At 57.5% G+C, this 56,277-nt stretch carries 59 protein-coding genes and 1 pseudogene (2 of these 60 running past the window's edge); 17 read left to right on the plus strand and 43 right to left on the minus strand.

Going from position 1 to position 56,277, the window contains the following annotated elements:
• On the minus strand, window positions 1-111 hold the 5' portion of the coding sequence (locus HNR03_RS23610; protein WP_222588650.1) for a sugar nucleotide-binding protein. 774 nt of this gene lie to the left of the window's left edge; only the first 111 of its 885 coding nucleotides appear in the window; it begins with the start codon at window positions 109-111; its stop codon lies beyond the left edge, outside the window.
• Window positions 112-419: 308 nt separating this feature from the next.
• On the opposite strand from HNR03_RS23610, the gene HNR03_RS23615 reads away from it, so the two are divergent.
• Window positions 420-4,736: a DEAD/DEAH box helicase gene (locus tag HNR03_RS23615; protein WP_259156181.1), complete on the plus strand. Its 4,317-nt coding sequence runs from the start codon at window positions 420-422 to the stop codon at window positions 4,734-4,736.
• A 117-nt stretch (window positions 4,737-4,853) separates the two neighbouring features.
• Here the strand turns inward: HNR03_RS23615 and HNR03_RS23620 are convergent, their stop codons facing one another.
• Entirely contained in the window at window positions 4,854-6,971 is a 2,118-nt protein-coding gene (locus tag HNR03_RS23620; protein WP_259156182.1) for a mechanosensitive ion channel family protein, read from the minus strand.
• 329 nt (window positions 6,972-7,300) lie between these two features.
• Between HNR03_RS23620 and HNR03_RS23625 the strand changes: the two genes are divergently transcribed.
• The 5 genes from HNR03_RS23625 (at window position 7,301) to HNR03_RS23645 (ending at window position 12,703) form a co-directional block, all read left to right on the plus strand.
• On the plus strand, window positions 7,301-8,503 hold the full coding sequence (locus tag HNR03_RS23625; RefSeq protein ID WP_259156183.1) for an MFS transporter: 1,203 nt from the start codon (window positions 7,301-7,303) through the stop codon (window positions 8,501-8,503).
• A gap of 216 nt (window positions 8,504-8,719) precedes the next feature.
• A complete protein-coding gene (locus tag HNR03_RS23630; protein WP_259156184.1) occupies window positions 8,720-9,646 on the plus strand; it encodes a DUF72 domain-containing protein in 927 nt (308 codons plus the stop codon).
• The gene (locus HNR03_RS23635; protein ID WP_222588655.1) at window positions 9,643-10,440 is read left to right on the plus strand and encodes an endonuclease/exonuclease/phosphatase family protein; all 798 of its coding nucleotides are present in this window, start codon (window positions 9,643-9,645) and stop codon (window positions 10,438-10,440) included. The genes HNR03_RS23630 and HNR03_RS23635 overlap by 4 nt, the downstream gene beginning before the upstream one ends.
• On the plus strand, window positions 10,437-11,720 hold the full coding sequence (gene clsB / locus HNR03_RS23640) for a cardiolipin synthase ClsB (protein WP_259156185.1): 1,284 nt from the start codon (window positions 10,437-10,439) through the stop codon (window positions 11,718-11,720). The genes HNR03_RS23635 and clsB overlap by 4 nt, the downstream gene beginning before the upstream one ends.
• A complete protein-coding gene (locus HNR03_RS23645) occupies window positions 11,717-12,703 on the plus strand; it encodes a lysylphosphatidylglycerol synthase domain-containing protein (protein WP_259156186.1) in 987 nt (328 codons plus the stop codon). The genes clsB and HNR03_RS23645 overlap by 4 nt, the downstream gene beginning before the upstream one ends.
• Before the next feature lie 127 nt (window positions 12,704-12,830).
• Here HNR03_RS23645 and HNR03_RS23650 read toward each other — a convergent pair whose 3' ends face one another.
• The 3 genes from HNR03_RS23650 to HNR03_RS23660 all read right to left on the minus strand — a co-directional run bounded on the left by HNR03_RS23650 (window position 12,831) and on the right by HNR03_RS23660 (window position 15,991).
• Window positions 12,831-13,589: a S9 family peptidase gene (locus HNR03_RS23650; protein ID WP_259156187.1), complete on the minus strand. Its 759-nt coding sequence runs from the start codon at window positions 13,587-13,589 to the stop codon at window positions 12,831-12,833.
• Window positions 13,579-14,688: a DUF3182 family protein gene (locus HNR03_RS23655; RefSeq protein ID WP_259156188.1), complete on the minus strand. Its 1,110-nt coding sequence runs from the start codon at window positions 14,686-14,688 to the stop codon at window positions 13,579-13,581. The genes HNR03_RS23650 and HNR03_RS23655 overlap by 11 nt, the downstream gene beginning before the upstream one ends.
• 310 nt (window positions 14,689-14,998) lie before the next feature.
• The gene (locus HNR03_RS23660) at window positions 14,999-15,991 is read right to left on the minus strand and encodes a GlxA family transcriptional regulator (RefSeq protein ID WP_259156189.1); all 993 of its coding nucleotides are present in this window, start codon (window positions 15,989-15,991) and stop codon (window positions 14,999-15,001) included.
• A gap of 101 nt (window positions 15,992-16,092) precedes the next feature.
• Here HNR03_RS23660 and HNR03_RS23665 point away from each other — a divergent pair, with 101 nt between their 5' ends.
• The 10 genes and pseudogenes from HNR03_RS23665 (at window position 16,093) to HNR03_RS23710 (ending at window position 24,584) form a co-directional block, all read left to right on the plus strand.
• Window positions 16,093-16,647, plus strand: a complete 555-nt coding sequence (locus tag HNR03_RS23665) for a cysteine hydrolase family protein (RefSeq protein ID WP_259156190.1) — start codon at window positions 16,093-16,095, stop codon at window positions 16,645-16,647.
• 281 nt (window positions 16,648-16,928) lie between these two features.
• Entirely contained in the window at window positions 16,929-17,510 is a 582-nt protein-coding gene (locus tag HNR03_RS23670; protein ID WP_259156191.1) for a YjfI family protein, read from the plus strand.
• A 24-nt stretch (window positions 17,511-17,534) separates the two neighbouring features.
• The gene (locus tag HNR03_RS23675; RefSeq protein ID WP_208671235.1) at window positions 17,535-18,233 is read left to right on the plus strand and encodes a PspA/IM30 family protein; all 699 of its coding nucleotides are present in this window, start codon (window positions 17,535-17,537) and stop codon (window positions 18,231-18,233) included.
• Window positions 18,234-18,390: 157 nt separating this feature from the next.
• Complete coding sequence (locus HNR03_RS23680; protein WP_259156192.1) at window positions 18,391-18,954, plus strand: rhomboid family intramembrane serine protease; 564 nt, start codon at window positions 18,391-18,393, stop codon at window positions 18,952-18,954.
• Window positions 18,955-19,091: 137 nt separating this feature from the next.
• Window positions 19,092-19,202: pseudogene (locus HNR03_RS23685) on the plus strand (potassium channel protein); the annotation flags it as partial.
• Window positions 19,203-19,224: 22 nt separating this feature from the next.
• Window positions 19,225-19,902 (plus strand): DUF2491 family protein, encoded by a 678-nt coding sequence (locus HNR03_RS23690; RefSeq protein WP_222588663.1) that lies wholly within the window; start codon window positions 19,225-19,227, stop codon window positions 19,900-19,902.
• Between the two features lie 14 nt (window positions 19,903-19,916).
• Window positions 19,917-20,345: a DUF350 domain-containing protein gene (locus HNR03_RS23695; RefSeq protein ID WP_259156193.1), complete on the plus strand. Its 429-nt coding sequence runs from the start codon at window positions 19,917-19,919 to the stop codon at window positions 20,343-20,345.
• Window positions 20,346-20,364: 19 nt separating this feature from the next.
• On the plus strand, window positions 20,365-21,084 hold the full coding sequence (locus tag HNR03_RS23700; protein ID WP_259156194.1) for a DUF1190 domain-containing protein: 720 nt from the start codon (window positions 20,365-20,367) through the stop codon (window positions 21,082-21,084).
• A gap of 11 nt (window positions 21,085-21,095) precedes the next feature.
• A complete protein-coding gene (locus tag HNR03_RS23705; RefSeq protein ID WP_259156195.1) occupies window positions 21,096-22,253 on the plus strand; it encodes a glutathionylspermidine synthase family protein in 1,158 nt (385 codons plus the stop codon).
• A 120-nt stretch (window positions 22,254-22,373) separates the two neighbouring features.
• Complete coding sequence (locus HNR03_RS23710; protein ID WP_259156196.1) at window positions 22,374-24,584, plus strand: OsmC domain/YcaO domain-containing protein; 2,211 nt, start codon at window positions 22,374-22,376, stop codon at window positions 24,582-24,584.
• Between the two features lie 66 nt (window positions 24,585-24,650).
• Here the strand turns inward: HNR03_RS23710 and HNR03_RS23715 are convergent, their stop codons facing one another.
• Both HNR03_RS23715 and HNR03_RS23720 read right to left on the minus strand, forming a co-directional pair.
• Complete coding sequence (locus HNR03_RS23715; protein ID WP_010467282.1) at window positions 24,651-25,178, minus strand: single-stranded DNA-binding protein; 528 nt, start codon at window positions 25,176-25,178, stop codon at window positions 24,651-24,653.
• A gap of 9 nt (window positions 25,179-25,187) precedes the next feature.
• The gene (locus HNR03_RS23720; RefSeq protein ID WP_259156197.1) at window positions 25,188-26,585 is read right to left on the minus strand and encodes an MFS transporter; all 1,398 of its coding nucleotides are present in this window, start codon (window positions 26,583-26,585) and stop codon (window positions 25,188-25,190) included.
• 191 nt (window positions 26,586-26,776) lie between these two features.
• On the opposite strand from HNR03_RS23720, the gene uvrA reads away from it, so the two are divergent.
• Window positions 26,777-29,611: an excinuclease ABC subunit UvrA gene (gene uvrA, locus HNR03_RS23725; protein WP_259156198.1), complete on the plus strand. Its 2,835-nt coding sequence runs from the start codon at window positions 26,777-26,779 to the stop codon at window positions 29,609-29,611.
• A 65-nt stretch (window positions 29,612-29,676) separates the two neighbouring features.
• Here the strand turns inward: uvrA and bfr are convergent, their stop codons facing one another.
• The 36 genes from bfr to rpoB all read right to left on the minus strand — a co-directional run.
• On the minus strand, window positions 29,677-30,141 hold the full coding sequence (bfr, locus tag HNR03_RS23730) for a bacterioferritin (RefSeq protein ID WP_259156199.1): 465 nt from the start codon (window positions 30,139-30,141) through the stop codon (window positions 29,677-29,679).
• 149 nt (window positions 30,142-30,290) lie between these two features.
• The gene (locus HNR03_RS23735) at window positions 30,291-31,745 is read right to left on the minus strand and encodes a catalase (protein WP_259156200.1); all 1,455 of its coding nucleotides are present in this window, start codon (window positions 31,743-31,745) and stop codon (window positions 30,291-30,293) included.
• 209 nt (window positions 31,746-31,954) lie between these two features.
• The gene (rplQ, locus tag HNR03_RS23740) at window positions 31,955-32,341 is read right to left on the minus strand and encodes a 50S ribosomal protein L17 (RefSeq protein ID WP_007943777.1); all 387 of its coding nucleotides are present in this window, start codon (window positions 32,339-32,341) and stop codon (window positions 31,955-31,957) included.
• Between the two features lie 42 nt (window positions 32,342-32,383).
• The gene (locus HNR03_RS23745) at window positions 32,384-33,385 is read right to left on the minus strand and encodes a DNA-directed RNA polymerase subunit alpha (protein WP_003186012.1); all 1,002 of its coding nucleotides are present in this window, start codon (window positions 33,383-33,385) and stop codon (window positions 32,384-32,386) included.
• A gap of 22 nt (window positions 33,386-33,407) precedes the next feature.
• Window positions 33,408-34,028 carry a 30S ribosomal protein S4 gene (gene rpsD / locus HNR03_RS23750; protein WP_003210056.1) on the minus strand — a complete coding sequence of 207 codons (621 nt, stop codon included), beginning with the start codon at window positions 34,026-34,028 and terminating at the stop codon, window positions 33,408-33,410.
• A gap of 18 nt (window positions 34,029-34,046) precedes the next feature.
• Window positions 34,047-34,436, minus strand: coding sequence for a 30S ribosomal protein S11 (gene rpsK / locus HNR03_RS23755; protein WP_002555466.1), 390 nt, complete (start codon window positions 34,434-34,436; stop codon window positions 34,047-34,049).
• A 30-nt stretch (window positions 34,437-34,466) separates the two neighbouring features.
• Window positions 34,467-34,823 carry a 30S ribosomal protein S13 gene (gene rpsM, locus HNR03_RS23760; protein WP_003186020.1) on the minus strand — a complete coding sequence of 119 codons (357 nt, stop codon included), beginning with the start codon at window positions 34,821-34,823 and terminating at the stop codon, window positions 34,467-34,469.
• Window positions 34,824-34,953: 130 nt separating this feature from the next.
• Complete coding sequence (gene rpmJ, locus HNR03_RS23765) at window positions 34,954-35,070, minus strand: 50S ribosomal protein L36 (protein WP_002555468.1); 117 nt, start codon at window positions 35,068-35,070, stop codon at window positions 34,954-34,956.
• A 27-nt stretch (window positions 35,071-35,097) separates the two neighbouring features.
• Window positions 35,098-36,426 (minus strand): preprotein translocase subunit SecY, encoded by a 1,329-nt coding sequence (secY, locus tag HNR03_RS23770; RefSeq protein ID WP_003228718.1) that lies wholly within the window; start codon window positions 36,424-36,426, stop codon window positions 35,098-35,100.
• Complete coding sequence (gene rplO / locus HNR03_RS23775; RefSeq protein ID WP_007896782.1) at window positions 36,427-36,864, minus strand: 50S ribosomal protein L15; 438 nt, start codon at window positions 36,862-36,864, stop codon at window positions 36,427-36,429.
• Between the two features lie 3 nt (window positions 36,865-36,867).
• Entirely contained in the window at window positions 36,868-37,044 is a 177-nt protein-coding gene (rpmD, locus tag HNR03_RS23780; protein WP_003186033.1) for a 50S ribosomal protein L30, read from the minus strand.
• Between the two features lie 2 nt (window positions 37,045-37,046).
• On the minus strand, window positions 37,047-37,547 hold the full coding sequence (rpsE, locus tag HNR03_RS23785; RefSeq protein WP_007943782.1) for a 30S ribosomal protein S5: 501 nt from the start codon (window positions 37,545-37,547) through the stop codon (window positions 37,047-37,049).
• A gap of 3 nt (window positions 37,548-37,550) precedes the next feature.
• On the minus strand, window positions 37,551-37,901 hold the full coding sequence (gene rplR, locus HNR03_RS23790) for a 50S ribosomal protein L18 (RefSeq protein ID WP_003186037.1): 351 nt from the start codon (window positions 37,899-37,901) through the stop codon (window positions 37,551-37,553).
• A 10-nt stretch (window positions 37,902-37,911) separates the two neighbouring features.
• Complete coding sequence (gene rplF / locus HNR03_RS23795) at window positions 37,912-38,445, minus strand: 50S ribosomal protein L6 (protein WP_007896774.1); 534 nt, start codon at window positions 38,443-38,445, stop codon at window positions 37,912-37,914.
• A 12-nt stretch (window positions 38,446-38,457) separates the two neighbouring features.
• The gene (gene rpsH, locus HNR03_RS23800; RefSeq protein WP_003186040.1) at window positions 38,458-38,850 is read right to left on the minus strand and encodes a 30S ribosomal protein S8; all 393 of its coding nucleotides are present in this window, start codon (window positions 38,848-38,850) and stop codon (window positions 38,458-38,460) included.
• A gap of 209 nt (window positions 38,851-39,059) precedes the next feature.
• Window positions 39,060-39,365: a 30S ribosomal protein S14 gene (gene rpsN, locus HNR03_RS23805; protein WP_003176414.1), complete on the minus strand. Its 306-nt coding sequence runs from the start codon at window positions 39,363-39,365 to the stop codon at window positions 39,060-39,062.
• Between the two features lie 13 nt (window positions 39,366-39,378).
• The gene (gene rplE / locus HNR03_RS23810; protein ID WP_003176415.1) at window positions 39,379-39,918 is read right to left on the minus strand and encodes a 50S ribosomal protein L5; all 540 of its coding nucleotides are present in this window, start codon (window positions 39,916-39,918) and stop codon (window positions 39,379-39,381) included.
• Window positions 39,919-39,938: 20 nt separating this feature from the next.
• The gene (gene rplX, locus HNR03_RS23815; protein ID WP_003176416.1) at window positions 39,939-40,253 is read right to left on the minus strand and encodes a 50S ribosomal protein L24; all 315 of its coding nucleotides are present in this window, start codon (window positions 40,251-40,253) and stop codon (window positions 39,939-39,941) included.
• 11 nt (window positions 40,254-40,264) lie between these two features.
• Window positions 40,265-40,633: a 50S ribosomal protein L14 gene (rplN, locus tag HNR03_RS23820; RefSeq protein ID WP_002555479.1), complete on the minus strand. Its 369-nt coding sequence runs from the start codon at window positions 40,631-40,633 to the stop codon at window positions 40,265-40,267.
• Between the two features lie 23 nt (window positions 40,634-40,656).
• Entirely contained in the window at window positions 40,657-40,923 is a 267-nt protein-coding gene (gene rpsQ, locus HNR03_RS23825; RefSeq protein ID WP_003176419.1) for a 30S ribosomal protein S17, read from the minus strand.
• Between the two features lie 2 nt (window positions 40,924-40,925).
• Entirely contained in the window at window positions 40,926-41,117 is a 192-nt protein-coding gene (gene rpmC / locus HNR03_RS23830; RefSeq protein ID WP_008030901.1) for a 50S ribosomal protein L29, read from the minus strand.
• The gene (gene rplP, locus HNR03_RS23835; RefSeq protein ID WP_008145497.1) at window positions 41,117-41,530 is read right to left on the minus strand and encodes a 50S ribosomal protein L16; all 414 of its coding nucleotides are present in this window, start codon (window positions 41,528-41,530) and stop codon (window positions 41,117-41,119) included. The genes rpmC and rplP overlap by 1 nt, the downstream gene beginning before the upstream one ends.
• A gap of 12 nt (window positions 41,531-41,542) precedes the next feature.
• Window positions 41,543-42,229: a 30S ribosomal protein S3 gene (gene rpsC, locus HNR03_RS23840; protein ID WP_003176422.1), complete on the minus strand. Its 687-nt coding sequence runs from the start codon at window positions 42,227-42,229 to the stop codon at window positions 41,543-41,545.
• 13 nt (window positions 42,230-42,242) lie between these two features.
• Window positions 42,243-42,575: a 50S ribosomal protein L22 gene (gene rplV, locus HNR03_RS23845; protein ID WP_003103908.1), complete on the minus strand. Its 333-nt coding sequence runs from the start codon at window positions 42,573-42,575 to the stop codon at window positions 42,243-42,245.
• Window positions 42,576-42,588: 13 nt separating this feature from the next.
• Window positions 42,589-42,864, minus strand: a complete 276-nt coding sequence (gene rpsS, locus HNR03_RS23850; protein ID WP_002555486.1) for a 30S ribosomal protein S19 — start codon at window positions 42,862-42,864, stop codon at window positions 42,589-42,591.
• Window positions 42,865-42,880: 16 nt separating this feature from the next.
• Entirely contained in the window at window positions 42,881-43,705 is an 825-nt protein-coding gene (gene rplB / locus HNR03_RS23855; RefSeq protein WP_003176423.1) for a 50S ribosomal protein L2, read from the minus strand.
• 14 nt (window positions 43,706-43,719) lie between these two features.
• Window positions 43,720-44,019 (minus strand): 50S ribosomal protein L23, encoded by a 300-nt coding sequence (gene rplW, locus HNR03_RS23860; protein WP_002555488.1) that lies wholly within the window; start codon window positions 44,017-44,019, stop codon window positions 43,720-43,722.
• Entirely contained in the window at window positions 44,016-44,618 is a 603-nt protein-coding gene (gene rplD, locus HNR03_RS23865; RefSeq protein ID WP_007896707.1) for a 50S ribosomal protein L4, read from the minus strand. Before rplD ends, rplW begins: the two co-directional genes overlap by 4 nt.
• A gap of 12 nt (window positions 44,619-44,630) precedes the next feature.
• Window positions 44,631-45,266, minus strand: a complete 636-nt coding sequence (gene rplC, locus HNR03_RS23870) for a 50S ribosomal protein L3 (protein WP_003186059.1) — start codon at window positions 45,264-45,266, stop codon at window positions 44,631-44,633.
• A gap of 80 nt (window positions 45,267-45,346) precedes the next feature.
• Complete coding sequence (rpsJ, locus tag HNR03_RS23875) at window positions 45,347-45,658, minus strand: 30S ribosomal protein S10 (protein ID WP_003186070.1); 312 nt, start codon at window positions 45,656-45,658, stop codon at window positions 45,347-45,349.
• Window positions 45,659-45,814: 156 nt separating this feature from the next.
• Window positions 45,815-47,008, minus strand: a complete 1,194-nt coding sequence (gene tuf, locus HNR03_RS23880; protein WP_222588670.1) for an elongation factor Tu — start codon at window positions 47,006-47,008, stop codon at window positions 45,815-45,817.
• Window positions 47,009-47,039: 31 nt separating this feature from the next.
• Window positions 47,040-49,145, minus strand: coding sequence for an elongation factor G (gene fusA, locus HNR03_RS23885; RefSeq protein ID WP_090179220.1), 2,106 nt, complete (start codon window positions 49,143-49,145; stop codon window positions 47,040-47,042).
• Window positions 49,146-49,175: 30 nt separating this feature from the next.
• Window positions 49,176-49,646 (minus strand): 30S ribosomal protein S7, encoded by a 471-nt coding sequence (gene rpsG / locus HNR03_RS23890; RefSeq protein WP_002555493.1) that lies wholly within the window; start codon window positions 49,644-49,646, stop codon window positions 49,176-49,178.
• A gap of 118 nt (window positions 49,647-49,764) precedes the next feature.
• Window positions 49,765-50,136, minus strand: coding sequence for a 30S ribosomal protein S12 (rpsL, locus tag HNR03_RS23895; RefSeq protein ID WP_002555494.1), 372 nt, complete (start codon window positions 50,134-50,136; stop codon window positions 49,765-49,767).
• A gap of 216 nt (window positions 50,137-50,352) precedes the next feature.
• Window positions 50,353-54,552, minus strand: coding sequence for a DNA-directed RNA polymerase subunit beta' (gene rpoC, locus HNR03_RS23900; RefSeq protein WP_007896632.1), 4,200 nt, complete (start codon window positions 54,550-54,552; stop codon window positions 50,353-50,355).
• A gap of 64 nt (window positions 54,553-54,616) precedes the next feature.
• A protein-coding gene (rpoB, locus tag HNR03_RS23905; protein WP_010467260.1) for a DNA-directed RNA polymerase subunit beta crosses the window boundary here: on the minus strand, window positions 54,617-56,277 show its 3' portion. It continues 2,413 nt past the right edge of the window; 1,661 of the gene's 4,074 nt are visible here — the last part of the coding sequence; its start codon lies off the right edge, out of view — the gene reads right to left on this strand; it ends in the stop codon at window positions 54,617-54,619.

The raw sequence follows: 56,277 nt of genomic DNA on the forward strand, positions 1-56,277 counted from the left end.
GTCTTGCGGTGGGCGGGGGGCGAGGAAACCGATGTCTTCCTCTGCACCGAGGCGAATCAGCGCCTGCCCAAGGGCATTTCCGCCGCCCAGTAACATAAGGCGCATTCGCATAGAGTCAGCAGGCCCAGTCTGATTGGAACAAATGGTTTATCGACACCACCCGCAGGCAATGCCATCGATAGTTACCGGAATCGTTGCATTTTGCGGGTTTAGTGCGCAACCGTCATCCGTAAAGTGTAGATCCGCTGGATTTGCGGTGCCTGTGATGGCCTCATCGCGAGCAAGCCCGCTCCCACATTGGTCTAGGGCGAACACAAATCCCCTGTGGGAGCGGGCTTGCTCGCGAAGAGGCCCTGGAGATCGGCGAAGGTCTTGAGTGGTACTTGCATCTTCCCCACCTCGCCCGCATAAATTACCCCATGAATCTGCCTATCCCTCCAGACGCTGCAATGGCTGGCTTTCACCCCGCCGTCAGCGCCTGGTTCCGCAGTACCTTCCCGACGGTCACCGCCGCCCAGGGCCGGGCGTGGCCGATCATTCGCCAGCACCGCTCGACGCTGATCGCCGCGCCCACCGGCTCCGGCAAAACCCTCACCGCGTTTCTCGCCGTTATCGATGATCTGGTTCACCGCGGCCTGGAAAGCGAAGACGGATTGCCCGATCAAACCCTGGTGGTCTACGTCTCGCCGCTCAAAGCCCTGTCCAACGACATTCAGATCAACCTGCAAAACCCGCTGGCAGGGATCACCGAGCAATTGCGGGTGATGGGCCTGCCCGAACTGCAGATCAACACCGCCGTGCGCACCGGCGACACCCCGCAAAAAGACCGCTCGGCGATGCGCAAAACCGCACCGCACATTCTGGTGACCACTCCAGAATCCCTTTACGTGCTGCTCGGCTCCGATTCCGGCCGCAAGATGCTCGGCACCACGCGCACGGTGATCGTCGATGAAATCCACGCCATCGCCGCCAGCAAGCGCGGCAGCCATCTGGCCCTGAGCCTCGAACGCTTGCAGGCCTTGTGTGCAGAACCGTTGATGCGCATCGGCCTGTCGGCCACGCAAAAACCCATCGAAGCGGTCTCGCGCTTTCTCGTTGGCCGTGATCGCGAGTGCGAAATCATCGACATCGGCCATGCCCGTCCACGGGACCTGGGCATCGAAGTGCCGCCCGTGCCTCTGTCGGCGGTGATGGCCAATGATGTCTGGGAACTGGTGTACGACCGCCTCGCCGTCCTGGCCCGCGAACACCGCACCACCCTGATTTTCGTCAACACCCGGCGCCTGGCCGAACGCTTGAGCCGGCACTTGAGCGAGCGCCTGGGCAAAGACGCCGTCGCCGCGCACCACGGCAGCCTGGCCAAGGAATTTCGCCTGGACGCCGAGCAACGGCTCAAGCGCGGCGACTTGCAAGTGCTGATCGCCACGGCCTCGCTGGAATTGGGGATCGACATTGGCGATGTCGACCTGGTGTGCCAGATCGCTTCACCGCGCTCGATCGCCGGGTTTCTGCAACGGGTCGGCCGTTCCGGGCACCAGGTCGGCGGCACGCCCAAGGGCCGGTTGTTTGCCACCACCCGCGATGACTTGATCGAATGCGCCGCCCTGCTCGACTGCGTGCGCCGTGGTGAACTCGACACCTTGCAGATTCCCAAGGCGCCGCTGGACGTCCTGGCCCAGCAGATCATTGCCGAGGTCAGTTGCCAGGAATGGCAGGAGCAAGCGCTGCTGGAGATGTTCCGCAAGGCTTCTCCCTACGCCGAGCTCGACGAAAAACATTACCAGGCGCTGCTGCAGATGCTCGCCGAGGGCTACAACGGTCGCCAGGGTTTGCGTAGCGCTTATCTGCATCGCGATGCGCTGACCCGAACCCTGCGCGGTCGCCGTGGCGCCAAACTGACGGCCGTGACCAGTGGCGGGACCATTCCGGACAACGCCGATTACAGCGTGCTACTTGAGCCTCAAGGCCTGAACATCGGCAGCGTCAACGAAGACTTTGCGGTAGAAAGCATCGCCGGGGATGTCTTCCAGCTGGGCAATACCTCGTATCGAATCCTGCGCGTCGAAACCGGCAAGGTCCGGGTCGAGGATGCTCAGGGTCAGCCGCCGACCATTCCGTTCTGGCTCGGTGAAGCGCCGGGGCGCAGCGCGGAACTGTCGTTTGCCGTGGCACGCCTGCAAGCGCAACTCGATGAATTGCTCGGCGCCACGCCCGGTGATTTGCAACCGGCCATCGACTGGCTGACCGACACCCTCGGCCTGAACCTCGCCAGCGCCGAACAACTGGTCGATTACCTGGCCCGTGCGCGCCTGACCCTCGGCGCACTGCCCTCGCAAGACACGCTGCTGATGGAGCGTTTTTTCGACGAGTCCGGCGGCACGCAACTGATCATCCACACACCGTTCGGCAGTCGCATCAACCGCGCCTGGGGCCTGGCCCTGCGCAAGCGGTTTTGCCGCACCTTCAACTTCGAACTGCAAGCCGCCGCCAGTGAAGACGCCATCGTGTTGTCGCTGTCCACCAGCCACAGTTTCGAGCTCGATGATGTCTGGCGCTACCTGCACAGCAACACCGCCGAACACCTGCTGATTCAAGCGGTGCTGGATGCGCCACTGTTCGGTGTGCGCTGGCGCTGGAACGCCGGGGTCGCACTGGCGCTGCCGCGCTATACCGGCGGGCGTAAAGTCGCGCCGCAGATTCAGCGCATGAAGAGTGAAGATCTGATCGCCAGCGTGTTCCCCGATCAGATTGCCTGCGTGGAAAACCTCGCCGGCGAACGTGAAATCCCCGAGCATCCACTGATTGAACAAACCCTCGACGATTGCCTGCACGAGGCCATGGACAGCGAGGGCTGGCTCGCATTATTACGGCGCATGGAACGTGGCGAGGTGCGGCTGATCAGCCGCGATTTGCCGGCGCCCTCGCCACTGGCGGCAGAAATACTCAGCGCCCGCCCTTACACTTTTCTCGACGATGCACCGCTGGAAGAACGCCGCACTCAAGCGGTGCTCAACCGACGCTGGACCGACCCGCAGTCCACTGACGACCTCGGTGCGCTGGATGGCGAAGCGATCCAGGCCGTGCGCGACGAAGCCTGGCCAACGCCCACCAGCGTCGATGAAATGCATGAAGCGTTGATGAGCATGGCGTGCATCACCGAGGTTGAGGCGCGGGCCAATTCTCATTGGCTCGAATGGCTGAATGCACTTGCACACAGCGGACGCGCCAGCCGTTTGCAGATCAACGCCGGGCAATCGCTGTGGCTGGCGCTGGAACGACTGACTTGCCTGCGAGCGATTTATCCACAAGCCGATCTGCTGCCACCGCTTGAGGCGTTGCCAGGGTTCGATGAAGCCTGGGAGCCGGATGAAGCGGTGCTGGAAGTGATCCGCGCGCGGCTCAGCGCCTTTGGTCCACTGCCGCTCGAAGCGATTGCCGAACCGTTGGGACTGCTCACCGCGCAAGTCACCCAAGCGCTCGCGCACCTGGAGCGCGAAGGTTATGTATTGCGCGGCCAATTCACACCGGGAGCCGCTGAGGAAGAATGGTGCGAACGGCATCTGCTGGCGCGAATTCACCGCTACACGGTCAAGCGACTGCGGCGGGAAATCGAACCGGTGGCGCTGCAGGATTTCATGCGGTTTTTGTTTGACTGGCAGCACCTGTCCGCCGCCACCCAAGGCCAGGGCAACGCGGTGTTGCCCGCCATCGTCGCTCAATTCGAAGGCTACCCCGCTGCCGCATCCGCCTGGGACAGCGACATCCTGCCAACGCGGATCAAAGGCTATTCGGCGAGTTGGCTGGATGACCTGTGCCGCAGCGGCAAACTGGTCTGGACGCGCCTGACCGCGCGCAACAAGGCCGCCAGCACGGCGCTGCGCAGCACCCCGATTGTGTTGCTGCCGCGCAGTCAGGTCGGGCTCTGGAGCAGCCTGACCGAGCAGACGCCGATCAGCGAACTCTCGCCCAAAACGCAAAAAGTCCATGAGGCGCTGAGCCAGCACGGCGCGCTGTTTTTCGATGAGCTGATTCACGAAGCGCGCCTGCTGCGCGCGGAACTGGAAATTGCCTTGCAGGAACTGGTCGGTGCCGGGCTGGTGAATGCCGACAGCTTCGCCGGCCTGCGGGCGCTGATTACCCCGGCCAGCAAACGGCAGAATCGCAGCAGCCGGCGCGGACGCGGGGCGTTTGTCGGCGGGATGGACGATGCCGGTCGCTGGGCCTTGTTGCGTCGCGGGCCAACGCCGCCGGTTGTGGATAACAAACGTGCTTCCGCCACGCCGAGCGACACGCTGGAACATATCGCCATGACCTTGCTGCGCCGCTACGGCGTAGTGTTTTGGCGTTTGCTTGAGCGTGAAGCGGACTGGCTGCCGAGCTGGCGTGAATTGCTGCGCACGTTCCATCGTCTGGAGGCTCGCGGCGAGATTCGCGGTGGGCGCTTCGTCAGTGGCTTGGCCGGAGAACAGTTTGCGTTGCCAGAGGCCATTCCCCTGCTGCGTGAAGTGCGGCGACGGCCGCAGGACGGGAGTTTGATCGCGGTGTGCGGAGTTGATCCGCTGAACCTTGCCGGGACGTTATTGCCCGGCGCCAAGGTGCCGGCGTTGGCGAGTAATCGGTTGGTGTATCGCGATGGATTGCCGGCGGCTGCGGAGATTGCCGGCAAGCAGGTGTTCTGGCTGGAGCTGGATCAGCAATCGACTGCCGAGCTTCATAACAAGCTGATCCGGCATTGAGGTTTTCTTCGCCGGCCCCATCGCGAGCAGGCTCGCTCCCACATTGGATTTGTGTACGCCGCAGATCCCCTGTGGGAGTGAGCCTGCTCGCGATGAGGCCATCAGCAACAACTCAAATCACTGGGGACGCGGCTGATCCGGCAACAACACCGGCGAATTCTCCGCAACCGGCCCACCCTCTTCGTCCATCACCCGATGTGGCATCAAAACCTGCTGTGGATAAGTCTGCGCGAAATGCACCCACGGGCTGTTATCCACAAGCTTTTTCAAACGCTGGTTAAACGCCCGACTCACTGCATATTGCCCACCGGACACCGTGCGGAATTGCGCGGTCAGGACCACGCCGTTGAGGTCCATCTTGTCGACGCCGAAGACATCGAGCGGCCCTTGCAGGTTGTACTTGAGAAAGTCGTCATCACGGATCGAATCTCCAGCCTCGCGGATCAACTCGATGGCCTTGTCGACGTCAGTGTCATAGGTGAACTGCACCGAGAAAAACGCATACGCGAACTGCCTCGATTGGTTGGTCACGGCCTTGATCTGCCCGAACGGCACCGAGTGCACAAAGCCCTTGCCGTCGCGCAAGCGCAAGGTGCGAATGGTCAGGCCTTCGACGGTGCCGGCGTGGCCGGAGTCGAGCACGACCCAGTCGCCAATCGACAGGGTGTCTTCGATGATGATGAACAGACCGGTGATCACGTCCTGCACCAATTGCTGCGAGCCGAAACCAATCGCCAGGCCGACAACCCCGGCACCGGCCAGCAACGGCGCGACGTTGATCCCCAGGTTGGCCATGGTGGTGATCGCGCAGATCACCACCAGGATGATTTTGATCGCGTTGCGCAGCAGCGGCAGGATGGTTTTGACTCGCGTACTCGGCTGCGTCGTACGTTTGTTGACTGGCGGTTTCAGCGCTTCCTGAATCGCAGTGTCGAGTACCACCCACAGCAACCAGGTCACAAGAAAGATCAGACCCATGCTGCTCAATGAATCACTGATCGCCCGGCCCACCGAGTTTTGCTCGGCGAACTTGAACAGCGAAATGCCCCAGATTCGCCCGAGGATTTCGATGAAGGCCACGGCCATGACGATCCGCAGCAAGGCGTGCAGCAAACTGAGGAACCGCTCCTTGTAAGCGCTGCTGTGCTGGATCGCTTCGACCTGACGGGACTTGAACATGTGCTGGAAAATCGTGCTGAGAAACACCGTGGCGATCAGCAGAATGGTGGTGAACAGTGCACAACGCAGGGCCTTCTGATTGTCATCGCCGACGCCAATCAGGTTGATCGCCGAGACCATGACCATCAGCAGGATCGGCCAGTACCAGAGCCCGGAAAAGATCCGCAGGGATTCTTGCAGCGAAGGTTGTTTGAGGCGTTGAGCCAAAGGCCGGTTGCGAATCAGATGCGCCACCGGACGCCTTAGACGAATCACCAATAGCCCGAAGATGATCGAGACGAAAAAGCCGGTGAGCACGGCAGCGCTGCTGGTGATGTTGCCGCCCAGTTGACGGGCGATTTGCGGGCTGGTCAACGCATCGCTGAGCGCCGCGAGGAAGCCGATCAGGAACAACGGCTTGGGACAATAATCGCGGATGATCCGCACCGCTGTGCGTTTGTGGCCCGTGTTGAACATGACGATCACGCACAGCAACATCGAGGTCGAAAAAATGCCGCTGCTGGTGGCGTAGGCGAAACATAACGCCAGCGCACGGCCCACCGAGGCGGGCAGGAAATGACTGACATAGAGGGTCAACGGCAGGCAGATCACGGCCGGTAACGTGTAAGGCATCACATAATTGAGCAGGTCCTGGCTGCGTTGGCGGGTACGCAACCAACGGCCCTGGTTCAGGCGCTTGGCCAGGATGCCACCGAGCACGGTGAGCAAGGCAAAGCTGCCAAGCCAGACCCCGGACAACATCATGAAGTCGCCGATCACGCTCCAGCCAGAGCGGCTCGAGGGTCGATTGACCAGTTTGTCGACCTCATTAGCGGCTCGATCGGCCCGCAGGCGCCAGGCATCGACGAGGTTTTCGTTGAGGTCGAGCTTTTCCTGGACATCGTCGATGCTGGAGCTGATGGCTCCGAGCAGGCCGCCCTGGACCAACGGTTCAGGCGCTGCCGGTTCCTCAGCCGCAGCGGCGGCGGGAACACCCGGCAGCGTCACGGCTTCCAGCTCGTTGCTGCCAAGGAACAGCAACGCCCCCAGTAGTATTGCGGTCTTGAACTTGAGCAAAACGGGGAGCTCCTCCGAAAGGGTCTGTAAGGAACTGATCGGTAAATGCCGGGCAAGTTCGGTTTTGCCCGCGAGATAACAGTCAGCATGCTCCCCCCGCCTGATCGTTCCCACGCTCCGCGTGGGAATGCAGCCAGGGGCGCTCTGCGCCCCAAGAGCGGACGCAGAGCGTCCGGTGAGGCATTCCCACGCGGAGCGTGGGAACGATCATTACCAGCAGGACGATTTTTGCGCACAAGGCAAATATCAAATGCCCGCCCCTGTATTTTTCCGCACAACCCAAACCCCGACACTGCGCTCCATCAATCAAACCCACCGGAGTTGCAGTCATGCCCATTGCCTTGCTCGCGCTGACCCTCAGCGCCTTCGCCATCGGGACGACCGAGTTCGTCATCGTTGGCCTGTTACCCACCATCGGCGCCGACCTCGGCGTCAGCCTGCCGTCCGCCGGCCTGCTGGTCAGCCTTTACGCCCTGGGCGTTGCCGTCGGCGCCCCGGTGCTGACCGCCCTCACCGGCAAAGTCCCGCGCAAATTGCTGCTGTTGTCACTGATGGTGCTGTTCACCCTCGGCAACCTGCTGGCGTGGAAAGCGCCGAGTTACGAATCGCTGATCATTGCGCGGATCGTCACCGGCCTGGCCCACGGGGTGTTTTTCTCGATTGGCTCGACCATCGCCACTAGCCTGGTGCCGAAGGAAAAAGCCGCCAGCGCGATCGCCATCATGTTCACCGGCCTGACGGTGGCGCTGGTCACCGGCGTGCCGCTGGGGACCTTCATCGGCCAGCATTTCGGCTGGCGTGAAACCTTCCTCGCCGTGTCCGCACTGGGTGTCATCGCCTTTATCGGCAGCCTGCTCTACGTACCGAAAAACATCACCCACAGCAAACCCGCTTCGCTGTTGCAGCAATTACAGGTGCTCAAGCAACCGCGCCTGCTGCTGGTGTACGCTATGACCGCGATCGGTTACGGCGGCTCGTTCATTGCCTTCACGTTCCTGGCGCCGATTCTTCAGGACATTTCCGGTTTCAGCGCCAGCACCGTCAGCCTGGTGTTGCTGGTCTACGGCGTTTCGGTGGCGGTAGGGAATATCTGGGGCGGCAAACTGGCGGACAAACGCGGTCCGATCAGCGCGCTGAAAATCATCTTCGCCTTGCTGGCGGCCGTGTTGTTCGTGCTGACCTTTACCGCTGGCAATCCCTGGCTGGCGCTGGCCACGGTGCTGGTCTGGGGTGCCGTCGCGTTCGGTAACGTGCCCGGGCTGCAAGTGTATGTGGTGCGCCAGGCCGAGCATCACACCCCGCACGCGGTCGACGTGGCTTCGGGGCTGAACATCGCCGCGTTCAACCTCGGCATTGCCGGTGGTGCGTGGGGCGGCGGTCTGATCGTGGCTCACATGGGCCTGATTCACACGGCGTGGATCGGTGGTCTGGTGGTGTTGGTGGCATTGGCGCTGACGGCCTGGAGCGGTCGCCTGGATCGTCTCGGCCCGGTGTATGCCGAAGGCTCAACCCGCGTCGTCACCAGCCACTGATAATCCCTGTGGGAGCGAGCCTGCTCGCGATAGTGGCGGCACATTCAACATAGATGTGACTGACAGACCGCTATCGCGAGCAGGCTCGCTCCCACAGTTTGTTTGTGGTGTGTCCGTTAAGTACAAGCCATCCGTAAACCCGTCGAAACTTTCTCGACTGCCCAGAAGTCATCAAAAGACAGCGGGGCAGCCCAAAGACCATTTGACGGAGGCGACATGGCGGCGATTCATATCGGTATTTCAGGCTGGCGCTACACACCTTGGCGAGGTGGTTTCTACCCAAAGGGGCTGACCCAGAAGCGTGAATTGCAATTTGCGTCCCGGGCGGTCAACAGCATTGAAATCAATGGATCGTTTTACGCCCTGCAACGGCCAGAACGTTATACCCAGTGGTACACCGAAACCCCGGCCGATTTCGTCTTCAGCGTCAAAGCACCACGCTTCATCACCCACATCAAACGTCTGCGCGACATTCATAAGCCGCTGGCGAATTTCTTTGCTTCCGGGATCCTGGAGCTAAAAGAAAAACTCGGCCCGATCCTCTGGCAGTTTCCACCCAATTTCAAATTCGACGCCGAGCTGTTCGACAGTTTTTTGAAGCAATTGCCCCAGGACACGCAGCAGGCTGCCGCCCTCGCCCGCCAGCACGATTCGCACCTGCACGGTCACGCCAGTACCAAGGCTTACAAGAAAAAGCCGTTGCGCCACGCCGTTGAAATCAGGAACGAGACCTTTGTCGATCCAGCGTTCGTGCGCCTGCTCAAGCGCTACAACGTTGCCTTGGTCATCGCCGACACCGCCGGTAAATGGCCGTACCGCGAAGACCTCACCAGTGATTTCGTATACCTGCGCCTGCACGGAGCCGAAGAGCTCTACGCCAGTGGTTACACCCCTGAGGCGCTGGAGCGTTGGGGTGAACGGATCGAGGCCTGGAACCACGGGCAGCAACCAGCGGATCCACAGCTGATCGCGCCAAAGCAAAAACCCAAGGCGCGCAAGTCCCGCGAAGTGTTCTGCTATTTCGACAACGACATCAAGGTCCGCGCGCCCTTCGATGCGCGGCGCTTGCTTGAGCATTTCCACCTCGATCAAGGCCTCGCCACCGCCCCCGGTGAACCGGTTGCCGAAGGAGTGCTGCCATGAACATTTCCGAGCCGCTGGGCCATGCCGATAATCAGCCGGAAATCCTCAGCGCCGTGCGGCGATTTACCGTGCTGACGGTCAATACGCACAAAGGCTTCACTGCACTCAACCGGCGTTTCATCCTGCCCGAATTGCGCGAAGCGGTGCGCAGCGTTTCAGCCGATGTGGTGTTTTTGCAGGAAGTGCATGGCACCCACGAGCATCATCCGCAGCGCTATAGCAATTGGCCGACAAAGCCTCAGTACGAATTCCTCGCCGACACGTTGTGGCCGCAGTTTGCCTATGGCCGCAACGCGGTCTACCCGGAGGGCGATCACGGTAATGCGCTGCTGTCGAAATTCCAGATCGTGCGTCACGATAACCTCGACGTGTCCATCAGCGGCCATGAAAACCGTGGCCTGCTGCATTGCGTATTGCGCCTGCCCGGCGACGGGCCTGAGGTGCATGCGATTTGCGTCCACCTGGGGCTACGCGAAACCCACCGAACGGCACAACTCAAATTGCTGGAACAACGCCTCGAAGAGCTTCCGGCCGACGCGCCGGTGATTGTCGCCGGCGACTTCAACGATTGGCGCCAGCGTGCCGACGCGCTGCTCAAGCCCTCTGGTCTGCGAGAGGTTTTCGCCGAGCACCACGGCAAACCGGCGCGCAGTTTTCCGGCGCGGCTGCCAACGCTACGTCTGGACCGCATCTATGTGCGCAACCTCAAGGCCAGCCGCCCGCAAGTCCTGACAGCGCGCCCCTGGTCACACCTTTCCGACCACGCACCGCTATCGGTGGAGATCGAGTTATGAGCAGCGCGCCAATAGAGCCAACCACCATTGAGCACGTACCCAGCTCCCCGCCGGTGCGTGAGCCCGGCGTGGTTGACGTTGAATACGGCTGGCAGGGCAACAACCTGGTGCAACTGCTGGAGAACGGCGAAGCATATTTCCCCCGGGTATTCGAGGCCATGCGCCAGGCCAAAAGCGAAATCCTCCTGGAAACCTTCATTGTGTTCGAGGACAAGGTCGGCAAAGAGCTGCAGCAAGTGTTGATCGACGCAGCTCAACGCGGGGTGCGGGTTACTGCCAGTCTTGACGGCTTCGGCTCTGGCGAGTTGAGCACCGAGTACCTGGCGGCGTTGAGCCAGGCCGGTGTGCACCTGCAAATATTCGATCCGGCGCCCAAACGCCTGGGCATTCGCACTAACTGGTTCCGCCGCCTGCACCGCAAGATCGTGGTAGTGGACGGCACGATTGCGTTCATCGGCGGGATCAACTTTTCCGCCGACCACCTGGCCGACTTCGGTCCCGAGGCGAAACAGGATTACTCCGTTGAAGTGCAAGGCCCGGCGGTGACCGATATTCATCATTTCGCCCTGATGCAGAGTGGCCGCCCGGGGCGCGCCAAATACTGGTGGCAACGGCGCAGGCAGCGACGTTCGGAACTGGCGTTCAGCGAGCACGACGGCCAGGTCAGGCTGGTGTACCGCGACAATGGTGACCATCGAACCGACATCGAAGAGGTTTATCGCTTGGCGTTGCGTAGCGCCCAGCGCCGCGTGGTGATCGCCAACGCCTACTTCTTTCCGGGTTATCGCCTGCTGCGCGAGATCCGCAACGCCGCGCGCCGTGGTGTTGATGTACGGCTGATCCTGCAAGGCCAGCCGGATTTGTTGGTGGCCAAACTCGCCGCGCGCATGACCTACGACTATCTGCTCAAGTCCGGCGTGCAGATTCACGAATATTGCGAGCGACCGCTGCACGGCAAGGTCGCGCTGGTCGACGAAGACTGGAGCACGGTCGGTTCCAGCAACCTTGACCCGTTGAGCCTGTCGATGAACCTTGAGGCGAATGTGCTCATTCGCGATCGCGCCTTCAACCGCGAACTGTTCGAACGCCTCGATATCCTGAGCAAACACCACTGCAAAGCCATGTCACCGGACAAGGCGCCGCGTGGACGGGTCTGGCACATGACCGTCGGCTTCCTGGTGTTTCACTTTTTGCGCCACTTCCCCGCATGGGCTGGTTGGCTGCCAGCGCATAAGCCGCGCTTGAAGCGTTTTACCCATTCAGGGAGCGAAACGCCATGAGCCGCGCTGAAGCCTCCTCGACCAGCCACGCCACCGCGCCAGGGAAATCACGTTTGAGCCGCTGGAAAAAGCCGCTGACGATGCTGTTTTTCCTGGCGCTGATTGTGCTGTTCACGATGCTCGCCCAGCGCATCGAATGGAACGAAGTGTTCGACACCCTGGCCGATTTCAAGGTACGCACACTGATCATCGCGTCCGGCCTGACACTGGTGAGTTTTCTCGTCTACGCCAGCTTCGACCTGATCGGCCGCACCTACATCCGCCAGGACCTGACCTGGAAGCAGATCCTGCCGGTGGGCATTATCAGCTACGCCTTCAACCTCAACCTGAGCGCGTGGGTCGGCGGCATTGCCATGCGTTATCGGCTGTATTCGCGGCTTGGCGTGAGCAAAGGCAACATCGCGAAAATCCTCGGGTTGAGTCTGGCGACGAACTGGTTCGGCTACATGGTGATTGCCGGCGCAGTGTTCAGCAGCGGGCTGGTCCGAATGCCGCCTGGCTGGAAGCTGAGCAGCGACGCGTTGCAGGGTGTGGGCGTGTTGTTGCTGCTGGTGAGCGCGGGGTATCTGGCGGCGTGCCGGTTTTCCAAGCGTCGGGAATGGGCAATACGCGGGGTGGAAATCAATCTGCCGTCGCTGCGCATGGCGATGCTGCAACTGGCACTCGGGGCGCTGAACTGGTCGTTGATGGCTGCGGTGATTTTCACGCTGCTGCCGAGCAAGCTGGACTATCCGTTAGTCCTGGGGGTGTTGTTGATCAGCGCGATTGCCGGGGTGATCACGCACATTCCTGCCGGGCTCGGAGTACTGGAGGCGGTGTTTGTGGCGTTGCTGCAACATGAGGCTTCTCGGGGAAGTCTGGTGGCGGGATTGCTGGCGTATCGGGCGATTTACTTTATTTTGCCGCTGCTGATTACGTTGGTGATGTACTTGGTTGTGGAGGCCAAGGCGAAGTCGTTGCGGATCTCGAAAAAACCAAAGTGACCGGTTGTTTGTGAGGACGCCATCGCGGGCAAGCCCGCTCCCACAATAGATCGCATTCTCCTGAAGTACCCGGTCAAATGTGGGAGCGGGCTTGCCCGCGATGGCGTACTCACAAGCACTGCAAATCTCAACTGGACTGAATGATGCTCAACCGCTCACCCACCACCATCTCGGTAATCCAGTCCACCAGGATCGAGGTGTACGCCTGCTGCGACACCGGTTCGCTCAACGCGTGATCCGCGCCATCGATGATTCGGTGGGTCAGCGAATGCGTCTGCTGACACGCGGCGCGGTAGCTCATGATGGTTGCGTGAGGCACATAGTCGTCCGTCTCCGATTCGACCAGCAGCACATCGCCGGTGAATTGCGAGCAGGCGTGCAGCGCGCGGTTGCTGTCGGCGCGCACCAGCGTGTTGCGGTAATCGCGCAAGTCAGCCTTGTCCAGATCACGTTTGGGCGTGTGCCAGTGATCGTCGCGATACAGCGCCGGTACCCGCAGCGCCAGCCAGCGCACCGGTCGCAGCGAGGTCAGGATCGACGCCAGGTAACCGCCATAACTGGTGCCAACCACCGCGATAGCGGACGTGTCGAGCGCCGGATGGGCGAGTAGGCGATCGTACGCCGCCAGCAGGTCTCGCAGGTTGTCTTCACGCGTCACCCGGGACAGCGCAATGCCGGTGCCGCCCGTGTGACCGCGCAGGTCGAACGTCAGGCATACGCAACCCAGACCGGCGATGCCTTTGGCCCGCTCCAGGTCCCGCTCCTGACTGCCGCCCCAACCATGGACGAACAACACACCGGGGACTTTCGATTTGGGGCTCAGAAACGTCCCGCTCATTTGTTCATCGTCGATGTCGATCTGAATGGTTTCACTTCTAGCCGTCATAGGATTTAACCGTCACGTACTTGAGAAGAAAGTCAGTGTTTTCCGCAGGGCCGCGGTACACCTCGATGGCGTCCGCCGGCAGCGGTTGATCGATGTAGGTTTCCACCGAAGAGACGTGGATCGCCCGCATCCCCGGGTCGTTGATGAAGCTTTGCAGCGCGGCCACTTCAGCGCTGCTGGCACCGCCCATGCGCCAGGATTGTTCCAGCACGCCACTGCGTTGTTTGCCGGCATTGTCCTGGCCTTGGGCAATGTCGTAATTGCGCCGCGAAGCAAAGAAACCGGGATAGGCTTCGTTCGCGGCGCGGTCAAACACTTGGGCCTGCCGGATAGCCAGTCGTACATCCTCTGGTAGAGGCAGCGCCAGCAGATCGTCGTAATCGCCTTGAACCACCAGCAGGTTGGACCCTCCATAAACCTGCTCGCCCTGACCGTCTTCGGTCAAGTATTGATCACCGCAATAAGTCAGCACCTTGTCGCCGATAAAACTCTGGCCGACGCTGTGGGTGACCACGTTGTCGAGGTCCTGCTCAAGCACCACGCCCTGGCTGAACAGCTCATCGGCAGCGGGACGAGCCAGCACGGCATTGAACTGGTCGAGGCTTTTGATCACTTCCTGTCCACGTCCGGCGCAGGCATGAACCGGCTTGACGCGGATGGGGCCGCTGTCGAGCAAATGCTCTGCCGCCGGGCGTGCGTCGTCGAGGGCAAACACGCTCAGCCCATCGAGCACCACGCTGCGTACGCGCTCGCAAAACTGCGATGACCAGCCTTGCGGGGCGTGGGCATTCTTGTTGAGCAGGCCGTGGCTGATGGCTTTGGTGCAGATGAAATCATGGTCGACGTAACCGCCCCACAAATCCTCCGGCCCCTTGACGCCCAGTTGCCGGGCGACCGCAACGCCCACCAGGGTCTGGGTTGGCAACAGGTAAAGGTCTTGACCTTTATGAAGCTCTGGATCGTAGCTGCCGCCGTACTTGAGCCCCAGGATTTGCGCCAGCCAGCGGGCCAGGGCGCGATTGGTCTCGACTTCATGCTGGGGCGCTTCGGGGCGGACTGAATGGGCCACCACCAGCTTCTTGCGGTTTGTTGGGGTCATGCGCCCCCCTTCAATCTGCGTTCGATGAATGTAGTTTGAAGGGTGCAGAGATCAGGCCAAGGGGGGCTTGATAGAAACGACCTTGAAATCAGTCAGTTGCGAAAGAGGTAATGGCACGACGCCTGCCTGATTCTGCACGACACCGATGGGCGACTCCGGCATTTTGCACGATCAAGGGCTTGCGCAGAGCCCTGTGGGAGTGAGCCTGCTCGCGATGGCGGCGTGTCAGTCTGCATCAATGTCAGAGACAGTCCGCCATCGCGAGCAGGCTCGCTCCCACATTAGATTTGGGGGATTTTGGGTGTTGCGCCTACCGGGCTGCGGCCGTGGGCGTAACCCCAAATCGAGCCCGGTAATCGCTCGGCGCCAGCCCGGTAATTTTCTTGAAGGTCGCGCGAAACGCACCGGGGTCCTGGTACCCCACCGTCCAGGCAATGTGATCGATGGTGCCGTTGCTGAACTCAAGCATCTCCCGCGCCTTGCCCACCCGCAGGTGCTGGCAGTATTCGGTGGGTTTGAGCCCGGTCGCCGAACGGAAGCGCCGAAGGAAGGTGCGCTCCTCCAGCCCCGCCCGTTCCGCCATCGCCGTCAGCGAAACATCGGTAGCCCCGGTGCTTTGCAGCCAATGCTGAACCTTGAGAATCGAGGCATCGCCATGGCTCAGGATCGGTGAAAAATTGCTGCCACATTCACTGGCGCTGTCGCTGTGTTCCACCACCAGAAAACGCGCAGTGCCGGTGGCGATGCTTGGACCGAGCAGTCGGTCAACCAGACGCAGACCCAGCTCCGACCAGGCCATCAACCCGGCGGTGGTGATCAGGTCGCCGTCGTCGACGATGGGGGTGTCGGCCTTGAGTTTGATCGCCGGGTAACGTTCGGCGAAAGACTTGGCCGAGGTCCAATGAGTGGTCGCACTGCGACCATCGAGCAGGCCGCTTTCGGCCAGCAGGATCGAGCCTACACACACGCCGCCCAGGGTTGCCCCGCCAGCATGTTGCTGACGAAGCCAGTGGATCAGCGCCTGCGATACCTGGCCTTTGGAAAATCCGCCAATCGACGGCGGAATCAACACTGCCACCAAGGCGTTGTCGGGCCCCGGATGGCTGTCGTAAACCCGCGCGGGCGACTGATCGCCCTCGACCTGCCAATGGCTGACCCGCAGCAGTGGCAACTGCGCCGTCTGATGCTCGGCGGCAATCCGGTTCGCCACCCCGAACAAATCTGTCAGCCCATGCACCGCCGCCATCTGCGCACCGGGGTACATCAACACGCCCAGTTCGACGATTGCCCTTTGTGCATCCATTGTCAGTTTTACCCCTTCTATTGTCGGTGCGGCCAATCCCGGGACGGCCTGCCAGCCCCGATACTCCATTCCACACCAACGTACACGCCGAGGAAACAGTCATGGCCAAGCAAGCACTCATCCTAGTCGATATCCAAAACGACTACTTCCCCCAAGGCAAGTGGCCGCTGGTCGGTGTCGACGCCGCAGCGGACAACGCCGTCCGCTTGCTCAAAGCCTTTCGCGAAGCCGGTGATTCGGTGGTGTACATCCGCCACGAGTTCACCTCCAGCGAGGCGCCATTTTTTACCCCGGGCTCCGAAGGCGCGAAGCTGCATCCCAAGATTCTCAACCGCGCCGATGAGCCGGTGGTGCTCAAGCACTTCGTCAACTCGTTCCGCGAAACCGAGCTCAAATCAATTCTCGACGAACAAGGCATCAAGGAATTGGTGATCGTTGGCAGCATGAGCCACATGTGCGTCGACGGCATTACCCGCGCCGCTGCCGATTTCGGCTACACCGTCACCGTGATCCATGATGCCTGTGCCTCACGTGACCTGGAATTCAACGGCATTAACGTACCTGCCGCCCAGGTTCACGCCGCGTTCATGTCGGCCCTCGGATTCGCTTACGCCAGCGTGATTTCCACCGACGAATTCCTGGCGGCCAGCCACTAACGCTTCAACTGATTGAGCGAATTCAGAAATGAACCCGCCGCGCTCAAGCGCCGCGGGTGTTTTTTTGCACGGAAAAAAGTGAGACAAAAAATCTCACGCGTGAGCTATTGAGAGCGGCGTAATTTGCCTGTAGTGTTTCTCACGCGTGAGATTTTCACAACGGAGTCACCAGTATGAAAAGTCGCTCTCCATCAGGTCCGCCTGCCGTGCCTGTAACCGATTCAGCGAGCCAGAAGGAAGAGCGCTCGAAACCGTCCGCGAAAAAACCATCGAGCTTTTATATGAAGCAGATGCGCGCGGGCCTGGCTGGCGCCGGTTATGTGAAACACGAGACTTGGGTGCTTCCCGAAAACCGAAGCCTGCTCAAGCAGATGGAGAAACAGCTACGCCAACCGATTCTGGCTGGCTCATTCATGTCGGAGAATTACATGAGCGCAGGTACTAACTGGAACATCGATCGTCTGTTCAGCGCCCTTCAGGCACTGGACGAAGTGGTTTCTAACGACATCACGCTTTCTCTGGTTCAAGGCTCCGAGTCCAGCATCAAGCTGGAAATGAACGATTTCGGTGGCCTGCCGATTTACATCGCGGTGGTGGGCGAGCAGATCATCGTCGACACGGTTCTGGTAGACGTCGAGTCGATCAAGGATGTGCCGGCTTTCAACGATGCCGTACTGCGCAGTCGCGAACTGTTCCCGCTGTCCTCGATCGGTATCGAGTCGATGCCGAACGGCCAGATCGTCTACAACATGTTCGGCGCTCTGAGCTCCGATTCCAGCCTGACCAACGTCGTGACCGAGTTCAAAACCCTGGTCGACAATGTGCAACGCGCCAGCGAAGCCTTTGAACGTTTCTTCCATTAATTTTTCAGGAATAGGGATTATCCAATGACTCAGTCCATCTGGAGCAAATTGTTTACCGCGCTGCGCGGCGGTGCCAATGAAGTCGGCGAATCGATCGTCGACCAACAGGCCCTGCGTATCCTCGACCAGGAAATTCGTGATGCTGACAGCGCCCTGGCCAACGCCAAGCGTGAGCTGGTCACCATCATGGCCAAGCACAAACTGTCGGCTGATCGCGTGAGCGAATACAACGCCAAGATCAAGGACCTGGAATCCAAGGCGCTGGCCGCCATCCAGGCCAACCGTGAAGACCTGGCAATGGAAGTGGCTGAAGCCATTTCGACTTTGACCAACGAGCTGGACGTCGAGCAAAAGCAAGCCACCGAGTTCGGTGGTTACGCGGACAACATGCGCAAAGACATCACCAAGGCCGAAAACCGCATCAAAAGCCTGCGCCAACAAGTAGACATGGCCAAGGCGCGTGAAAGCGTACAAAAGGCTCAGGTCAGTGCGTCCATCGCCAGTGGCGGCGCCAACGGCAAGCTGGAAACCGCCGTCGGTACACTGAACCGCCTGCAAGCCAAGCAGCAGCAACGTGCCGCTGAACTGCAAGCTCAGGACGAACTGGCGGATGCGTCGACCGGTACTGACCTGGAGCGCAAATTGCGCGAAGCCGGCATCACACCGGATTCGGGCAGCGCCAATGCGATCCTGGAACGCCTGAAGCAGAAGTCGGCCGAGTAACTTTGCCGGACGCATAACCTGTGGGAGCGAGCTTGCTCGCGATTGCGGTTTGCCAGTCGACATTAATGCTGACAGACACATCGCCATCGCGAGCAAGCTCGCTCCCACATGGATCGGTGCTGATTCATTGCCCTTCTTTTTTACGTCGAGGTCAAGGATGGATGCCCTGAAGGGTTTCAAGACAATCGCCGGCGTGGCAATTTTCATGGTCGCGCTGCAGGCGCTCAACGCCATGACCGGCTACAGCCTTTTGTCATTTGGCCTGGTCCCGAGAACGCTCTTCGGGCTGCCCGGCATCCTCACCTCGCCTTTTCTCCACGCCTCATTTGCGCACCTGAGCGCCAACCTGATTCCGTTTTTGATTCTGGGCACGCTGGTCATTATCGAAGGGCTCAACCGGTTTCTGGCGGTCAGCGCCATCATCATTGTGCTGGGCGGCTCGCTGGTCTGGCTGTTCGGTTTCAAAGGCGTGCACATCGGCGCCAGTGGCTGGGTGTTCGGGCTGTGGGCTTACCTTCTGGCGCGTGCCTGGTTCCAGAGAAGCTGGGGCAACCTGATTACGGCCAGCGTCGTAGCGCTGCTCTATGGCGGTTTGATTTTTGGCTTCCTGCCTCGCCAGGGGGTTTCCTTCGAAGGTCACCTCTTTGGTGCATTAGCAGGATTTATCGCTGCCAAGGTACTTTTCTCTGCGCCGCGCAGCAGGTTTAATGCGGCCCGTTAACCGCTATCAGGCTTTCAGACGCCGAGGCGATAACGTCGCCAGGAATCAGTACCCACGGAGTCAGGGACAAAATGTCGATATTCCTTTTATTGCGCCTGCACGCCTCGTCCCTCTTCCACCGATTCGTCTGGACAGGCCTGGTGCAAAACCCATCAGACGATCTGACTCCGGCCTCCGTGCTGGCGGTCAATCCACTGAGCCCGTTCGGGCACGCCCTCGCCCACTTCAATGACAGTGAAATCGCCTCCACTCGCCTCAAGGAAATCTCCAATGGGATGGTTTAAACAATTGATGGGGCTTGAGGCCCCGAACGCGAATACCGATTCGAAATGGACGGCCAGCGAAACCGCGTCACCCGCCAACGGCCCGTTGGGACTGGCCTTGGGCAAGGGCGTGATGTTCGACACGTCCCTGAGATTGTTGCTCGACGGCAACACCACGGTGACCATCCCGGGCTCCCAGCAGATCTGGAGCAACGGCACCATCGACCTCGGGCAGTCGACCTGGCTGTCGCGCTATTACATGAACGACGAAGACTACTGGCTGCAGGTGCACACCACCGGCGACATCGCCGGGCAGGTCGAGTCGGTGATCCTGTTCAATTACCTCAGCTACATCACCATCAGCAGTGAAGCGGAGCTGCGTCGGCTGGCCGGCCCGCAAAGCCTGATCGGGCTGCCGACCTACACCCACAACGGCGTGGAATACACCCGCGAATGGGGCACCGAGAATGGCCAGACAGAGCTGGTGGCACTGAGCGAACAACTGAAAAACCCGGACGAGTCCTACAGCATCGAACACCGTTCGATGTTGTACGCCCGCGAAACCGGCCTGACCGATCGCCGGGAATTCCTGCTGTTTTCCGTTGAAGAAGACGCTGAAGGCACCATCAGCTTGAGCACATCCTTGGGCATCTCGCTGTACACAACCGACCTGAACACGTTCTAAAAAGGAACAAGTCCATGCTAGAAGCGCTCTCCATCTCGCTGAACAAAGCCGCCGTATTCGGGTTTGTTTCCTACCTGCTCGGCGCCGCTGTGTTGTTCGCCCTGTTCCAGTTCATCTACACCCGTATCACTCCGCACAAGGAGTTCGAGCTGATCCGTTCGGGCAACGTGGCCGCGGCAATCGCCTTGGGCGGTGCAATCATCGGCTTCGCCATTCCGGCCAGCAACGTGATTGCCTACTCCATCAGCATTCTGGACTTCGCTGTCTGGGCGGTGATTGCAGCCCTCGTTCAATTGCTGGCATTCCTGGTGACCAGCCTGGTGCTCAAAGGCACCTCTGAACGCATCAGGAAAGGTGAAATCGCGGCCGGCATCTACGTCGCAGCAGTGGCCATCAGCGTCGGCATGCTCAACGCCGCCTGCATGACCCCTACCCAGAACTGATTGCGCAACGGAGATCCCGATGAAACGAAGCAAGTACGTTCAGCTCTCGCTGGCCGCGTCGGTCGCCATGGCGATATCCGGTTGCGGGCCGACGGAAAAAACCTACGCGGTGCAGAAGAAGTACAACTTCCAGTCCGTGCAGCAGTGCGCCGACGAAAAACTGCCGGTGGATGTCTGCTCCGACGCCTACATGACCGCCATGGCCGAGCATCGCCGCATTGCGCCGGTGTACGACAACCAGGCCGATTGTGATGCCGACTTTGTCGCCGACTGGTGCCAGCAGGATTCCGCTGGCAAGTTCATCCCCAAGCTGGGCGGTTTCGAACTGACCGCCGACGGCCAGGTCACGCAATACCAGGTCGACGCGGCCAAGGCTCAATTACCCGCCTCGGAAACGGCGAACACGGGTGGCTCGGGTTTCTCCACCAGCAGCCTGCTGACCGGCCTGCTGATCGGCAACATGCTGAGCAGCAACCGCAACAGCTACTACTCCGAGCCGGTGTACCGTTATCGCGATGATCGCGGTAATTACGGTTCCTCAACGCTCAACCAGCGGATTTCCAAAGGCTCGACGTTTACCAGGTCCAATCAGGCCAGGTACGGCAGCAGCAACTACGCCGACTCGGTCCGTTCCTCCACCAGCAAGCCGGTTTCCGTTGCTTCGTCCACCTCCCGTGGTGGCTTTGGCAGCAAGGCCAGCGCACGCAGCGGCTGGGGCGGCGGCGGGTCGAGCAGTTAAGGAACCGGACCATGAAGAGAATCCTCTGCGCAGAGCGTCATGACTGGAAACAAACGGCCGAGAGTCTCGGCTTTCTGTTCCATACCATCGACAACGAACCCTACTGGGACGAGAGCGCGTATTACCAGTTCACGCTCAAGCAAATCGAGAACGATCTCGAAGACCCGACCACCGAGATCCACGAGATGTGCATGGACCTGGTGGCCCGCGTGGTGCAAAGCGAGGAGCTGCTGGAGCGCCTGAGCATTCCCGCGCCGTACTTCGACCTGATTCGCACCTCTTGGCTCGAAGGCCACCCGCATCTGTACGGGCGCATGGATTTTTCCTACAACGGCAACGGCCCGGCGAAGTTGCTGGAACTCAACTACGACACGCCGACCAGCCTGTATGAGGCCGCAGCGTTTCAATGGGGCTGGCTGGAACAGTGCATCGAGCGCGGTTTGCTGCCCAAGCATGCCGACCAGTTCAACAGCATCGACACCAAACTGCATCAGGCTTTCGCCCAACTGCAGCTCAAACAGCCTTTCTATTTCGCCTCGATGAAAGACTCGGTCGAAGACAAAGGCACCACCGATTACTTGCGCCTGATCGCGGAAAAGGTGGGCATCGAATCACGCCACATCGACATCGAAGACATCGGCCTGACGAGCGACGGTCGTTTCGTCGACCTCGAAGATCGCTGGATCCCGCATCTGTTCAAGCTGCATGCCTGGGAGTTCATCTTCCACGAGCCCTTCGGCGCAGCCATCGCCCAGAGCGACACGCAGTTTTTCGAGCCGGCCTGGAAATCCATCATTTCCAACAAAGGCATCCTGCCGCTGCTGTGGGAATTCAACAAAGGTCACCCGAACCTGCTGGCGGCGCACCTGGATACCGAGCCGAACAGAGCGGTGCCCAAGGGCTGGGTGCGCAAACCGTTCTTCTCCCGGGAAGGTGCCAACATCGAACTGCAAACCGCCGAAGGTCTGATCGTAAAAGAGGACGGCCCCTACACCGACGCGCCGTTTATCCTTCAGGAGTTCGCTCCGCTGCCGCAGTTTGGTGACAGCTTTACCTTGATCGGTTCCTGGGTGATCGGGGATCAGGCGGCCGGCATCGGCGTGCGCGAGGACAATAGTTTGATTACCAAGGATTCAAGCCGGTTCTTGCCGCATCTGATACTCGACTGATCCATCCTGCGCCCATAAAAAAGACCGGGAACGGACAGATAGTCAGACGCCCACAAGACTTATGGCTGAAATGCCGGATAATGGCGGCCATTCGTTTAGCCGTTATTCTGGTAATCCCCCATGGAAATCAAGGTCAACTTTCTCGACAACCTTCGACTTGAAGCCAAGTTCGACGACTTCACGGTGGTGGCCGACCAACCTATCCGCTACAAGGGCGATGGCTCGGCACCGGGACCGTTCGACTACTTCCTGGCGTCGTCGGCGTTGTGCGCGGCGTATTTTGTGAAGTTGTATTGCAGCACGCGCAATATCCCCACGGACAACATCCGCCTGTCGCAGAACAATATTGTTGACCCGGAAAACCGCTACAACCAGATTTTCAAGATCCAGGTCGAGTTGCCGGCGGACATCTCCGACAAGGACCGCCAGGGCATCCTGCGTTCCATCGACCGTTGCACCGTGAAAAAAGTGGTGCAGGCCGGGCCTGAGTTTGTGATCGAAGAAGTGGAAAACCTCGACGCCGATGCCCAGGCGTTGCTGATGCCTGCTTCTAACTCAACTTCCGAGGCGGGCACTTACATTGCCGGCAAGGATCTGCCGCTGGAGCAAACCATCGCCAACATGTCGGCCATTCTGGCGGACCTGGGCATGAAGATCGAAATCGCTTCGTGGCGCAATATCGTGCCCAACGTATGGTCGCTGCATATCCGCGACGCGCACTCGCCGATGTGCTTTACCAACGGCAAGGGTGCAACCAAGGAAGGCGCGTTGGCGTCGGCGTTGGGCGAGTTTATCGAGCGACTCAACTGCAACTTCTTCTACAACGACCAGTTCTGGGGCGAGGACATCGCCAACGCAGCGTTTGTGCACTACCCGGACGAACGCTGGTTCAAGCCTGGCCGTAAAGACGCACTGCCGACCGAAATCCTCGACGAGTACTGCCTGAAGATTTACAACCGCGACGGTGAGCTGCGTGGCTCCCATCTGATCGACACCAACTCGGGCAATGAAGAGCGCGGCATCTGCTCGCTGCCATTCGTGCGCCAGTCGGACGGCGAGGTGGTGTATTTCCCGTCCAACCTGATTGAAAACCTTTTCCTGAGCAACGGCATGAGTGCCGGCAATACACTGGCCGAAGCCCAGGTGCAGTGCCTGTCGGAAATCTTCGAGCGCGCGGTAAAACGCGAAATCATCGAAGGTGAATTCGCCCTGCCGGATGTGCCGGCCAGCGTGCTGGCGAAGTACCCGGGAATACTGGCCGGCATTCAGGCGCTGGAAGAGCAAGGTTTCCCGGTGTTAGTGAAGGATGCGTCTCTGGGCGGTGAATTCCCGGTGATGTGCGTCACGCTGATGAACCCGCGTACCGGCGGTGTGTTCGCCTCCTTCGGCGCGCACCCGAGCCTGGAAGTGGCATTGGAACGCAGCCTGACCGAGTTGCTTCAGGGCCGCAGTTTCGAAGGCCTCAACGATTTGCCGCAGCCAACGTTCGAAGGTCATGCGGTGACCGAGCCGAACAACTTCGTCGAGCACTTTATCGACTCCAGCGGCGTGGTGTCGTGGCGCTTCTTCAGCTCAAAGTCGGATTACGAATTCGTGGAGTGGGATTTCTCCGGCCAGGGTGAAAACTCGAATGCCGAGGAAGCCGCGACCTTGTTCGGCATTCTCAAAGGCATGGGCAAAGAAGCGTACATGGCCGTCTACGAGCATATCGGCGCGACGGCGTGCCGAATCCTGGTACCGGACTATTCGGAAATCTATCCCGCGGACGATCTGATCTGGGATAACACCAACAAAGCGCTGTTCTTCCGCGCCGACATCCTGAACCTGCATCGCCTGGACGAAGAAGAGCTGCAGGCGCTGGTTGAGCGCCTGGTGGAAAGTGAGCTGGACGACTACACCGACATCACCTCCTTGATCGGCATCGAATTTGACGACAACACCGCCTGGGGTCAGCTGACGATCCTGGAGTTGAAGCTGCTGATTTATCTCGCCTTGCAGCAATTCGAAGAGGCGAAAGAGGCGGTAGAACAGTTCCTGCAGTACAACGACAACACCGTTGAGCGCGGCTTGTTCTATCAGGCGATCAATGCCGTGCTGGAGATGAAGCTGGACGAAGACCTGGAACTGGAAGACTACGAAGCCAACTTCCGCCGGATGTTTGGCAACGAGCGGATGGATGCAGCGATCGGCTCGGTAGATGGCACCGTGCGGTTCCATGGCTTGACGCCGACCAGCATGAAACTGGAAGGGCTCGACAGGCATTTGCGCTTGATCGAGAGCTACAAAAAACTGCATACCGCACGGACCAACGTAACGACGTTATCCCGTTAACGGCGCCCACAAAAAAAGCGAAGCCAGATGGCTTCGCTTTTTTTTTACTGACTGGATCGCTGCTTTTTAGAACGGAATATCGTCATCAAAGCTGTCGAAATCCGGAGCCGGTTGCGGCGCTGCCTGCTGTGGAGGCGGAGCCTGACGCGACTGTTGCGGTGCCGACTGCTGCGGACGTGGAGCCTGCTGGCGTGGGGCCGGAGCGGATTGCTGGTAGTTATTGCCCCCGCCTTGTTGGTCGCCCTGCTGTGGACGGCCGCCCAGCAGCTGCATGGTGCCTTGCATGTCGACCACGATTTCTGTGGTGTAACGCTTGATACCGTCTTTTTCCCACTCGCGGGTCTGCAGTTTGCCTTCGATGTATACCTGCGAACCTTTACGCAGGTATTCGCCGGCGATCTCGGCCACTTTGCCGAACATCGAAACACGGTGCCATTCGGTCTTCTCGACCTTCTGACCGGTTTGCTTGTCGGTCCACTGTTCGCTCGTCGCCAGACTCAGGTTGGTCACGGCATTACCGTTAGGCAAGTAGCGAACTTCGGGATCCTGGCCGCAAGTGCCGACCAATATGACTTTGTTAACCCCACGGGCCATAACGTTCTCCTAGGCTACGCACGCTGCCTCGGCCGGGTTGTTCACCAGGCGCTCAAGGGTCGTGCGATCCAATAGTTCTGTGTCCAATTTGATGTAAATCGCCGCCTCATCAGCAACGATCACCGCATCTGTTACCCCTACGACGGCCTTCAAGCGCTCAACCAGACCCGCTTCGCGGATCGCCTCGGGCGACAACGGCAAGCGCAGGCTCGTGACATAAGGTGGTTCGCGCATGGTAACAGCAAAGGCCAGCCAGAGGGCAGCCAGGCCGGCGCATCCGAGGAACACAACCGACAGACCGCCATGCTGGAACAGCCAGCCGCCGAGGATCCCGCCCAACGCCGAACCGAGGAACTGACTGGTGGAATAAACCCCCATCGCCGTGCCTTTGCCGCCTGCAGGTGAAACCTTGCTGATCAGCGATGGCAATGAAGCTTCCAGCAGATTGAACGCGGTGAAGAACACCACCGTACCAATCACCAGAGCTCGCAGGCTGTCGCCGAACTGCCAGAAGAATAGCTCAGTGAGCATCAGCGTCAGCACCGCGCCCAATAAAACTCGTTTCATTTTGCGTTTCTTCTCGCCGTAGATGATGAACGGGATCATGGCGAAGAAAGAGATCAACAGAGCAGTGAGGTAGACCCACCAGTGCTGCTCTTTAGGCAGCCCGGCTTTTTCGACCAGCGCCAAAGGCAGTGCAACGAAGCTCGACATCAACATCGCGTGCAACACAAAAATACCCAGGTCCAGACGCAACAGGTCGGGATGCTTGAGCGTCGGTATCAGCGCCTGGCGCGCGACGCCGGATTCGCGGTGCTGCAACGGCCCGGTGGATCGCGGCACCATGAACATCACGATCACGATGCCGAACAGGGCCATGCCACCCGTGGCGAGGAACAGGCCGGAAAGGCCGAACACACGGGTCAGCAACGGTCCTACAACCATGGCGACAGCAAACGACAGACCAATCGTCATGCCGATCATGGCCATGGCTTTGGTCCGATGCTGTTCCCGGGTCAGGTCTGACAGCAGCGCCATCACGGCGGCGGAAATCGCCCCGGCGCCTTGCAGGATTCGTCCGGCGATCACGCCCCAGATCGAATCGGCATTGGCCGCCAGCACGCTGCCCAAGGCAAAGACGATCAAGCCCAGGTAAATCACTGGACGTCGTCCGATGCGATCGGAAATGAAGCCGAAAGGAATCTGGAAAATCGCCTGGGTCAGGCCGTAAGCGCCAATCGCCAGCCCGATGAGGGCCGGGGTCGCGCCTGCCAGATCCATCCCATAGGTCGCCAATACCGGCAACACCATGAACATGCCAAGCATACGGAAGGCGAACACCAGGGCCAGACCGCTTGCTGCGCGGGTCTCACTGCCACTCATGCGTTCGCTGTGGGGATCGTGCATGGAAAAACCTCATGTGAACCGGCGGCGATTCTACCAGTCCCATCGATTGACAGGGTATATCGCGACGCTTTGACGCGCTCTGCTGACAGACTCTTCATGTAAGACATCAACCCGCTCGTTTGATAGTGTGCATCCATCCAGTATTTGGCCGTATACTCCTACGTTTTCGACGCCCGCCAAGCGAGGCCACTTTGGACAAGATCCTGATTCGTGGGGCCCGAACCCACAACCTGAAGAACATCGACCTGACCCTGCCACGGGACAAACTGATCGTCATCACCGGCCTGTCCGGATCCGGCAAATCGTCCCTGGCGTTCGACACGCTGTATGCCGAAGGCCAACGCCGCTACGTCGAATCGCTGTCGGCCTATGCCCGGCAGTTTTTGTCGATGATGGAAAAGCCTGACGTCGACACCATCGAAGGTCTGTCGCCAGCCATTTCCATCGAACAGAAATCGACCTCGCACAACCCGCGTTCGACGGTCGGCACCATCACCGAAATCTACGACTACCTGCGCCTGCTTTACGCTCGCGTGGGTATTCCGCGCTGCCCGGACCATGACATTCCACTGGAAGCGCAGACCGTCAGTCAGATGGTCGACCTGGTCCTCGCCCAACCGGAGGGCAGCAAACTCATGCTGCTGGCCCCGGTGATTCGCGAGCGCAAAGGCGAACACCTTTCGGTCTTCGAAGAACTGCGCGCCCAGGGTTTTGTGCGCGCGCGAGTCAACGGACGGCTTTGCGAACTCGACGAGCTGCCCAAGCTGGACAAACAGAAGAAGCACTCGATCGATGTCGTGGTCGACCGCTTCAAGGTTCGCGCCGATCTGCAACAGCGTCTGGCCGAGTCGTTCGAGACCGCCTTGAAGCTGGCGGATGGCATTGCCCTGGTTGCGCCAATGGACGACGAGCCTGGCGAAGAGATCATCTTCTCCGCGCGCTTCGCTTGCCCGATCTGCGGTCATGCCATCAGCGAGCTGGAACCCAAGCTGTTCTCCTTCAACAACCCGGCCGGCGCCTGCCCGACATGCGATGGCCTGGGCGTGAAGCAGTTCTTCGACATCAAGCGACTGGTGAATGGCGAGTTGACGCTGGCCGAAGGGGCGATTCGCGGCTGGGACAGGCGTAACGTCTATTACTTCCAGATGCTCGGCTCGCTGGCCTCGCACTACAAGTTCAGCCTGGAGGTGCCGTTCAACGATCTGTCGGCCGATCAGCAGAAATCCATCCTGCACGGCAGCGGTTCGCAGAACGTCGACTTCAAGTACCTGAACGACCGTGGCGATATCGTCAAACGCTCGCACCCGTTCGAAGGCATCGTGCCGAATCTGGAACGCCGCTACCGCGAAACCGAGTCAGCATCGGTGCGTGAAGAGCTGGCCAAGTTCCTCAGCACCCAGCCTTGCCCGGATTGCCGCGGGACTCGTCTGCGTCGCGAAGCGCGACACGTATGGGTGGGTGAGAAGACGCTTCCAGCAGTGACGAATCTGCCGATTGGCGACGCCTGTGAATACTTTGGTGTACTGAAACTCACGGGCCGTCGCGGCGAAATTGCCGACAAGATTCTCAAGGAAATCCGCGAGCGCCTGCAATTTCTGGTCAACGTTGGCCTGGATTATCTGTCCCTGGATCGCAGCGCGGATACGTTGTCTGGCGGTGAAGCCCAGCGGATTCGCCTGGCCAGCCAGATTGGCGCTGGCCTTGTGGGCGTCCTGTACATCCTCGACGAACCGTCCATCGGTCTGCACCAACGAGACAATGATCGATTGCTGGGAACGCTCAAGCACCTGCGCGACATCGGCAACACGGTGATCGTGGTCGAGCACGATGAAGATGCCATTCGCCTGGCGGACTATGTCGTCGATATTGGTCCAGGCGCGGGCGTCCACGGTGGGCACATCGTCGCCGAAGGCACCCCGGCCGAGGTCATGGCTCACCCCGACTCCTTGACCGGCAAGTATTTGTCGGGCCGGGTCAAGATCGCCGTTCCGGCCAAGCGCACACTGCGTAACAAGAAGCTGTCGCTGTCCCTCAAGGGCGCTCGCGGCAACAACTTGCGCAATGTCGACCTGGACATTCCGATTGGTCTGTTGACCTGTGTGACCGGCGTGTCCGGCTCGGGCAAGTCGACACTGATCAACAACACGCTGTTCCCCTTGAGCGCTACCGCACTCAACGGCGCAACAACGCTTGAGGCCGCTGCTCACGACAGCATCAAAGGTCTGGAGCACCTGGATAAGGTGGTCGACATCGACCAGAGCCCGATCGGGCGCACGCCGCGCTCCAACCCGGCGACCTATACCGGTCTGTTCACGCCGATCCGCGAATTGTTTGCCGGTGTGCCGGAGTCCCGTTCGCGCGGTTATGGCCCGGGACGCTTCTCCTTCAACGTGAAGGGTGGACGTTGCGAGGCGTGTCAGGGCGACGGTCTGATCAAGGTCGAGATGCACTTCCTGCCGGACATCTATGTCCCGTGCGACGTTTGCAAGAGCAAGCGCTACAACCGCGAAACCCTTGAGATCAAGTACAAGGGCAAGAGCATCCACGAAACCCTCGAGATGACCATCGAGGAAGCCCGGGTGTTCTTCGATGCGGTTCCGGCGCTGGCGCGCAAGCTTCAGACGTTGATGGATGTCGGTCTGTCGTACATCAAGCTGGGACAATCGGCGACCACGTTGTCAGGCGGAGAAGCCCAGCGGGTGAAGCTGTCCCGGGAACTGTCCAAGCGAGATACCGGCAAGACGCTGTACATCCTCGACGAGCCAACCACTGGCCTGCACTTCGCGGATATTCAGCAACTGCTCGACGTATTGCATCGTTTGCGCGACCACGGCAACACGGTGGTGGTGATCGAGCATAACCTCGATGTCATCAAGACTGCCGACTGGCTGGTCGACCTGGGGCCGGAAGGCGGCTCCAAGGGCGGACAGATCATTGCGGTCGGGACACCGGAAGAAGTGTCCGAGATGAAGCAGTCTCACACCGGTTTCTACCTCAAGCCGCTGCTGGCTCGCGACAAAGCCTGAATCCGGCCCATGAAAAAGCCCCTGTCACTTCATCAGTGACAGGGGCTTTTTTTTAGCCTGTGCAATCAGGTGTGGGATTGCAGGTAGTTCTCAAGACCGATCAGCTTGATCAGACCCAACTGCTTCTCGAGCCAGTAGGTGTGATCTTCTTCGGTGTCGTTCAGCTGAATACGCAGCATCTCGCGGCTAACGTAGTCTTTGTGCAATTCGCAAAGCTCAATCCCTTTGCACAGGGCGGCGCGGACTTTGTATTCCAGTCGCAAGTCGGCGGCAAGCATGTCCGGCACGGTGGCGCCGACATCGAGGTCATCCGGACGCATGCGCGGCGTGCCTTCAAGCATCAGAATACGGCGCATCAGGGCATCGGCATGCCCTGCTTCTTCTTCCATCTCGTGGTTGATTCGTTCGTAGAGCTTGGTGAATCCCCAGTCCTCATACATCCGCGAGTGAACGAAATATTGATCACGCGCGGCCAGTTCGCCGGTCAGCAACGTGTTGAGGTAATCGATTACGTCTGGGTGCCCTTGCATCGCCCTACATCTCCCTGCTTGAAAGGCTGTAGTTTGAACTACGAAGACTGTTTGGTCACTTCGTTTGCGCTATAAAAGCGAAGATATTCTGGGATAAGTGGCTTAAATAACGCCAAAACCGCCCTAATAAGGGCGGTTCTGCTTCTCGTTTAGACTTCGTTAAGCTGTACGCCCAACGCCTTCGCGATTGCTTCTCCATACGCCGGGTCGGCACTGTAGAAGTGCTGCAACTGACGATCGACCACGTCATCGGAAACCCCGGCCATTGCACCGGCAATGTTCCTGACCAACAAGGCCCTCTGCTCATCGCTCATGAGTCGGAATAGCGCGCCGGCATGGCTGTAGTAGTCAGTGTCTTCGCGATGATCATATCGATCAGCCGCACCGCTGAGCGCAAGAGGCGGCTCGGCGTAGCGAGGAGCCTGCTTTGGCGACTCGACGTAGCTGTTCGGCTCGTAGTTCGGTGCCGCCCCGCCATTGCTGCCAAACGCCATCGAACCATCGCGCTGGTAGCTGTTCACCGGGCTACGAGGTGCATTCACCGGCAGTTGTTGATGATTGGTGCCGATACGGTAGCGGTGGGCATCGGCATAAGCGAACACGCGCCCCTGGAGCATACGATCGGGGGACAGACCAACACCGGGGACCATGTTGCTCGGACCGAACGCCGCCTGCTCCACTTCAGCGAAGTAGTTCAGCGGATTACGATTGAGCTCCAGTTCGCCCACTTCGATCAGCGGAAATTCTTTCTGCGACCAGGTTTTGGTCACGTCGAACGGATTCTCGTAGTGAGCCGCAGCCTGTGCTTCAGACATGATCTGGATGCACACACGCCATTTCGGGAAGTCACCACGCTCAATCGCCTCGAACAGGTCACGCTGCGCGTAATCCGGATCGGTACCGGCCAGGCGTGCAGCTTCTGCCGGCGCGAGGTTCTTGATGCCTTGCTTGGTTTTGTAGTGCCACTTAACCCAATGCCGCTCGCCTTTGGCGCTGATCAGGCTGTAGGTGTGGCTGCCAAAGCCATGCATGTGGCGGTATCCGTCAGGAATGCCACGGTCCGAAAACAAGATGGTGACCTGGTGCAGCGCCTCAGGCGAGTGCGACCAGAAGTCCCACATCATCTGCGCACTTTTCAGATTGCTTTGCGGCAGACGTTTTTGGGTGTGGATAAAGTCCGGAAATTTGAGTGGATCGCGGATAAAAAATACGGGCGTGTTGTTGCCAACAATGTCCCAGTTGCCTTCTTCGGTGTAGAACTTCAGGGCAAAGCCACGCGGATCGCGCTCGGTGTCGGCCGAACCGCGCTCACCGCCGACGGTAGAGAAGCGCAAGAATGTCGGCGTTTGCTTACCGACGGATTCAAACAGTTTGGCGCTGGTGTACTCGGTGATATCCCGAGTCACGGTGAACGTACCGTAAGCTCCCGAGCCTTTGGCGTGCACACGACGCTCAGGGATGTTTTCACGGTTGAAGTGGGCAAGCTTCTCGATCAGGTGGAAGTCGTCGAGCAGCAGCGGGCCGCGAGGGCCGGCGGAACGGGAATTCTGGTTGTCGGCGACAGGAGCGCCACTGGCGGTGGTAAGCGTTTTATTTTGGCTCATGCGATCTCTTCCTCTGTCAGTCTTGAACTGCCGGCTAATCGGCTGAGAGGGAGTATTGATCAAGAACGTTACAGCCACAAATTCATTAACTTGCGACTATCGATAGATAATTACTAATTACATTCAGGAATGTATGTCGACCGCGATGCTTTTCGATCAGGCACAAAAAACCGGGCACTAGGCCCGGTTCTTCGTTTCAGACTGACGTCTTACTCAGCGGATACAGCTTCACCGCCGGTAGCACGATCAACCAACTCGACGTACGCCATAGGCGCGTTGTCGCCAGTGCGGAAACCGCACTTGAGGATGCGCAGGTAGCCACCCTCACGGGTAGCGTAACGCTTGCCCAGGTCGTTGAAGAGCTTACCAACGATAGCTTTCGAACGAGTACGGTCGAAAGCCAGACGGCGGTTAGCCAGGCTGTCTGTCTTGGCCAAAGTGATCAGCGGCTCAGCAACGCGACGCAGTTCTTTAGCTTTCGGCAGTGTAGTTTTGATCAGCTCGTGCTCGAACAGCGACACTGCCATGTTTTGAAACATGGCCTTGCGGTGCGAGCTAGTGCGGCTCAGGTGACGACCACTTTTACGATGACGCATGGTTCATTCCTTACCAAACACGACGTTCGGTGATTACGACGATCAGGCAGTCGCCTTGTCGTCCTTCTTAAGACTTGCAGGCGGCCAGTTGTCGAGGCGCATGCCGAGGGACAGACCGCGGGAGGCCAGAACGTCCTTGATTTCAGTCAAGGATTTCTTGCCAAGGTTCGGAGTCTTCAACAGCTCTACTTCGGTACGCTGAATCAGGTCACCGATGTAGTAGATGTTTTCCGCCTTAAGGCAGTTAGCCGAACGTACAGTCAGTTCCAGATCGTCAACCGGGCGAAGCAGGATCGGATCGATCTCGTCTTCCTGCTCAACAACCACTGGCTCACTGTCACCTTTGAGGTCGACGAACGCAGCCAACTGCTGTTGCAGAATGGTTGCAGCGCGGCGGATAGCCTCTTCAGGATCCAGGGTACCGTTGGTTTCCAGATCAATAACCAGCTTGTCCAGGTTAGTACGCTGCTCGACACGGGCGTTTTCCACCACGTATGCGATACGGCGAACCGGGCTGAACGAAGAGTCAAGCTGCAAGCGACCGATGCTGCGGCTTTCGTCTTCATCGCTCTGACGCGAGTCTGCCGGTTCATAACCACGACCACGAGCTACGGTGAGCTTCATGTTCAGGGCGCCGTTAGACGCCAGGTTAGCGATTACGTGATCGGGGTTAACGATCTCGACATCATGATCCAGCTGAATATCGGCAGCGGTAACCACCCCCGAACCCTTCTTCGACAAGGTCAGCGTAACTTCGTCACGACCGTGCAGCTTGATAGCCAGACCTTTAAGGTTCAACAGGATTTCAATTACGTCTTCCTGTACGCCTTCGATGGCGCTGTACTCATGGAGTACACCGTCAATCTCGGCCTCGACTACTGCACAGCCGGGCATTGAGGACAACAGGATGCGGCGCAGCGCGTTGCCCAGGGTGTGGCCGAAACCACGCTCGAGAGGCTCGAGAGTGATCTTGGCGCGGGTTGGACTGACAACCTGCACATCAATATGGCGGGGTGTCAGGAACTCATTTACCGAAATCTGCATGGATGCACCTATTTTCTAGCCCTTACTTGGAGTAGAGCTCGACAATCAGGCTTTCGTTGATGTCGGCGGACAGATCACTGCGAGCAGGAACGTTCTTGAAAACGCCCGACTTCTTCTCAGTGTCTACTTCTACCCATTCTACGCGGCCACGTTGGGCACACAGATCGAGAGCTTGGACAATGCGAAGTTGGTTCTTTGCTTTCTCGCGAATCGCGACCACGTCACCAGCACGAACCTGGTAAGACGGCACGTTTACGGTCTGACCGTTAACGCTGACGGATTTGTGCGATACCAGCTGACGGGATTCGGCACGAGTAGAGCCAAAACCCATACGGTATACAACGTTGTCCAGACGGCATTCGAGCAGTTGCAGCAGGTTTTCACCGGTTGCACCTTTCTTGCCAGCAGCTTCTTTGTAGTAGCCGCTGAATTGACGCTCGAGAACGCCGTAGATACGACGGACCTTCTGCTTTTCACGCAGTTGGGTGCCGTAATCGGACTGGCGACCGCGGCGTTGGCCGTGGATACCAGGTGCTGCTTCGATGTTGCACTTCGATTCGATCGCGCGCACGCCGCTCTTCAGAAAGAGATCGGTGCCTTCGCGACGAGCGAGTTTGCATTTTGGACCAATGTAACGAGCCATTCTTTACAATCTCCTGGATTACACGCGGCGCTTCTTCGGCGGACGGCACCCGTTGTGCGGGATTGGCGTCACGTCGGTGATGCTGGCGATCTTGTAGCCACAGCCGTTCAAAGCGCGGACTGCAGATTCACGACCTGGGCCTGGACCTTTGACGTTAACGTCGAGGTTTTTCAGACCGTATTCCAGCGCAGCTTGACCAGCACGTTCAGCAGCTACTTGAGCAGCAAACGGGGTGGACTTGCGGGAACCGCGGAAACCCGAACCACCGGAGGTAGCCCAGGAAAGAGCGTTGCCTTGACGGTCGGTGATGGTCACGATTGTGTTGTTAAAAGACGCGTGGATGTGGGCGATGCCATCAACCACTGTCTTTTTGACTTTTTTACGAGGACGAGCAGCAGGTTTAGCCATGATTAATTTCCTGTCGATTCGCTGGGGCGATTACTTGCGGATCGGCTTACGCGGACCTTTACGGGTACGCGCGTTAGTCTTGGTACGCTGACCGCGCACTGGAAGACCACGACGATGACGCAGACCGCGATAGCAACCGAGGTCCATCAAACGCTTGATTTTCATGTTGATTTCGCGACGCAGGTCACCTTCAGTGGTGAACTTCGCCACTTCGCCACGCAGCTGTTCAATCTGCTCGTCGCTCAGATCTTTGATCTTTGCGGCTGGGTTTACCCCAGTCACTGCACAGATCTTCTGTGCAGTAGTGCGACCAACACCATAGATGTAGGTCAGCGAGATAACAGTATGCTTGTTATCTGGAATGTTAACGCCTGCAATACGGGCCATTCAGTGGGACTCCAATTGACAGCTACCTACGCCCCGGAAGCCAAGAAATAGGGCGCGAGATAATATCGCTGTAATAACAAATAATCAACCCGGTAGCGCACTAGCTACCGGGCTTGAAGCACAATCACACTCAGCCTTGGCGCTGTTTGTGACGCGGTTCCGCGCTGCAAATTACTCGAACAACACCTTCGCGGCGAATAATCTTGCAGTTACGGCACAGCTTTTTCACCGATGCACGAACTTTCATCACCAACTCCTCGAACCTTATGGGTACTCAGCGCAACATGCCGCTGCCGTAACCCTTCAGGTTGGCTTTCTTCATCAGGGATTCGTACTGGTGCGAAACGAGGTGCGATTGTACTTGGGACATGAAGTCCATCACAACCACGACGACGATCAGCAACGAGGTCCCGCCAAGGTAGAACGGTACGTTTGCCGCAACCACAAGGAACTGGGGCAACAGACACACGGCCGTCATGTAAAGAGCACCGAACATGGTCAAGCGAGTCAGAACGCCATCAATGTAGCGCGCAGACTGCTCACCTGGACGGATGCCCGGAATAAAGGCACCGGACTTCTTCAGGTTTTCCGCTACGTCTTTCGGATTGAACATCAACGCCGTATAGAAGAAGCAGAAGAAAATAATCCCTGCACTAAACAGCAGAATATTCAACGGCTGACCAGGAGCGATCGACTGCGAGATGTCCTGCAACCAGCCCATACCTTCAGACTGACCGAACCAGGCACCCAACGAAGCCGGGAACAGCAAAATGCTGCTCGCGAAAATGGCCGGAATAACACCGGCCATGTTCACCTTCAGCGGCAAGTGGCTAGTCTGCGCAGCGAAAACCTTGCGGCCCTGCTGACGCTTGGCGTAGTGAACAGCAATACGACGCTGACCACGCTCAATGAACACCACGAAACCGATAATCGCTACTGCCAGCAAACCGATGGCAACCAGGGCGAAGATGTTGATATCACCCTGACGTGCAGACTCGAAAGACTGCCCGATCGCTCTCGGAAGACCGGCGACGATACCCGAAAAAATCAACATCGAGATACCGTTGCCAACACCACGCTCAGTAATCTGCTCACCCAGCCACATCATGAACATCGCACCAGCCACAAAAGTGGATACCGCGACGAAATGGAAGCCAAAGTCACCAGTGAACGCAACGCCCTGCCCTGCCAAGCCAATGGACATGCCAATTGCCTGGACGAGAGCGAGGACGACAGTGCCGTAGCGGGTGTACTGGCTGATCTTGCGACGGCCAGCTTCACCTTCCTTCTTCAACTGTTCCAGTTGCGGGCTGACGGCGGTCATCAGTTGCATGATGATCGATGCCGAAATGTACGGCATGATCCCCAGTGCAAAGATACTCATCCGCTCCAGCGCGCCGCCGGAAAACATGTTGAACAAGCTAAGAATGGTCCCCTCATTCTGTCGAAACAGGTCCGCGAGTCGGTCCGGGTTGATACCTGGAACCGGGATGTGTGCGCCTATTCGGTAGACGATAATCGCCAGGAACAGAAAACGCAGACGAGCCCAGAGTTCAGACATACCGCCTTTGCCGAGCGCAGAGAGAGCACCTTGCTTAGCCATTTATTCCTCGAACTTGCCGCCAGCTGCTTCGATAGCCGCACGCGCACCTTTGGTGGCGCCGATTCCCTTTCCGATGGTGACAGCGCGAGTAACTTCGCCGGACAGCATGATTTTCACACGCTGTACGTTGACGTTGATCACGTTGGCATCTTTCAGGGACTGCACGGTGACGATGTCGCCTTCCACTTTAGCCAGCTCGGACAAACGCACTTCTGCGCGATCCATGGCTTTCAGGGAAACGAAACCGAATTTCGGCAGGCGACGATGCAGCGGCTGTTGACCGCCTTCAAAGCCTGGAGCAATGGTGCCACCGGAGCGGGAGGACTGACCTTTGTGGCCACGGCCACCGGTCTTGCCCAAACCACTACCGATACCACGGCCCGGACGATGCTTTTCGCGACGGGAACCCGGCGCTGGACTCAGATCATTGAGTTTCATCGATTAACCCTCGACACGCAGCATGTAGTAAGCCTTGTTGATCATCCCGCGATTCTCGGGAGTATCAAGTACTTCTACAGTGTGACCGATGCGACGCAGACCCAGACCCTTAACGCACAGTTTGTGGTTAGGGATGCGGCCGGTCATGCTTTTGATCAGCGTAACTTTAACGGTAGCCATGATCAGAAGATCTCCTTGACGCTTTTGCCACGCTTGGCGGCAATGGATTCAGGAGACTGCATAGCTTTCAAACCTTTGAAAGTGGCGTGAACCACGTTTACCGGGTTAGTCGAGCCGTAGCACTTGGCCAGAACGTTCTGAACGCCAGCAACTTCGAGGACAGCACGCATAGCGCCGCCAGCGATGATACCGGTACCTTCAGAAGCAGGCTGCATGTACACCTTCGAAGCGCCGTGACCGGACTTCATTGCGTACTGCAGAGTGGTGCCGTTCAGATCAACTTGGATCATGTTGCGGCGAGCAGCTTCCATTGCCTTCTGGATCGCAGCAGGCACTTCACGTGACTTGCCACGGCCGAAGCCAACACGCCCTTTACCATCACCAACCACGGTCAACGCGGTGAAAGTGAAGATACGGCCGCCTTTTACGGTTTTGGCTACGCGGTTAACTTGAACCAGCTTCTCAATGTAGCCTTCGTCGCGCTTTTGGTCGTTATTTGACATAACTTAGAACTCCAGCCCAGCTTCACGAGCAGCATCAGCCAGCGCCTTGACGCGGCCGTGGTACTTGAAGCCAGAGCGGTCGAAAGCCACCTGCGAGACGCCAGCGGCTTTAGCACGCGTAGCGACCAGCTGGCCAACCTTAGTGGCCGCGTCGATGTTGCCAGTGGCGCCATCACGCAGTTCTTTATCCAAAGTCGAGGCAGATGCCAGGACTTTGTTGCCGTCGGCCGAAATGACCTGGGCGTAGATGTGCTGCGACGAGCGGAACACGCAGAGACGCACGACTTCGAGTTCGTGCATTTTCAGGCGTGCTTTGCGAGCGCGACGCAGTCGAGTAACTTTTTTGTCGGTCATTTGCTATGCCCTACTTCTTCTTGGCTTCTTTACGACGGACGACTTCGTCCGCGTAGCGCACACCTTTGCCTTTGTACGGCTCTGGTGGACGGAAGTCGCGGATCTCGGCGGCCACTTGACCTACCAGCTGCTTATCGATACCCCGGATCAGGATGTCGGTTTGGCTAGGAGTCTCAGCGGTGATGCCTTCCGGCAGTTCATAATCCACTGGGTGCGAGAAGCCAAGAGCCAGGTTCAGCACTGTGCCTTTTGCTTGCGCTTTGTAACCAACACCGACCAGCTGGAGCTTACGCTCGAAGCCTTGGCTTACGCCTTGGACCATGTTGTTTACCAACGCACGAGTGGTACCAGCCATTGCGCGAGTTTGTTGATCGCCATTGCGAGCAGCGAAACGCAGCTCACCAGCTTCTTCAACGATCTCAACGGACGAATGGATGTTCAGTTCGAGAGTGCCCTTGGCACCCTTCACCGAAAGCTGTTGGCCTGCGAATTTTACTTCGACACCGGCTGGCAGCTTAACGGGGTTCTTAGCGACGCGTGACATGCTTATCCCCCCTTAGAACACAGTGCAAAGAACTTCGCCGCCGACACCGGCAGCGCGCGCAGCACGATCCGTCATCACACCTTTGTTGGTGGAGACGATAGACACACCGAGACCGCCACGAACTTTTGGCAGATCATCGACGGACTTGTACTGACGCAGGCCTGGACGGCTAACGCGCTTCACTTCCTCGATGACCGGACGGCCTTCGAAGTACTTCAGCTCGATGGACAGCAGTGGTTTGATTTCGCTGCTGATCTGATAACCCGCAATGTAACCTTCGTCCTTCAGGACTTTGGCAACAGCTACCTTCAACGTAGAAGATGGCATGCTTACGACGGACTTTTCAGCCATCTGGGCATTACGGATTCGAGTTAGCATGTCCGCTAACGGGTCCTGCATACTCATGGGCTAGACGCTCCTAATACAAAAAAATTAGCCTTGCGGCTACTACTTGTCGCCGAGTTCATCCATGCGAAAAAAGCACGGGCTCAGGCGAGCCGGGTATTCTAGACACACCCCACAAATGAATCAAGCCCCAATAGGGGCTTGATTCAAGTTCTAGGTCACCGATGGTCAGGATCTTGCGATCCCGATCACCGAGACTTCGATATTGCTTACCAGCTGGCTTTAACCAGACCAGGTACGTCACCACGCATTGCAGCTTCACGCAGTTTGTTACGGCCGAGGCCGAACTTGCGGTAAACGCCGTGTGGACGACCGGTCAGGCGGCAGCGGTTACGCATGCGCGAAGCGCTTGCGTCACGTGGCTGCTTCTGCAGAGCTACTGTAGCTTCCCAACGTGCTTCTGGACTTGCGTTCAGATCAACGATGATAGCTTTCAGTGCTGCACGCTTCTTGGCGTACTTGGCAACCGTGAGCTGACGCTTCAGCTCGCGGTTTTTCATGCTCATCTTGGCCATTTTCCTACTCCAATCAGTTGCGGAACGGGAATTTGAAAGCACGCAGCAGCGCGCGACCTTCATCATCGTTCTTGGCAGTGGTGGTCAGGGTAATGTCCAGACCGCGGAGAGCATCGATCTTGTCGTAGTCGATTTCCGGGAAGATGATCTGCTCTTTAACGCCCATGCTGTAGTTACCACGACCATCGAAGGACTTGGCATTCAGGCCGCGGAAGTCGCGGACCCGAGGCAGGGAGATCGACAGCAGACGATCCAGGAATTCGTACATACGCTCACGGCGCAGAGTCACTTTGACGCCGATCGGCCAACCTTCACGGACTTTAAAGCCAGCGATGGATTTCCGAGCGTAAGTCACAACGACTTTCTGACCGGTGATCTTTTCCAGGTCAGCAACAGCATGTTCGATGACTTTTTTGTCGCCGACAGCTTCGCCCAGACCCATGTTCAGGGTGATTTTGGTAACGCGTGGAACTTCCATCACGTTCGAAAGCTTAAGTTCTTCCTTAAGCTTCGGTGCGATTTCCTTCCAGTAAATCTCTTTTAGTCGTGCCATGGTCTTCTACCTAGCAGTGTTCAAGCATCAACCGCTTTTTGGGTCGACTTGAAGACACGAATTTTCTTGCCGTCTTCTACTTTGAAACCAACGCGGTCAGCCTTGTTGGTTTCGCCGTTGAAAATGGCGACGTTAGAAGCGTCCAGTGGAGCTTCTTTTTCGACGATACCGCCTTGTACGCCCGACATCGGGTTAGGCTTGGTATGACGCTTAACCAGGTTCAGACCACCAATAACCAGACGGTTATTAGCGAGAACCTTAAGCACCTTACCGCGCTTACCTTTGTCTTTGCCGGCGATCACGATGATCTCGTCGTCACGACGAATCTTTTGCATGTCGGATCTCCTTACAGCACTTCTGGGGCGAGCGAGACGATCTTCATGAACTTCTCAGTACGAAGTTCACGGGTCACTGGCCCAAAGATACGGGTGCCGATCGGCTCTTGCTTGTTGTTCAGAAGAACAGCAGCGTTGCCATCAAAGCGGATAATGGAGCCATCAGCACGACGTACGCCGTGACGAGTGCGGACTACAACAGCAGTCATCACTTGGCCTTTTTTCACTTTACCGCGAGGAATTGCTTCCTTCACGGTAACTTTGATGATGTCACCGATACCAGCGTAACGACGATGGGAGCCACCCAGCACCTTGATGCACATAACGCGGCGAGCGCCGCTGTTATCGGCCACATCGAGCATGGATTGAGTCTGAATCATATAATTTCTCCGACCCCTAGTCCTTAGACTTCCACAGCGCGTTCGAGAACATCAACCAATGCCCAAGACTTGGTCTTGGCCAGCGGACGAGTTTCACGAATAGTGACTTTGTCGCCGATGTGGCACTGATTGGTTTCGTCGTGCGCGTGCAGCTTAGTCGAACGCTTAACGTATTTACCGTAGATCGGGTGCTTAACGCGACGCTCAATCAGAACGGTGATGGTCTTGTCCATTTTGTCGCTGACAACACGGCCAGTCAGCGTACGGACGGTTTTTTCGGCTTCAGCCATGATTACTTACCTGCCTGCTGTTTGAGCACAGTCTTCACGCGAGCGATGTCACGCTTAACTTGCCGGAGCAGGTGAGACTGCCCCAACTGGCCAGTTGCTTTCTGCATGCGCAGATTGAACTGGTCGCGCAGCAGGCCGAGCAGTTGCTCGTTAAGCTGCGGCGCGTCTTTTTCACGAAGTTCGTTCGCTTTCATCACATCACCGTCCGTTTAACGAAGGCAGTGGCGAGCGGCAGCTTTGCAGCAGCCAGGGCAAAAGCCTCACGCGCCAGCTCTTCAGTAACGCCCTCGATTTCATACAGGACCTTGCCTGGCTGAATCTGGGCAACCCAGTACTCCACACTACCCTTACCTTTACCCATCCGAACTTCGAGTGGCTTTTTGGAAATAGGCTTGTCCGGGAATACACGGATCCAGATCTTGCCGCCACGTTTAACGTGACGGGTCAGAGCACGACGCGCTGACTCGATCTGACGAGCGGTGAGACGACCACGAGCTACAGACTTCAGCGCGAACTCGCCGAAGCTGACTTTGCTACCGCGCTGAGCCAGACCACGGTTGTGGCCTGTCATCTGCTTGCGGAACTTCGTACGCTTTGGTTGCAACATTTGGCGTACCCCTTACTTAGCAGCTTTTTTACGAGGCGCTGGTGCTTGTGGTTTCAGTTCTTCTTGGCGACCACCAATTACTTCGCCTTTGAAGATCCAAACCTTTACACCGATCACACCGTAAGTGGTGTGAGCTTCGTAGTTGGCATAGTCGATGTCGGCACGCAGGGTGTGCAGTGGCACACGACCTTCGCGATACCATTCAGTACGTGCGATTTCAGCACCGCCGAGACGACCGCTCACTTGGATTTTGATGCCTTTGGCACCAATGCGCATGGCGTTCTGTACAGCGCGCTTCATAGCGCGACGGAACATTACGCGACGCTCCAGCTGCTGAGCTACGCTCTGCGCAACCAACATACCGTCGAGCTCCGGCTTGCGGATTTCTTCGATATTGATGTGCACAGGCACACCCATTTGCTTGGTCAGGTCCTGACGCAGTTTCTCAACATCTTCACCTTTCTTCCCGATAACGATACCTGGACGAGCGGTGTGGATGGTGATACGTGCTGTTTGAGCCGGACGATGGATATCGATACGGCTTACGGACGCGCTTTTTAGTTTGTCTTGGAGATACTCACGCACCTTCAGATCAGCGAACAAATAGTCCGCATAAGTCCGACCGTCTGCGTACCAGACGGAGGTGTGCTCCTTGACGATTCCCAGGCGAATGCCAATGGGATGTACTTTCTGACCCATCTCTTCGACTCCGTTACTTGTCAGCAACCTTGACAGTGATATGGCAAGACCGCTTGACGATGCGATCAGCACGGCCTTTGGCACGTGGCATGATTCGCTTCAGCGAACGCCCTTCGTTGACGAAAACGGTGCTGACTTTAAGGTCATCAACGTCTGCGCCTTCGTTATGCTCGGCGTTGGCTACGGCCGACTCCAGCACTTTCTTCATGATCTCGGCGGCTTTCTTACTGCTGAAAGCCAACAGGTTGAGCGCTTCGCCCACCTTCTTCCCGCGGATCTGGTCGGCGACCAAGCGGGCTTTCTGGGCGGAGATTCGAGCGCCCGACAACTTAGCGGCTACTTCCATCGTTCCTTACCCCTTAACGCTTGGCTTTCTTGTCTGCCACGTGCCCACGATATGTGCGGGTACCGGCAAACTCGCCTAGTTTGTGGCCGACCATGTCTTCGTTCACGAGAACTGGAACATGTTGACGACCGTTATGCACAGCAATGGTCAAACCGACCATTTGTGGCAGGATCATGGAACGGCGCGACCAGGTCTTAACTGGTTTGCGATCGTTCTTTTCCGCCGCCACTTCGATCTTCTTCAGTAGGTGAAGATCAATAAAAGGACCTTTTTTCAGAGAACGTGGCACTGTCGTATCCCTCTATTTACTTGCGACGACGGACGATCATTTTGTCGGTACGCTTATTACCACGAGTCTTCGCGCCCTTAGTCGGGAAGCCCCATGGCGATACCGGATGACGACCACCAGAGGTACGACCTTCACCACCACCATGTGGGTGGTCAACCGGGTTCATGGCAACACCACGAACGGTTGGGCGAACGCCACGCCAGCGTTTGGCACCAGCTTTACCCAGCGAACGCAGGCTGTGCTCGGAGTTCGAGACTTCACCCAGGGTCGCGCGGCATTCAGCCAGCACTTTACGCATCTCACCAGAACGCAGACGCAGGGTCACGTAGACACCTTCACGAGCGATCAGCTGAGCCGAAGCACCAGCGGAACGAGCGATTTGCGCGCCTTTACCTGGCTTCAATTCGATGCCGTGTACGGTGCTACCAACTGGAATGTTACGCAGTTGCAGAGCGTTGCCCGGCTTGATCGGTGCCAAAGCACCTGCGATCAGCTGGTCACCAGCACTCACGCCTTTAGGGGCGATGATGTAGCGACGCTCGCCATCTGCGTACAGCAGCAGAGCGATGTGAGCAGTACGGTTTGGATCGTATTCAATACGCTCGACAGTGGCAGAAATGCCATCTTTGTCGTTGCGACGGAAATCGACCAGACGATAATGCTGCTTATGGCCACCACCAATGTGACGAGTGGTAATACGACCATTGTTGTTACGACCACCAGTCTTCGATTTTTTCTCGAGCAGCGGTGCGTGAGGAGCGCCTTTATGCAGCTCCTGGTTGACCACCTTGACCACAAAACGGCGGCCAGGGGAAGTCGGTTTGCATTTAACGATTGCCATGATGCACCCCTTCCTTACTCAGCACTGCTGCTGAAATCGAGATCTTGGCCTGGCTGAAGGGAGATAACTGCCTTCTTCCAGTCATTACGCTTGCCCAGACCGCGAGCAGTGCGCTTGCTCTTACCCAGAACATTCAGGGTAGTAACACGCTCTACTTTCACGCTGAACAGGCTTTCGACGGCCTTCTTGATTTCCAGCTTGGTTGCATCAGTTGCAACCTTGAAAACGAACTGGCCTTTCTTGTCAGCCAGAACCGTAGCCTTCTCGGAAACGTGCGGGCCAAGCAGAACTTTAAATACGCGTTCCTGGTTCATCCCAGCAGCTCCTCGAATTTCTTCACGGCCGACACGGTGATCAACACCTTGTCGTATGCGATCAGACTAACTGGATCGGAACCTTGCACGTCACGTACATCAACGTGTGGCAGGTTGCGAGCAGCCAGGTACAGGTTCTGATCAACTACTTCAGACACGATCAAGACGTCAGTCAGGCCCATGCCGGTCAGTTTGTTCAGCAGATCTTTGGTCTTCGGTGCATCAACAGCGAAGTCCTGAACCACAACCAGACGATCAGTACGCACCAGCTCAGCAAGGATGGAACGCATTGCTGCGCGATACATCTTCTTGTTCAGCTTCTGGGTGTGATCCTGAGGACGAGCTGCGAAAGTGGTACCGCCGCCACGCCAGATTGGGCTACGGATAGTACCGGCACGAGCACGGCCAGTACCTTTCTGACGCCATGGGCGCTTACCGCCACCACGAACGTCGGAACGGGTCTTTTGCTGCTTGCTACCTTGACGGCCGCCGGCCATGTAGGCCACGACTGCTTGGTGAACCAGCGTCTCGTTGAATTCGCCGCCAAATGTCAGTTCGGAAACTTCGATCGCTTGAGCGTCATTTACATTTAATTGCATGTCAGCTTCCCCTTAACCGCGAGCCTTGGCTGCTGGACGTACAACCAAGTTGCCGCCAGTAGCGCCAGGAACAGCACCCTTGACCAACAACAGATTGCGTTCAGCGTCCACGCGCACTACTTCCAGGGACTGCACGGTCACGCGCTCAGCGCCCATATGACCGGACATTTTTTTGCCCTTGAATACACGACCAGGAGTCTGGCACTGGCCGATAGAGCCTGGAACGCGGTGGGACACGGAGTTACCGTGGGTATTATCTTGCCCGCGGAAGTTCCAACGCTTGATCGTACCCTGGAAGCCTTTACCTTTGGACTGACCGGTTACATCAACCAGTTGACCAGCGGCGAAGATTTCAGCGTTGATCAGATCGCCGGCCTGGTACTCGCCTTCTTCAAGACGGAATTCCATTACGGTACGACCAGCGGCAACGTTCGCTTTAGCGAAGTGGCCAGCCTGAGCAGCTGTAACACGCGAAGCACGACGCTCGCCTACAGTGACTTGCACTGCACGATAGCCATCGGTCTCTTCAGTTTTGAACTGGGTGACGCGATTCGGCTCGATCTCAATGACCGTGACCGGAATGGAGACACCTTCTTCGGTGAAAATACGGGTCATACCGCATTTACGACCGACTACACCAATAGTCATGTTGTAAACCTCATGAGTGTACGGGGCTTTCACCCGCTATGGCCGCCCATTTCAGAGCGTTACACGACTAAGACCGAGTCTTAGCCGAGGCTGATCTGCACTTCCACACCGGCCGCAAGATCAAGCTTCATAAGAGCATCAACGGTTTTATCCGTTGGCTGGACGATGTCCAGAACGCGCTTATGAGTACGGATCTCGTACTGGTCACGCGCGTCTTTGTTGACGTGCGGGGAGACCAGAACGGTGAACCGCTCTTTACGGGTAGGCAGTGGAATTGGACCACGCACTTGAGCACCAGTACGTTTCGCGGTTTCCACGATTTCCTGGGTGGATTGGTCGATCAGGCGATGGTCAAAAGCCTTCAACCTGATACGGATTTGCTGATTTTGCATTGGATTTCAGACTCCGGCTGCTATTCCCACCGAGCGCAATACGCCCGTTAAAAGGAGGCGCAATTCTATAGACGCCCCATATAGGTGTCAACCCAATAAAAAAGCCCCCGCTAAGCGGGGGCTCTTTCAAATCATCAAAGCTTACTCAAAAAGAGCTTACTCGATGATTTTGGCTACGACGCCAGCGCCGACGGTACGACCGCCTTCACGAATAGCGAAACGCAGACCATCTTCCATCGCGATGGTTTTGATCAGAGTGACAGTCATCTGGATGTTGTCACCTGGCATTACCATTTCAACGCCTTCTGGCAGCTCGCAGTTACCAGTCACGTCAGTAGTACGGAAGTAGAACTGTGGACGGTAGCCTTTGAAGAACGGAGTATGACGGCCGCCTTCTTCCTTGCTCAGAACGTAAACTTCTGCGGTGAACTTGGTGTGCGGCTTAACCGAACCCGGCTTAACCAGAACCTGACCACGTTCAACGTCATCACGCTTGGTGCCACGCAGCAGAACGCCGCAGTTCTCACCAGCACGACCTTCGTCGAGCAGCTTACGGAACATCTCAACACCGGTGCAGGTGGTGACGGTGGTGTCACGCAGACCAACGATTTCCAGTGGATCCTGAACGCGAACGATACCGCGCTCGATACGACCAGTCACAACAGTACCACGACCCGAGATCGAGAATACGTCTTCGATTGGCATCAGGAATGGCTTGTCGGTCAGACGAACTGGTTCTGGGATGTAGCTGTCCAGAGTCTCAACCAGTTTACGAACGGCAGTGGTGCCCATTTCGTTTTCGTCGTTACCTTCCAGCGCCATACGCGCGGAACCGATGATGATTGGAGTGTCATCGCCCGGGAAGTCGTAAGTGCTCAGCAGATCGCGCACTTCCATCTCAACCAGTTCCAGCAGCTCAGCGTCGTCTACCAGGTCAGCCTTGTTCAGGAAAACCACGATGTACGGAACGCCTACCTGACGGGACAGCAGGATGTGCTCACGAGTCTGAGGCATCGGACCATCGGCAGCCGAGCAAACCAGGATCGCGCCGTCCATCTGCGCAGCACCAGTGATCATGTTCTTCACATAGTCAGCGTGACCTGGGCAGTCAACGTGAGCGTAGTGACGAATCGAAGAGTTGTACTCAACGTGCGCGGTGTTGATGGTGATACCACGAGCCTTTTCTTCTGGCGCGCTGTCGATCTTGTCGAATTCAACTTTTGCCGAACCGAAAACTTCGGAGCAGACGCGAGTCAGAGCAGCGGTCAGAGTGGTTTTACCGTGGTCAACGTGACCGATGGTGCCAACGTTGACGTGCGGAAGGGAACGATCAAATTTTTCTTTAGCCACGACAATTAACTCCTAGCCTAAAGGGGCTGAATCAGCCTTGTTTTTTGGTAACGGTTTCGACGATGTGCGACGGAGCCGTATTGTATTTTTTGAATTCCATAGAGTAGCTTGCGCGACCTTGGGACATGGAACGAACGTCGGTCGCATAACCGAACATCTCGCCCAACGGAACCTCGGCACGAATTACTTTACCGGAAACCGTATCTTCCATACCCAGGATCATGCCGCGACGACGGTTAAGGTCGCCCATCACGTCACCCATATAGTCTTCAGGTGTAACAACCTCTACCGCCATGATCGGCTCGAGCAACTCACCACCGCCCTTCTGGGCCAGTTGCTTGGTCGCCATGGAAGCAGCCACCTTAAACGCCATCTCGTTGGAGTCGACGTCATGGTAGGAACCATCAAACACGGTAGCCTTCAGGCCGATCAGCGGATAGCCGGCAACAACGCCGTTCTTCATCTGCTCTTCGATACCCTTCTGGATAGCCGGGATGTATTCCTTAGGAACCACACCACCCACTACTTCGTTCAGGAATTGCAGACCTTCCTGACCTTCGTCAGCAGGAGCAAAACGAATCCAGCAATGACCGAACTGGCCACGACCACCGGACTGACGAACGAACTTACCTTCGATTTCGCAGCTCTTCGTGATGCGCTCACGGTACGAAACCTGAGGCTTACCGATGTTGGCTTCGACGTTGAACTCACGGCGCATCCGGTCAACCAGGATGTCCAGGTGCAACTCGCCCATGCCGGAGATGATCGTTTGACCAGTCTCTTCATCAGTCTTGACGCGGAAAGATGGATCTTCCTGAGCAAGTTTGCCCAGAGCAATACCCATTTTTTCCTGGTCGTCCTTGGTCTTAGGCTCTACGGCAACCGAAATAACCGGCTCCGGGAAGTCCATGCGAACCAGGATGATTGGCTTGTCAGCGTTGCACAAAGTCTCACCAGTGGTGACGTCCTTCATGCCGATCAAGGCCGCGATGTCACCAGCGCGCACTTCCTTGATTTCTTCACGGGCGTTTGCGTGCATTTGCACCATACGACCCACACGCTCTTTCTTGCCTTTAACCGAGTTGATCACGCCGTCGCCGGAGGCCAACACGCCCGAGTAAACTCGAACAAAGGTCAAGGTACCCACGAATGGGTCGGTAGCGATCTTGAACGCCAGAGCCGAGAACGGCTCGCTGTCGTCTGCGTGACGCTCCATTTCCTTGGTCTCGTCATCCGGGTCAGTACCCTTGATGGCAGGAATGTCGGTAGGAGCAGGCAGGTAGTCGATAACGGCGTCGAGAACCAGGGGAACACCCTTGTTCTTGAAGGAAGAACCGCAAACAGCCAGAACGATCTCACCAGCGATAGTACGCTGACGCAGAGCGGCCTTGATTTCCGCGTTGGTGAGTTCTTCACCTTCGAGGTACTTGTTCATCAGCTCTTCGCTGGCTTCGGCCGCAGCTTCAATCATGTTGCCGCGCCATTCGTTAGCCAGTTCCTGCAGCTCAGCAGGGATAGGCTTACGAACTGGAACCATGCCTTTGTCGGAGTCATTCCAGTAAACAGCTTCCATAGCCATCAGATCGATCTGACCCTGGAAGTTGTCTTCGGAACCGATAGCCAACTGGATTGGCACCGGAGTGTGACCCAGACGCTGCTTGATCTGACCGATCACGCGCAGGAAGTTCGCACCAGCACGGTCCATCTTGTTTACGTAAACAAGACGTGGAACGCCGTACTTGTTGGCCTGACGCCATACGGTTTCCGACTGAGGCTCAACGCCCGAGGTACCGCAGAACACAACGACCGCGCCGTCGAGAACACGCAGGGAACGTTCAACTTCAATAGTGAAGTCAACGTGGCCCGGGGTGTCGATGACGTTGAAACGGTATTGGTCTTTGTGCTGCTTTTCGGAACCCTGCCAGAAGGCGGTAATAGCAGCAGAAGTAATGGTAATACCACGCTCCTGCTCCTGCACCATCCAGTCTGTGGTCGCGGCGCCGTCATGCACCTCGCCCATTTTGTGACTTTTGCCGGTGTAAAAAAGGACGCGCTCGGTGGTGGTGGTTTTACCAGCATCCACGTGAGCAACGATACCGATGTTACGGTAGCGATTAATCGGTGTTGTACGAGCCATAAAGCCCTCGCAAAATTAGTGACGCTAAAATTAGAAGCGGTAGTGCGAGAAAGCCTTGTTGGCTTCAGCCATACGGTGCACGTCTTCACGCTTCTTAACTGCAGCACCTTTACCTTCGGCAGCGTCCAACAGTTCGCCAGCCAAACGCAGAGCCATAGACTTCTCGCCGCGTTTGCGGGCGAAGTCTACCAACCAGCGCATTGCCAGAGCGTTACGACGGGACGGACGAACTTCAACCGGAACCTGGTAAGTAGCACCGCCTACACGGCGCGACTTTACTTCGACCAGCGGAGCGATGGCGTCGAGAGCTTTCTCGAAGATTTCCAGGGGGTCGCTGTTCTTGCGTTCTTTAACCTTTTCCAGCGCGCCATAAACGATACGCTCGGCAACGGCTTTCTTGCCGCTTTCCATCACGTGGTTCATGAACTTGGCCAGGATTTGGCTTCCGTATTTTGGATCGTCAAGCACTTCGCGCTTGGCTGCTACGCGTCTTCTTGGCATGGATAAGCCCTCAAACGGTCTTCAGGTTCGCTCGGAATCGGTGCCCTTTCGGGACGCCTCCGACCTTACTCTTATCGACTCAGAAAAATAGAAAATCAGTTTTTACAAAAAGCCGCTACTACTTAGGCTTCTTGGTACCGTACTTCGAACGACCCTGGTTACGACCTTTAACGCCGGAAGTATCCAAAGAACCGCGTACGGTGTGGTAACGAACACCTGGCAAGTCCTTTACACGACCGCCGCGGATCAGTACCACGCTGTGCTCTTGCAGGTTGTGGCCTTCACCGCCGATGTACGAGGAAACCTCGAAACCGTTGGTCAGACGCACACGGCATACTTTACGCAGTGCCGAGTTAGGTTTTTTCGGCGTGGTGGTATACACACGGGTGCATACGCCACGACGTTGCGGGCAGTTCTGCAGCGCAGGCACGTCGGATTTCTCGACGATACGCTTACGCGGCTGACGTACCAGCTGGTTGATAGTTGCCATCTACTAGCTCCACTGTTGTCTTGCGACGCTATTGTCTTGCAAGAAAAGCAAAATGGCAGGAACGAATTCCCGCCAAATTTAGGGGTACAAGAGTCTAAAGAGGATCTTGTCCCCAGTCAAGGCAAGGCCCCGAACTCCCCGCTCATCCAACCTCGACAAATTGTCGCGATTCGATGAACGGAATGATCAGGGCCTCACACTCATTTACCGCAGAACTCAGTTACCGCTCGAGTTCAGCGCTTCGGTCAGTGCAGCTTCCACTTCACTGGCGCTTACGCGCAACGGTTTGTCAGCATCACGGCGACGCTTGCGCTCGCTGTGATAAGCCAGACCGGTACCGGCCGGGATCAAACGACCCACGACCACGTTTTCTTTCAGGCCGCGCAGGTAATCGCGCTTGCCGGTTACCGCCGCTTCGGTCAGTACACGAGTGGTTTCCTGGAAGGAAGCCGCCGAGATGAACGATTCGGTGGACAACGACGCCTTGGTGATACCCAGCAACACACGAGTGAACTTGGAAACGAATTTCTCGTCGCCAGCCAGACGCTCGTTCTCTACCAGAACGTGAGTCAATTCCATCTGGTCGCCCTTGATGAAACTGGAATCGCCGGATTCAGCGATTTCAACTTTACGCAGCATCTGACGCAAGATGGTCTCGATGTGCTTATCGTTGATCTTCACGCCTTGCAGACGATAAACGTCCTGGATCTCGTTCACGATGTACTTGGCCAGCGCACTTACACCCAGCAGACGCAGGATGTCGTGTGGATCGCTCGGACCGTCGGAGATAACTTCGCCGCGGTTTACCTGTTCGCCTTCGAAGACGTTCAGGTGACGCCACTTCGGAATCAGCTCTTCGTACGGATCGCTACCGTCGTTCGGGGTGATAACCAGACGGCGCTTGCCTTTGGTCTCTTTACCGAACGCGATGGTGCCGCTGACTTCAGCCAGAATCGAGGCTTCTTTCGGACGACGAGCTTCGAACAAGTCGGCAACACGCGGCAGACCACCGGTGATGTCACGGGTCTTCGAAGTCTCTTGCGGAATACGAGCGATAACATCACCGATCGCGATTTTCGCACCGTCCGCCACGCCGACCAGGGCGTTGGCAGGCAGGAAGTACTGAGCAATTACGTCAGTACCCGGCAGCAAGAGATCCTTGCCGTTGTCATCAACCATCTTCACAGCAGGACGGATATCTTTACCGGCAGCTGGACGGTCTTTGGCGTCGAGTACTTCAATGTTGGTCATACCGGTCAATTCGTCAGTCTGACGCTTGATCGTGATGCCTTCTTCCATGCCCACGTAGGTCACGGTACCTTTCATTTCGGTAACGATTGGGTGAGTGTGCGGATCCCACTTGGCCACGATTGCGCCAGCGTCGACCTTGTCACCTTCTTTAACCGAAATCACAGCACCGTACGGCAGCTTGTAACGCTCACGCTCACGACCGAAGTCATCAGCGATTGCCAGCTCACCGGAACGAGACACGGCAACCAGGCAACCATCCACTCGCTCAACGTGCTTCAGGTTATGCAGACGGACGGTACCGCCATTCTTCACCTGAACGCTGTCGGCTGCGGAGGTCCGGCTTGCCGCACCACCGATGTGGAACGTACGCATGGTCAGCTGGGTACCCGGCTCACCGATGGACTGGGCGGCGATAACGCCGACCGCTTCACCGATGTTCACCTGGTGACCACGAGCCAAGTCACGGCCGTAGCACTTGGCGCAAATACCGTAGCGGGTTTCGCAGCTGATCGGCGAACGCACGATCACTTCGTCGATGCTGTTCAGCTCGATGAACTCGACCCACTTCTCGTCTACCAGAGTACCGGCAGGAACGATGATTTCTTCGGTACCTGGCTTGAACACGTCACGGGCAATGACACGACCCAATACGCGCTCACCCAATGGCTCAACAACGTCACCGCCTTCAATGTGCGGAGTCATTACCAGGCCATGTTCGGTGCCGCAATCGATCTCGGTCACAACCAGATCCTGCGCCACGTCTACCAGACGACGAGTCAGGTAACCGGAGTTCGCAGTTTTCAACGCGGTATCCGCCAAACCTTTACGAGCACCGTGAGTGGAGATGAAGTACTGAAGTACGCTCAAACCTTCACGGAAGTTCGCAGTAATCGGCGTTTCGATGATGGAACCGTCCGGCTTGGCCATCAGGCCACGCATACCGGCGAGCTGACGGATCTGCGCAGCAGAACCCCGTGCGCCCGAGTCGGCCATCATGTACATCGAGTTAAAGGACTCTTGGTCGACTTCGACACCATGACGGTCGATGACTTTCTCTTTCGAGAGGTTGGCCATCATCGCCTTGGAAACTTCGTCGTTCGCCTTGGACCAAAGGTCGATCACTTTGTTGTACTTCTCGCCCTGGGTTACCAGGCCGGAGGCGTACTGACTTTCGATCTCTTTCACTTCATCGGTAGCAGCACCGATGATGCGGGCTTTTTCATCCGGGATAACGAAGTCGTTAACACCGATGGAAACGCCGGAAATGGTCGAATAGGCAAAACCGGTGTACATCAACTGGTCAGCGAAGATAACGGTCTCTTTCAAACCAACCACGCGGTAGCACTGGTTGATCAGCTTGGAGATCGCCTTTTTCTTCATCGGCTGGTTGACGACGTCGTACGACAGGCCAGGTGGAACAACCTGGAACAACAGCGCACGGCCGACAGTGGTGTCGACGATACGGGTGTTCTTGACGCTGCCGCCATCACGATCGTTTACGGTTTCGTTGATCCGCACTTTAACCTTGGCGTGCAGTGCGGCTTCGCCGGCACGGAACACACGGTCAACTTCTTGCAGATCCGCGAATACACGACCTTCGCCTTTGGCGTTGATCGCTTCACGAGTCATGTAGTACAGACCCAATACAACGTCCTGCGACGGAACGATGATTGGCTCACCGTTGGCTGGCGACAGAATGTTGTTGGTCGACATCATCAGCGCACGCGCTTCCAACTGGGCTTCCAGTGTCAGCGGTACGTGCACGGCCATTTGGTCGCCGTCGAAGTCGGCGTTGTACGCAGCACAGACCAGAGGGTGCAGCTGGATAGCCTTACCTTCGATCAGTACCGGCTCAAACGCCTGGATACCCAGACGGTGAAGGGTCGGTGCACGGTTGAGGAGAACCGGGTGTTCACGGATCACTTCAGCGAGAACGTCCCAAACCTCTGGCAGTTCGCGCTCAACCATTTTCTTGGCAGCTTTGATGGTGGTCGCGAGACCACGCATTTCCAGCTTGCCGAAAATGAACGGTTTGAACAGCTCGAGAGCCATCTTCTTCGGCAGACCGCACTGGTGCAGACGCAGGGTCGGGCCTACGGTAATTACCGAACGACCGGAGTAGTCAACACGCTTACCGAGCAAGTTCTGACGGAAACGACCTTGTTTACCCTTGATCATGTCAGCCAGGGATTTCAGAGGACGCTTGTTGGAACCGGTGATAGCGCGGCCACGACGACCGTTGTCGAGCAGTGCGTCGACGGCTTCCTGCAACATACGCTTTTCGTTGCGCACGATGATGTCCGGAGCGGACAGATCAAGCAGGCGCTTCAAACGGTTGTTACGGTTGATCACTCGACGATACAGATCGTTGAGGTCGGAAGTCGCGAAGCGACCACCATCCAGCGGGACCAGTGGACGCAGATCTGGCGGCAGAACCGGCAGAACGGTCAGCACCATCCATTCTGGAAGGTTGCCGGAACCCTGGAAGGCTTCCATCAACTTCAGACGCTTGGACAGCTTCTTGATTTTGGTTTCGGAGTTGGTTTGCGGAATTTCTTCGCGCAGACGACCAATCTCGTGTTCCAGGTCGATAGCGTGCAGCAGTTCGCGGACAGCTTCTGCACCCATACGGGCATCGAAATCGTCGCCGAACTCTTCCAGCGCTTCGAAGTACTGCTCGTCATTGAGCAGCTGACCTTTTTCAAGGGTGGTCATGCCTGGATCGATAACGACATAGCTCTCGAAGTAGAGAACGCGTTCGATATCACGCAGGGTCATGTCCATCAGCAAGCCGATACGCGACGGCAGCGATTTCAGGAACCAGATGTGGGCAACTGGCGAGGCCAGCTCGATGTGCGCCATGCGCTCACGACGAACTTTAGCCAGCGCGACTTCAACGCCGCACTTCTCGCAGATGACACCACGGTGCTTCAAGCGCTTGTACTTACCGCACAGGCACTCGTAATCCTTTACCGGGCCAAAGATCTTGGCGCAGAACAGGCCGTCACGTTCTGGTTTGAACGTACGGTAGTTAATGGTTTCCGGCTTTTTAACTTCACCGAACGACCACGAACGGATCATCTCAGGCGAGGCCAATCCAATACGGATGGCGTCGAACTCTTCGACTTGACCCTGGTTTTTCAGCAAATTCAGTAGGTCTTTCAAGGCCTTTCCTCCTGGCGGAGCAGAGAGCGGGCAATCCTGCCCCGCTCTCGATTCGCGTCACGTGTTATTCGGTTTCCAGATCGATATCGATGCCGAGGGAACGAATTTCCTTGATCAACACGTTGAAGGACTCGGGCATGCCCGGCTCCATACGGTGATCGCCATCCACGATGTTTTTGTACATCTTGGTACGGCCGTTCACATCGTCCGACTTCACTGTGAGCATTTCTTGCAGAGTGTAAGCAGCACCGTATGCTTCCAGTGCCCAGACCTCCATCTCCCCGAAACGCTGACCACCGAACTGCGCCTTACCACCCAGCGGCTGCTGGGTAACCAGGCTGTACGAACCGGTAGAACGAGCGTGCATCTTGTCGTCTACCAAGTGGTTCAGCTTCAGCATGTACATGTAGCCAACAGTAACCGGGCGCTCGAACTTGTTGCCGGTACGACCGTCAGTCAGCTGCATCTGGCCGCTTTCCGGCAGGTCTGCCAGTTTCAGCATGGCCTTGATTTCGCTTTCCTTCGCGCCGTCGAACACTGGAGTGGCCATTGGAACACCGCCACGCAGGTTCTTCGCCAGATCCAGGATTTCCTGGTCGGAGAAGCTATCCAGATCTTCGTTACGACCGCCGATCTGGTTGTAGATCTCGTCGAGGAATTTACGAAGTTCAGCCACTTTGCGCTGCTCTTCGATCATCCGGTTGATCTTCTCGCCCAGACCTTTAGCCGCGAGGCCGAGGTGGGTTTCAAGGATCTGACCAACGTTCATACGCGAAGGTACGCCCAACGGGTTGAGGACGACGTCGACCGGGGTGCCATTGGCATCGTGCGGCATGTCTTCAACCGGCATGATCACGGAGACCACACCTTTGTTACCGTGACGACCGGCCATCTTGTCGCCCGGCTGGATGCGGCGACGGATTGCCAGGTAAACCTTGACGATTTTCAGCACGCCTGGAGCCAGGTCATCGCCCTGCTGCAGTTTGCGCTTCTTGTCTTCGAACTTGTCGTCCAGCAGACGGCGGCGATCAACGATGTAGGCCTGGGCCTTCTCGAGTTGCTCGTTCAGAGCATCTTCAGCCATGCGCAGTTTGAACCACTGACCATGCTCAAGACCGTCGAGAACTTCGTCGGTGATGTCCTGACCTTTCTTCAGACCGGCGCCGCCTTCGGCTTTGTGGCCGACCAGAGCGGAACGCAGACGTTCGAAAGTTGCGCCTTCAACGATACGGAACTCTTCGTTCAGGTCCTTGCGGATCTCGTCGAGTTGAGTCTTTTCGATCGACAGAGCACGAGCATCACGCTCAACACCGTCGCGAGTGAAGACCTGTACGTCGATGACGGTACCCTTGGTGCCGGTAGGCACACGCAGGGAGGTGTCTTTAACGTCGCTGGCTTTTTCACCAAAGATGGCACGCAGCAGTTTTTCTTCCGGAGTCAGCTGGGTCTCGCCTTTCGGAGTGACCTTACCTACCAGAATGTCGCCTGCGCCTACTTCAGCACCTACATAAACGATACCGGCTTCGTCCAGCTTGTTCAGCGCAGCTTCACCCACGTTCGGGATGTCTGCAGTGATTTCCTCTGGCCCAAGCTTGGTGTCACGCGCCACACAGGTCAGTTCCTGAATGTGGATCGTGGTGAAACGATCTTCCTGAACCACACGCTCGGACAGGCAGATGGAGTCTTCGAAGTTGAAGCCGTTCCATGCCATGAACGCGATGCGCA

This window comes from Pseudomonas sp. JAI111, assembly GCF_024809425.1.
Lineage (GTDB): Bacteria > Pseudomonadota > Gammaproteobacteria > Pseudomonadales > Pseudomonadaceae > Aquipseudomonas.

What these genes read in the sequence shown, in the direction of transcription:
- HNR03_RS23615 (WP_259156181.1), top strand. Translation starts at nt 420, where the DNA reads ATGAATCTGCCTATCCCTCCAGACGCTGCAATGGCTGGCTTTCACCCC.
- HNR03_RS23625 (WP_259156183.1), top strand. Translation starts at nt 7,301, where the DNA reads ATGCCCATTGCCTTGCTCGCGCTGACCCTCAGCGCCTTCGCCATCGGG.
- HNR03_RS23630 (WP_259156184.1), top strand. Translation starts at nt 8,720, where the DNA reads ATGGCGGCGATTCATATCGGTATTTCAGGCTGGCGCTACACACCTTGG.
- HNR03_RS23635 (WP_222588655.1), top strand. Translation starts at nt 9,643, where the DNA reads ATGAACATTTCCGAGCCGCTGGGCCATGCCGATAATCAGCCGGAAATC.
- clsB (WP_259156185.1), top strand. Translation starts at nt 10,437, where the DNA reads ATGAGCAGCGCGCCAATAGAGCCAACCACCATTGAGCACGTACCCAGC.
- HNR03_RS23645 (WP_259156186.1), top strand. Translation starts at nt 11,717, where the DNA reads ATGAGCCGCGCTGAAGCCTCCTCGACCAGCCACGCCACCGCGCCAGGG.
- HNR03_RS23650 (WP_259156187.1), bottom strand. Translation starts at nt 13,589, where the DNA reads ATGACGGCTAGAAGTGAAACCATTCAGATCGACATCGACGATGAACAA.
- HNR03_RS23655 (WP_259156188.1), bottom strand. Translation starts at nt 14,688, where the DNA reads ATGACCCCAACAAACCGCAAGAAGCTGGTGGTGGCCCATTCAGTCCGC.
- HNR03_RS23660 (WP_259156189.1), bottom strand. Translation starts at nt 15,991, where the DNA reads ATGGATGCACAAAGGGCAATCGTCGAACTGGGCGTGTTGATGTACCCC.
- HNR03_RS23665 (WP_259156190.1), top strand. Translation starts at nt 16,093, where the DNA reads ATGGCCAAGCAAGCACTCATCCTAGTCGATATCCAAAACGACTACTTC.
- HNR03_RS23670 (WP_259156191.1), top strand. Translation starts at nt 16,929, where the DNA reads ATGAAGCAGATGCGCGCGGGCCTGGCTGGCGCCGGTTATGTGAAACAC.
- HNR03_RS23675 (WP_208671235.1), top strand. Translation starts at nt 17,535, where the DNA reads ATGACTCAGTCCATCTGGAGCAAATTGTTTACCGCGCTGCGCGGCGGT.
- HNR03_RS23680 (WP_259156192.1), top strand. Translation starts at nt 18,391, where the DNA reads ATGGATGCCCTGAAGGGTTTCAAGACAATCGCCGGCGTGGCAATTTTC.
- HNR03_RS23690 (WP_222588663.1), top strand. Translation starts at nt 19,225, where the DNA reads ATGGGATGGTTTAAACAATTGATGGGGCTTGAGGCCCCGAACGCGAAT.
- HNR03_RS23695 (WP_259156193.1), top strand. Translation starts at nt 19,917, where the DNA reads ATGCTAGAAGCGCTCTCCATCTCGCTGAACAAAGCCGCCGTATTCGGG.
- HNR03_RS23700 (WP_259156194.1), top strand. Translation starts at nt 20,365, where the DNA reads ATGAAACGAAGCAAGTACGTTCAGCTCTCGCTGGCCGCGTCGGTCGCC.
- HNR03_RS23705 (WP_259156195.1), top strand. Translation starts at nt 21,096, where the DNA reads ATGAAGAGAATCCTCTGCGCAGAGCGTCATGACTGGAAACAAACGGCC.
- HNR03_RS23710 (WP_259156196.1), top strand. Translation starts at nt 22,374, where the DNA reads ATGGAAATCAAGGTCAACTTTCTCGACAACCTTCGACTTGAAGCCAAG.
- HNR03_RS23715 (WP_010467282.1), bottom strand. Translation starts at nt 25,178, where the DNA reads ATGGCCCGTGGGGTTAACAAAGTCATATTGGTCGGCACTTGCGGCCAG.
- HNR03_RS23720 (WP_259156197.1), bottom strand. Translation starts at nt 26,585, where the DNA reads ATGCACGATCCCCACAGCGAACGCATGAGTGGCAGTGAGACCCGCGCA.
- bfr (WP_259156199.1), bottom strand. Translation starts at nt 30,141, where the DNA reads ATGCAAGGGCACCCAGACGTAATCGATTACCTCAACACGTTGCTGACC.
- HNR03_RS23735 (WP_259156200.1), bottom strand. Translation starts at nt 31,745, where the DNA reads ATGAGCCAAAATAAAACGCTTACCACCGCCAGTGGCGCTCCTGTCGCC.
- rplQ (WP_007943777.1), bottom strand. Translation starts at nt 32,341, where the DNA reads ATGCGTCATCGTAAAAGTGGTCGTCACCTGAGCCGCACTAGCTCGCAC.
- HNR03_RS23745 (WP_003186012.1), bottom strand. Translation starts at nt 33,385, where the DNA reads ATGCAGATTTCGGTAAATGAGTTCCTGACACCCCGCCATATTGATGTG.
- rpsD (WP_003210056.1), bottom strand. Translation starts at nt 34,028, where the DNA reads ATGGCTCGTTACATTGGTCCAAAATGCAAACTCGCTCGTCGCGAAGGC.
- rpsK (WP_002555466.1), bottom strand. Translation starts at nt 34,436, where the DNA reads ATGGCTAAACCTGCTGCTCGTCCTCGTAAAAAAGTCAAAAAGACAGTG.
- rpsM (WP_003186020.1), bottom strand. Translation starts at nt 34,823, where the DNA reads ATGGCCCGTATTGCAGGCGTTAACATTCCAGATAACAAGCATACTGTT.
- rpmJ (WP_002555468.1), bottom strand. Translation starts at nt 35,070, where the DNA reads ATGAAAGTTCGTGCATCGGTGAAAAAGCTGTGCCGTAACTGCAAGATT.
- secY (WP_003228718.1), bottom strand. Translation starts at nt 36,426, where the DNA reads ATGGCTAAGCAAGGTGCTCTCTCTGCGCTCGGCAAAGGCGGTATGTCT.
- rplO (WP_007896782.1), bottom strand. Translation starts at nt 36,864, where the DNA reads ATGAAACTCAATGATCTGAGTCCAGCGCCGGGTTCCCGTCGCGAAAAG.
- rpmD (WP_003186033.1), bottom strand. Translation starts at nt 37,044, where the DNA reads ATGGCTACCGTTAAAGTTACGCTGATCAAAAGCATGACCGGCCGCATC.
- rpsE (WP_007943782.1), bottom strand. Translation starts at nt 37,547, where the DNA reads ATGTCAAATAACGACCAAAAGCGCGACGAAGGCTACATTGAGAAGCTG.
- rplR (WP_003186037.1), bottom strand. Translation starts at nt 37,901, where the DNA reads ATGACCGACAAAAAAGTTACTCGACTGCGTCGCGCTCGCAAAGCACGC.
- rplF (WP_007896774.1), bottom strand. Translation starts at nt 38,445, where the DNA reads ATGTCACGCGTCGCTAAGAACCCCGTTAAGCTGCCAGCCGGTGTCGAA.
- rpsH (WP_003186040.1), bottom strand. Translation starts at nt 38,850, where the DNA reads ATGAGTATGCAGGACCCGTTAGCGGACATGCTAACTCGAATCCGTAAT.
- rpsN (WP_003176414.1), bottom strand. Translation starts at nt 39,365, where the DNA reads ATGGCCAAGATGAGCATGAAAAACCGCGAGCTGAAGCGTCAGCTCACG.
- rplE (WP_003176415.1), bottom strand. Translation starts at nt 39,918, where the DNA reads ATGGCACGACTAAAAGAGATTTACTGGAAGGAAATCGCACCGAAGCTT.
- rplX (WP_003176416.1), bottom strand. Translation starts at nt 40,253, where the DNA reads ATGCAAAAGATTCGTCGTGACGACGAGATCATCGTGATCGCCGGCAAA.
- rplN (WP_002555479.1), bottom strand. Translation starts at nt 40,633, where the DNA reads ATGATTCAGACTCAATCCATGCTCGATGTGGCCGATAACAGCGGCGCT.
- rpsQ (WP_003176419.1), bottom strand. Translation starts at nt 40,923, where the DNA reads ATGGCTGAAGCCGAAAAAACCGTCCGTACGCTGACTGGCCGTGTTGTC.
- rpmC (WP_008030901.1), bottom strand. Translation starts at nt 41,117, where the DNA reads ATGAAAGCGAACGAACTTCGTGAAAAAGACGCGCCGCAGCTTAACGAG.
- rplP (WP_008145497.1), bottom strand. Translation starts at nt 41,530, where the DNA reads ATGTTGCAACCAAAGCGTACGAAGTTCCGCAAGCAGATGACAGGCCAC.
- rpsC (WP_003176422.1), bottom strand. Translation starts at nt 42,229, where the DNA reads ATGGGTCAGAAAGTACATCCCATTGGCATTCGCCTGGGAATCGTCAAG.
- rplV (WP_003103908.1), bottom strand. Translation starts at nt 42,575, where the DNA reads ATGGAAGTAGCCGCTAAGTTGTCGGGCGCTCGAATCTCCGCCCAGAAA.
- rplB (WP_003176423.1), bottom strand. Translation starts at nt 43,705, where the DNA reads ATGGCAATCGTTAAATGCAAACCGACTTCCCCTGGCCGCCGTTTTGTG.
- rplW (WP_002555488.1), bottom strand. Translation starts at nt 44,019, where the DNA reads ATGAACCAGGAACGCGTATTTAAAGTTCTGCTTGGCCCGCACGTTTCC.
- rplD (WP_007896707.1), bottom strand. Translation starts at nt 44,618, where the DNA reads ATGCAATTAAATGTAAATGACGCTCAAGCGATCGAAGTTTCCGAACTG.
- rplC (WP_003186059.1), bottom strand. Translation starts at nt 45,266, where the DNA reads ATGACTATTGGTGTAGTCGGTCGTAAATGCGGTATGACCCGTATTTTC.
- rpsJ (WP_003186070.1), bottom strand. Translation starts at nt 45,658, where the DNA reads ATGCAAAATCAGCAAATCCGTATCAGGTTGAAGGCTTTTGACCATCGC.
- fusA (WP_090179220.1), bottom strand. Translation starts at nt 49,145, where the DNA reads ATGGCTCGTACAACACCGATTAATCGCTACCGTAACATCGGTATCGTT.
- rpsG (WP_002555493.1), bottom strand. Translation starts at nt 49,646, where the DNA reads ATGCCAAGAAGACGCGTAGCAGCCAAGCGCGAAGTGCTTGACGATCCA.
- rpsL (WP_002555494.1), bottom strand. Translation starts at nt 50,136, where the DNA reads ATGGCAACTATCAACCAGCTGGTACGTCAGCCGCGTAAGCGTATCGTC.